The following is a 57,671-nucleotide window of genomic DNA, read 5'->3' on the forward strand; positions in this document are numbered from 1 at the left end:
TTTATACTTGTAGAGTTACCATTCATTTTCCAGTTACCCATTATTAATTTTTGCATATCTATACCAATTTTTGTTTTACTTTTTCAACCAAATACTCAGCCTCGTTTGTAGCGAGACTCTTGTCATCTGCTTCAACCATAACTCTTAAAACAGGTTCTGTTCCTGATGGTCTTAATAAGACTCTTCCTCTATTGCCTAAACGCTTCTCAACATCATCAACATCATCAGCAACCTTTTGTAAATCTTCACTTGTCACTTTCTTAGTCAATGGCACATTAATTAATGTTTGCTGCATTAAATCGCCCTGTAATTTAAATTCAGATACAGGCTTATTAGCTTGAGAGAAAATAGCTAAGAGTTGTATTGCTGTAAACAAACCATCTCCGGTCGTACCAAAGTTTAGGTTAATCACATGTCCAGATGATTCGCCACCGATTTTATAACCATACTTGACTAAATCTTCTAAAACATATCTATCACCAACTTTTGAACGGATAAATGGAATTTTGTTAGCCTTATAATGATTCTCATAACTCATATTTGTCATTTGTGTCCCAACAATACCACTAGTACCACCACAAATATCCGTATACTGAGCAAGAATATTTAATATTCCATCACCATCAATTTCTTGACCATTTTCATCGACAATAATTATTCTATCTGCATCACCATCTAGAGAAATACCTAAGTCAGCATTATGCTCTTTAACAGCTTTTTTGATATTTGAAATACAAGTAGCACCACATTCAACATTTATGTTTAAACCATCAGGGTTAGAAGCTATAGAAATATAATCTATTCCAAATTTATCAAGTAAAGCCTCAAAATTATGTGATGCTGCTCCATGAGCACAATCAATCACAACCTTACCTTTATAATTAACAAAATTAGCAAAACGACTATAAACACTCTCAATATACTCGCTTATAGCATCTGCTAATACCTTATAGCTACCAAACTTAAATTGTGGCTGATATATAAAATCACTATCAATCTTAGCTTCAACCTCTTCCTCTAAAGCATCATCTAGCTTAAAACCATTAGAGGAAAATAATTTAATACCGTTATCAGTAAATTTATTGTGTGACGCTGTAATTACAAACCCTGCCGCAGCTTGATACTTAACAGTCATAAAAGCCACCACAGGAGTTGGTACAACTCCTAAGTCTAGTACATCAATTCCCGCAGCATTTAAACCAGAAACTAAGGCAAATTTTAAGAATCCTCCCGAGCTACGTGTATCTTGTCCAACAATCACAAGTTTTGGATAATCCTTTTGGTTTATCAATGAACCAACTGCATTACCTAATTTTTGTGTAAACTCTGCTGTTATTGTTGAATTAGCGACTTCACCACGGATACCATCTGTTCCAAAATACTTTGGCATAATTTATCCCCTAGAATTTTATTAATGCTGAAACATTATATCCAGCAAGTACTTCTCTACCACCTAAACCATCAAGCTCCATCACAAATATAAGCCCTGCAACTTTTGCTTGTGTTTTTTCTATAAGATCTACTGTTGCTTTTGCCGTACCACCAGTTGCCAATAAATCATCAACTACCAGTACATCATCTGTAGACTTAAAAGCATCTTGATGTATTTCTAGACTATCACTACCATATTCTAAGTCATACTTAACGCTATAAGTTGCTCTTGGTAGCTTGCCAGGTTTTCTGACAGGCACAAACCCTAGACCTAACACTTCTGCAAGAGCAACACCAAAAATAAAACCTCTACTTTCTGTTCCTGCAACAACAGTTGGGGTGATACCTTTGTTTTTTAACTCTTGTGCCATTGCCTCAGCAGTTTTTCTTAAACCTTGTGGATCTGCAAGCAAAGGAGTAATATCTCGAAACATAATACCTGGTTTTGGAAAATCAGGCACAGCAGCAATCTTACTCTTAATAAAATCTAAGTTCATAAAAAAGTACCTTTAGGATAATTTACAAAAGAATAATAACTAGACTTGTAGAAGAATTCTATTTGGATCTTCAATTAGCTCTTTGATCATCTTCAAAAATCTTACAGATGTACCACCATCAATGATTCTATGGTCGTAAGATAACGCTAAATACATAATTGGACGGATTTTAATCTCGCCTTTAACTACTACAGGACGCTCAACAATATTATGCATACCTAAAATAGCACTTTGTGGCGAATTAATAATAGGCGTAGATAACATTGAACCATAAGTTCCACCATTTGTAATCGTAAATGTACCACCTTGCATATCTTCAAGGCTTAGTTTACCATCGCGACCTTTAATCGCTTTGTCTAAAACATCAGCTTCTAGTTCTGCCAGAGATTTATTATCTGTATCTCTCAAAACAGGCACTACTAATCCTCTATCAGTGCCTACAGCAATACCGATGTCAAAGTAATTATGATAAACAATCTCATCACCATCAATAGAAGCATTTACATCAGGGAATTTCTTAAGTGCTTCGGTTGCCGCTTTGATAAAGAAAGACATAAAACCAAGCTTAGTATCATGTTCTTTAACAAACATATCCTTATATTTGTTTCTAAGCTCCATGACAGCACTCATATCTACTTCGTTAAAGGTAGTTAGGATTGCATTAGTATGTTGAACTTCAACTAATCTGTTTGCTATAGTCTGGCGCAGACGTGTCATCTTGACTCTTTTTTCGTATCTAGCACCTTGGTTTACAACAGCTGTGTATTGTTGAGATTTATTTACTGAAGCAACTGCTTTTTTGACATCTTCAGAAGTTATACGTCCTTTTTTACCTGTTCCTTCAATATTAGCAGCAGAATCTAAGCCACTTGCATTAAAAGCTTTGCGTGCTGAAGGTACTAGATGTGGATCATTATTTGCCTGAGAAACTTCTACTGTAGCTTCTGGCTTTGTAGCAGAAGCAGATACTCCTGATGTAACCTTAGCAATAATCTCTGCAGATAGTACAGTCTCTCCAGCTGACTTTAGTATTTTCGTTAAAACTCCATTTGATGTTGCTGGAACCTCTAAAACAACTTTATCAGTCTCAATCTCTGCTAAGATATCACCCTCAGAAACAGCCTCACCCTCTTTCTTATGCCATTCAGAAATAGTGCCATCTGCTACAGACTCTGGGAATACAGGAGCTTTGACATCCATTTCTTGACCAGTAGCAGTTGTTTGAGAAGCATTTTCTTGATTAGTAGTTTGTTGCTTAGATTCAGATGTAGAAGCAGCTGTATCAATAATCGCTAATGACTCTTCTGAAAGTACTGTATCACCAGCCAGTTTTTTTATCCCTTTTAAAACACCACTAGCTGTTGCAGGCACTTCTAAAACAACTTTATCAGTCTCAATCTCTGCTAAGATATCACCTTCGTTTACAAAGTCACCTTCATTTTTATTCCATTGAGCTAATGTGCCATCTGCTACAGACTCTGGGAACATAGGTACTTTTAATTCAACCATCTTTTACTCCTAGTAATAATTTAATTTTATATTTCTAAAGCTCTATTAATAATTTCTTCTTGTTGTTTTACATATAAAGCATGGTATCCAACAGCAGGTGTAGATGACCTTTCTCGTGCCACACATAGCAATTCTTGATTTTTATCTACTAACCTTTCTATGAAATGCCTAATATTATACCAAGCACCTTTGTTTTCAGGCTCTTCTTGTAACCATACTACTTTATTTGCATTGTTATATTTAGCAAATATTTGCCCAAGTTGTCGTTGTGGGAAAGGATACAACTCCTCTAACCTTACAACAGCTATGTCTTCATGAGCATCTTGCTTCTTAGCCATAAGATCATAATATACCTTACCATTACATAGTATAAGTTTCTTAACTTTATTTTCTTTGGCTTTTACATCATCAATTATTGCCTCAAATTTACCTTGAGAGAGCTCTTGTAACGAAGACACTGCCATAGGATTTCTCAACAAACTCTTTGGAGTCATTACAATCAAAGGCTTCCTAAGTGGTCGTATAACTTGACGTCTTAGCAGATGATAAATTTGCGCAGGTGTTGTCGGTGTGCATACCTGCATATTATCATTAGCGCAAGAGTTTAAAAATCTTTCTAATCTAGCAGATGAGTGTTCTGCTCCAGCGCCTTCTTGGCCATGAGGTAAGAATAAAGTTAAACCTGATAAAATACCCCATTTTTCTTCTGCTGCAACAAGGAACTGATCAATTACAACTTGTGCTGTATTGACAAAATCTCCAAATTGAGCCTCCCATACTACTAGAGCATCTGGACTATAACAGCTATAACCATATTCAAAGCCTAGTACACCATATTCTGAAAGAGTCGAATCAATAACATCAAATCTCGCTTTTTCATTGATATGTTCTAATGGTATATACTCTTCTAGCTGCGATTTAGTATTCATATTTTTGATAACAGCATGGCGATGTGAAAAAGTTCCGCGGCCACTATCTTCACCAGAAATTCTCACCGGATAGCCATCACTAAGTAGTGTTGCATATGCAAGTGATTCAGCAAAGCCCCAATTTAGAGGAAGTTCTCCATTAGCCATTTTAATTCTATCAGTAACGGCTTTCTTAACTTGCATTTGCATTTCTATCTCAGCAGGAACTTCACTCATCTTTAGAGCTAATTCTCTTAGAGCTTTTTCTGATATAGGCATATAGTTATAATCTGATTCTTGCTTGCCAAGATAAGGGAGCCAATCACAGACATTTAACTTATCCTTGACAGTCTTTCTATCAAGAACATCAACTGTAACTTTACCATTATCTAGTTTGCTACGATAACTAGCATTCATACGCGCAAAGTGATCGCTATCAACTACGCCTTCTTTTATCAACTTGTCACTATATAGTTTTAATGTTGAAGGAAGTTTCTTAATAACTTCGTACATCTGTGGCTGTGTTCCTGATGGCTCATCAGTTTCATTATGCCCATTTCTACGATAACAAACTAAATCAATAACAACATCCTTGTTGAATTTCATCCGATACTCTAGAGCAATATCTGTAACTTTAAGCACAGCTTCTGGATCATCACAATTTACATGAAATATTGGTGCATCAACCATTTTAGCAACATCAGTAGAATATTTACTACTTCTATTTATACCAAAAGCACTACCGGTAGTGAAACCAACTTGGTTGTTCACAACAAGATGAATTGTTCCGCCTGTACCATATGCTTCTGTAAGTGAGAAGCCAAAGGTCTCCATTACTACACCTTGACCACAAAAAGCTGAATCACCATGTATTAATATTGGTAGAACCTTGCTGAAAACATCTCCATCTAGTTTGTCTTGAATTGCCTTAGCAGCACCTTCAACAACTGGGTCAACAGCCTCTAAATGTGATGGATTAAAAGCCAAAGCAATCTTAGCTTCTTTACCATCGATACTTCTGTAATTAGAATATCCCATATGGTACTTCACATCACCAGATAAGCTTTTTTCGCTTTGTTTACCCTCAAACTCTTCAAATAAGTCCTTAGGGTTTTTACCCATTACATTAACTAAAACATTCAGACGCCCTCTATGTGCCATACCCAACTGGATAAAACGAGTTGAATGTCTAGAAACAGATTTTTCAATTATATGCTGTAAAGATGGAATCAATGATTCACCACCTTCCAAGCCAAATCTTTTTTGACCCACATATCTTAGCGCAAGGTATTTCTCTAGTCCTTCAGCAGCGACTAATTGTTGTAAAATCCATTTTTTGCTGTCATTAGAGATAGCAGTAGTGTCTTCTATTCTATCTTGAAGCCAAAGTTTTTCCTCTTTGTTACCTATGTATCTATACTCATAGCCAATATTAGACTCATAAATTGCCTTAGCTTTGTTAATAATCTGCTGTAAAGAAATAGCTTTATTATCAGTAAAGCTTCCTAGATTAACCAATTCATTGAGATCTTTTTCAGATAACTCATGCGCTGCTAATTCCAAATCTGAATCCCTTTCAAACTTTGTCAGCCCTAATGGATCAATATTAGCTGATTTGTAGCCATAAGAACGATATGCTTTGACTAGAGCTTTAGCTTTTAGAGTAACATCGCTTTGATCACCTATAGCTACTGTTGTATTAACTGCTTTGACTTTATTTTTAGCCAAATACTTAAACTCATCAACTAAGTCGCGATGAATGGTATCTGTTGAGCTTGCTATAGAATCAAAAAAGGACAACCACTTAGGATCTATGCCTTCATGGTTGCCTGATATATAATCATCATATATTGACTCAAGATATTCTAGATTACCTCCAAAAAACTGAGTAGTACCCAGCCATTGACTAAAATCTGGTTGTTTTTTTTTCATATAAATACCCAAGTATCAGGTTTTAATTTTTACACACTCTTCTTTAATAATGCTGATCTAATTTTGCCTATTGCTTCTGTAGGATTAAGACCTTTAGGACACACTGAAACACAATTCATAATAGTTCTACATCTGAAAAGACTAAATGGATCCTTTAAATCTTCAAGCCTTTGCTCTGTGGCAGTATCTCTTGAGTCTGCGATAAACCTATAAGCTTGTAACAATCCAGAAGGACCTATAAACTTGTCTGGGTTCCACCAAAACGAAGGACACGATGTAGTACAACAAGCACATAAAATACACTCATACAAACCATCAAGTTTAGCTCTATCCTCTGGTGATTGGAGTCTTTCTTTGACAGGTGGCTCGTCATCATTGATAAGATACGGCTTAACTTTCTCGTAATTCTTATAAAACTGTTTCATATCAACGATTAAATCTCTAATCACTGGCAATCCTGGTAAAGGATTAACTTTAATAGGCTGCTTTAGCTCACCAACAGAAGTGATACAAGCTAAACGATTCTTACCATTGATATTCATGCCATCAGAACCACAAACACCTTCACGGCAAGATCTTCTTAAAGCTAGAGTAGGATCCTGCTCTTTAATTAATTCTAGAGCTGTTAAAACCTTAACGCCTTCATTTTCTACTTCAACCGTATACTCATCGTAATAAGGTTTTTTATCAACTTCTGGATTATATCTATAAATTTTAAATCTTACTTCCATTATATTAAATCCTTGTATTAGTACTTACGTTCTGCTGGTTGAAAAGCCTTTACTTTAGTAGGAGACATATTCACATCACGCAGAGATGTTCTATCACCTTCTAAGAAGTATAGCGTATGCTTCATCCAATTTTTATCATCTCTTTCAGGATAGTCTACCCTTGAATGAGCACCTCTTGATTCCTTTCTTTCGAGTGCTAATTTTGCAGTAGCTATAGCAGTTAATACTAGATTATCTAACTCTAATGCTTCTATTCTCATCATATTGAAAATTCTAGAGTTATCTTCCAAAACAGCATTATCCAGCCTTTCTCTGATATTAAATAGCTTATCAAGCCCTTCTTTCATTGTACTTTCTTGCCTAAATACAGAGAAGTATTGCTGCATTACGCGTTGCAATTCTTTTCTTAACTCAGAAATTTTTTCTTTACAGCCTCTTTGTTCTGAAGTATCCCACTTAGTAATTCTAGCAGTAGCTTTCTCAATATTCTCTTGAGAAACCTCTTTCATAGGCATACCTTCTTTTAGACTTTGTTCTGCATGCATACCAGCAGCTCGACCAAACACAACTAAGTCTAATAACGAGTTACTACCAAGTCTATTTGCACCATGCACAGAAACAGATGCGCATTCACCAACGGCATATAACCCTCCAATAACTTTGTCTTGCCCATTCTCTTGTGTAATTACTTGACCAAATTTATTAGTTGGTATTCCACCCATTTGATAATGACAAGTAGGTACAACCGGTATTGGTTTTTCAACCGGGTCAATCCCAGCAAAAGTTCTGCCCAATTCTCTAACAGTAGGCAATCTCTCATTAATAACATCTTCACCCAAGTGCGTCAAATCCAACCACACACAGCTTGTCCCAGAGAAAGTATCACCACGACCTTCCATAATTTCTTGTTGTGAGGCACGCGATACAACATCACGACAAGCAAGATCTTTAGCATTAGGAGCATATCGCTCCATAAATCTTTCGCCATCTTTATTACGTAGCACACCACCTTCACCACGGCAACCTTCTGTAACTAACACCCCAGCACCAGCTATACCAGTTGGATGAAATTGCCAAAACTCCATATCTTGTAACGGCAGGCCAGCCCTTAGTGCAAGACCCATGCCATCGCCAGTATTGATATATGCATTAGTACTAGATTCATATATACGTCCTGCACCACCTGTTGCAAGTATTGTAATCTTCGATTTCAAGAAAACAGTCTCGCCAGTTTCTATACAAAGAGCTATAACACCAGCAATACTACCATCGTCTGCCTTAACTAAATCAACAGCAAACCATTCTGTATAGAAATCAGTTTTGTGTGCTAAATTACCCTGATACAGCGTATGTAAAAGAGCATGTCCAGTTCTATCAGCTGCTGCACAAGTTCTTTCTGCTTGATTAGCAGGATCATAGTTTCTTGACATCCCACCAAACGCTCGTTGATATATTTTACCATTTTTAAGCCTTGAGAAAGGCATACCCATATGCTCCAACTCGATAATTGATTGTGGTGCATGCTCACACATGTACTCAATAGCATCCTGATCACCAATATAATCAGAACCCTTGACAGTATCATACATATGCCACTTCCAGTCATCTGATGGTAACCCATCATCAAACTCGATATTACCTAAAGCAGCTGCAATACCACCTTGAGCTGCAACCGTATGTGATCTTGTTGGAAAAACTTTAGAAACAACAGCAGTTTTAAAACCCGACTGTGACAACTGGAAAGAAGCTCTTAAACCCGCACCACCAGCACCGATAACAATAGCATCAAATTCTTGCGTAGCTATACTCATAAAAACAACCTCTTAGTAGAAAAATAAAACTGCAAACAACCAAAAAAAGCAGAATACATAAACTAAAACAAAGCTCAACATCACAAGCGCAGAAGCCCAAGCAAATTTAATATAATCACCACATATAATCCAAATACCCACCCAAGCATGAAAAAACATTGCCAAGTAAGCCATTAATGTAGCAACTCTAAAAAACATCCCATCAGTAAACAAGCCTCTCCAACTATCGTAGTTAAGAGCACCTATATGTGACAAATACAAAGCTTCAACAATAAGATAACCAAAATATACAGCAATAATTACAGCTGTAACCCTTTGTACAAAAAAGTCTTTGATTCCAGAAGAAGTTAATGAAATTACAGCCATAAGTAGCACCCCCATAAAACAGCTGATAAAACACCTAAAACGATAACTAGTAACGATGTAAGTTTGGCAACTTTCATACTCTCACCAAAGCCCATATCCATAATCATATGTCTGATACCAGCGTAGACATGATATGTTATCGATGATAAGAAAAGCCAAAAAAATACACTGAACCAACTTTTAGTTAATACAGCAACAGTTTGCTGATAACCATCAGGTCCTGCAAGAGCATAGTTCATCGCAACCACACAAAGTGGTATAGCAATTATCAACACTACTCCTGATATGCGATGCATAATAGAACTAATGGCTGTGATTGGGAAGTTATATGATTTTATTGACATTAAGTCAATGTTAGTAATTTTTTTCATGCTCGACATTCCTCCGAAGCAATTTTGTAGAGAAGTAGATCGGATGTGACCAATGTTATACAAACAACTCTTAATGATATATTTTTACTCAAACAAATTCAAACACTTAAGTGATTTTTTGACTTTAAATTATAGTAAAAATATACGCAATAACTTAATCAATCACCAACGATTATAACTTAAGGTATATATATTATGAATTTTTTTATTTGCAAAACAGTATTCTTTAGCTTATTATTGCCCTGTAATGATACCTTGTAAATATTTTCTTTTTTGACAAAAGGTATCTTTTTACTGCAAAACTTTGCATTATATTTTGATCAACTCTCTACTTGGAGGTCATGTTAATGAGTAAATACGCAATTCTTAAGTATGCAGACAAGAATATTGAGATAGAGTTACCAGTATATTCTCCCAGCCTAGGTAATGACTGCATAGATGTTTCATCATTAGTAAAACATGGAGTTTTTACTTATGATCCTGGATTTATGTCTACAGCTGCTTGTGAATCTAAAATAACATATATTGATGGTGGTAAAGGTATACTCTTACACAGAGGTTACCCAATCGAAGAATGGACTCAAAAGTCAAACTACAGAACTCTTTGCTATGCATTGATTTATGGAGAGCTACCAACTGATGAGCAAGTTAAAAGCTTTAGACAAGAAATTATCACTAAAATGCCAGTATGTGAGCATGTCAAAGCTGCAATAGCTGCATTGCCTCAGCATACACATCCAATGTCAGGTTTAATAGCTGGAATTAATGTCTTAGCTGCAGAGCATATCCACAATGGTCAGAAAGAAGCTCAAGATGAAGTTGCAAAAAATATTGTAGCGAAAATCGCAACTATAGCAGCTATGGCTTACAGACATAATCACGGCAAGAAATTCTTAGAACCTAAAATGGAATATGGTTATGCTGAGAATTTCTTGTATATGATGTTTGCTGAAGATGAAAGCTACAGGCCAGATGAGTTACATATCAAAGCAATGGATACAATATTTATGCTTCATGCTGATCATGAGCAAAATGCTTCAACATCAACTGTAAGACTATCAGGATCAACTGGCAACTCTCCTTATGCTGCTATTATCGCGGGTATTACCGCATTATGGGGACCTGCTCATGGTGGAGCCAATGAAGCTGTGCTTAAAATGTTATCTGAAATTGGTAGCATTGAAAATATTGATAAATATATTGCTAAAGCCAAAGATAAGGATGATCCATTCAGACTAATGGGCTTTGGACATAGGGTATACAAAAATACTGATCCAAGAGCTACTGCAATGAAAAAGAACTGTGAAGAAATTCTTGATAAACTTGGTCATAGCGATAACCCTCTTCTCACAGTAGCTAAAAAACTAGAAGAAATTGCTTTACAAGATGAGTTCTTCATTGAGAGAAAGCTTTTCCCTAATGTTGATTTTTACTCAGGCATCATTTTAAAAGCCATGAATATTCCAGAAGATATGTTTACAGCTATATTTGCTTTAGCAAGAACATCAGGGTGGATATCTCAGTGGATAGAGATGGTTAATGATCCTGCGCAAAAGATTGGACGCCCAAGACAATTATATACAGGTGCGACAAGTAGAAATTTCTAATTTTATTTGCTTTGCTTTATTCTTTATTTACTTTTTTAGTTATTTCAACTAGCATTCTACTTACATAAAAATATGTCTATATAAAAAATGGCTAGTTCTCCATCACTTATAGAGAAACTTAAGGCTCCTTTTAAAGAAGCTAAAATGTTTACCATGTTGATATTAGGCTATGCATCAGGGTTTCCTCTTATGCTTACAGCCTCCTCATTATTTTTATGGTACAAAGATAACGGCATAGAAACTAAAGATATTGGTTTTTTGACTCTTATAGCAATCCCTTATACTTTTAAGTATTTGTGGGCTCCTTTTTTAGATAAAATAAAAATACCTATATTAGGACGCCGAAAAGGCTGGATACTAATAACTCAAGTACTTCTAGTTATACTAATTGCTGTTATGAGTCGATTCTCCCCAGCAAACTCACCCATTATAATTGCTTTTATTGGCTTTCTAATATGTTTTGTATCAGCAACACAAGATATTGCTATAAATGCCTATCAAACAGAAGTTCTCCTTGAGCACGAAAGAGCACTTGGAAATGCTATAGCAGTCATGGGTTATCGTATCGGTATGCTAGTAACAGGATCATTAGTTTTAATTATTGTAGATAGACTAAACAATAATTGGAATCTTGCTTGGCTCATGATTATCCCGTTTTTTATCATCTGTCCACTTTACACTCTGTTGATCAAAGAAAGTCAGTATCAAGATGCTCCTAAAAACTTTAAAGATGCTTTTGTACTACCCTTTGTTGAGTTTTTTAAGCGGCAGGGATTATATACGGCGATAATCATAATAATTATTCTTATAAGTTATAAACTTGCTGATGCAATAGCATTTTCACTGAACTCGATCTTTTTTATCGATCTTGGATTTAGTAAAACAACTATTGCTGTTTCATACAAGACCTTATCTTTATTTGCTTCATTAGCAGGCTTAGTTGCTGGCGGTCTGATTGCAAAACAAATTGGCGTTTATAAAAGCTTCTTATACTTCAGTATTATTATGGCTTGTGCAAATTTAACTTATGTATTATTAGCAATAGTCGGTAAAAACTATTATCTAATGCTAATTTCTGTAAGTGTAGAATATTTTTGTGGTGCAATGGGTACAGCAATGTTAGTAGCAATGATAATGAGCCTTGTTAATGTAAAATTTTCAGCTACTCAATTCGCAATTTTAAGCTCTATAGATTCTTTAGCAAGAGTATTTGTAGGACCTTTAGCTGGATATATTCAAGCACACTACAGATGGGAAGGATTGTTTATCTTCAGTTTTATAGTTGGAATGTTTATATCACTACTAATATTTATTTTTAGAACCAGGATAAAATTAATGGCGAATTTACAATAAATTATTATTTATTATTCTTTGCCGGAAAATAAAAGCGATAGCATAAATACTATCCATGGCAATAACAGAATTATCAACACAATATTTCTAAATATAGTTGATAGTTGTAAACCTGGAAATAACATAACTATCAAGATCACAACAACTATTGATAAAACCCCTATTACGAAAGAGAATAAGGAAATATTATTTTTTGCCACTAAAACAAAACCTAATCAGCGAATTGCTCAGAAACAAATTGCCAGTTTACGATATCCCACAGCGCCTCAATATATTTAGGTCTAGCATTGCGATAATCAATATAATATGCATGCTCCCAGACATCAAATGTTAGTAATGGTTTTTTATTGTCTGTTAGCGGACAACCTGCATTACTTGTAGTAACTATTTCAAGCTTACCTTCAGTATTTTTTACTAACCAAGCCCAACCAGAACCAAATGTTGCAATAGCTGCCTTTGAGAATTGTTCTTTAAAGTTTTCTACAGAACCAAATGTCTCAATTAATGCTGCTTTTAAAAGACTAGAAACTTCAGTTTTGTTAGGAGTCAAACAATTCCAATAAAAAGTATGATTAAAAACCTGTGCAGCATTATTAAATATTCCACCAGTAGAAGTTTTTATAATTTCTTCTAAGTTTCTACCAGCATGCTCTGTACCTTCAACTAAGTTATTTAGATTAGTTACGTACGTCTGATGATGCTTGCCATAGTGATATTCTATAGTTTCTTTTGATATTGTTGGCTCTAATGCATCAATATCATAAGGTAGTTTTGGTAATTCAAATTTCATTTGCTTACTCTCCTTGAATTAGTTGTATTAACTTTATAGTATCTTCTTACTATACCCATATAGTATAATATGCTATCATCTTTTAGGTGAAATTTCTAAACTTACTTGTTTAATTAAAATAAAAAAGGAAGCAAAAATGTATACTCCAGAAGAACAAAAAGTAGTTGATAGAATTGAAAAACAATTAAAGGAAAATGATATTATCTTATACATGAAAGGTTCTCCAAACCTTCCACAGTGCGGTTTTTCTGCACATGCAGCAACAGCAATTAGATCATGCGGTAAGCCATTTGCTTTTGTAAATATACTTGAAAATCCTGATATAAGAGCTATCTTACCAAAATATGCTGACTGGCCTACGTTTCCTCAACTTTGGGTAAAAGGAGAGCTAATAGGTGGCTGCGATATAATTATGGAAATGAATGAATCTGGCGAACTAAAAGAGCTTATTGATTCTGTAAAATAAAATATATATCTTCACTTACCATCTATTTTTGTCCAAGCATCTGTACCATATTTACCCGCTGGATTATATGCTTCACTAGTACATAAGCTAGATTCAGGACCAAGATTACAACGATATAACCCTTGACCAACAGCAACTATAGTACCTGCCTTATAATCCTCAATACCATATGGATAAATATACTCGGCACCTTGTGGTCTGGGTTGTTTAGCTTCAGTTACTAAATGAGCAACGTCATCCGTTATATCACTCCACGCAAGATAGCCACTTTTACCCATAGGTCGGTATGATTTATCATTACATAACTGTTGCCTTTGACATTCAAATTTTCTATCTCCAGCAATAACAATTTGTCCAACATTATAATTTCCAATAAATTTTGGATATTTGACTATTTCACCAGCAGTAAGCTTACGTTGCTTACGTTTTACTTTAGTTTGGTTAGTTGTATTAATCTCATCCCAAGCAAGATAACCATATAGTCCATTTGGAATATATCCTTTATCATTACAAAGTTTAACTTCTAAATTAGATTTACACTTATATTTTTTACCTTGGAAATTTATGATAGTATCAGCATTATAAGAGCCAATTCTATCAGGATAATTTATAATCCCAGTATCTATATTTTGTTGTTGGCCTCGTATTGATGGAATAATTTTAGCTTGTGATTTTATCTGATCTTTTAGTTGTGACACCATAGGTGGTAAACTAATATCTGAAATTGCCGCTGTTGTACTCCAAGGCTTATGGTTATAGTCATTACCCAAATCACCGTTGTTAATATTAGTTGCATCAAAATCAATGCTCCAAACTGCAAAACCTGCAAAAGAAGCCTCATTTTCTTTCATCAATGAGACTGCTTCTTTAATATCTTTTTCTGTTAATACATACATCATGCCACCATGAGTAGTACCCTTGGTAGCAGGAATCATTAGGACCAGCTTATTAGCAGGAATATCCAAAGGTTTATCAATTTCATCATATTTTGGCATATTTGCATCATAACCGGCCTGTGTTGTCAAAGCCCATGCAAGTGATGCCAGAAACTTAGCATAACCATCAGCAGGAGTAATCTTTATGTGCTCACCATTCTTATCTTTATAAAAACTCAAGATTCCATCAGAAGGCTTATCCGCAAATGTATTAAGCCAAATATAATTTATTTTATTTATACCAACACTATCTAATAACTCAATATAGTTGTGGTTAACATAAATATTATCCTTATCATTTTTGGCTAACGGCGCAACTATATAATCCCACTCAGGAGAGAAAGTTAGCCAAAAACTACTGTTACCTTGTCTTAATGTTGCAATTAATTTATTTATTTTATCAGCCGCTACTTTTACTATCTTCTCATTATTAGGGATATCAGAACTACTTAAGTCAAAATTTATGCCATTAAAACCAAATTCTTGAACGATCTTGATAAGATCATCAAAATTTATTGTCTCCCAATCAATATGAGAATACCTACCACCAATAGAAATAATTGTGTGTTTCCCTTTAGAATTCATATAAGCTATGAAAGCTTTTAACTCTTTTTGAGAATAAACTTTCTTAGAGCCACCATTCTCCTCATTAAAAGATAGTTCAAAACCTTTACTGTTAGTATAGGTTAGATATGCCGCTATAATCACATTATAATTACACATATTTGGATTATAATCACAATATTCCTTATCTTTGGGCATGGATATATTTATTGGAGTAGTATTTATCTGCTGACCAGAAATATTATAAGAGCTACTTTTACCCCATAATGGTAAAACTCCAGCAATGACTGGTCCATGTATTTGATTATCTATGTCAGCACAAGTATTTTTATAAATACATGCACTAAGCCCTTTTGCAAAAGCTCCGGGATTATGTGAAGAATCTCCATATAGATCAGCAGCATAATCCGTATTCAATGACCAACCAGCAATACCAGCAAACCTTGGTTTAAACTTCAGCTTCTCAAATTGTGGTAGCATTAATTTTATTGCCTGCTCGGTCGATAACGATTCTGTAGCATTTCCTTGTGGGTGATATATAGTATTTGTTCCGCCAGAAACAGCATTTGTTGGTTCTTCTATCAAAATTTTTGTTTTAATAGGAATATTTATGCTTTCAATAATCTTTGGATAACTCTCAGAAATAAAATCTGGATCATACTCTGGGTATGTATTATACTCCTGTATAAAAAGATAATCTATACTACCATCTTCAATTGCTTTATCATAATCATTACTTAAACCTGTTGTTACTAATTTATAATTATTTACTTCTGGTTCAGCAGCAATTATTACTTTTGTATTAATTTTTTTTATATCCGCAGAAAGTTTTGCAATAAAGTCAGGCGATGTAAATTTTTTAATACAGAATAAGATTCCATCAATATCATTTTTATTTAAGAAGCTAACTATATTATTAGCTAATGACTTTATTTCTGTATCAGTTAGATCATTACCAAAAATTTTTGGATCGGTAGCGCCTTGTTTGACCCCAGGATGAAAAGTATTAGGACTTCCCCCAACAGCTAACAGTACTTTCATACCAGCTTTTTTAGCGTCACGAATTTTGTCTATTACAGTCTGTGTAGAAGTCACAGAAGTAGTATAAAAACCTATATCATTTCCATAAATTTCTCCATAGGCAACTATCATGACATTATAGCCATCAGCTTTAGCTTTTTGTATATCAACCCTTGTTGTCGAGCTAGGAGTACGAATATCAATGAATCCAGCGATTACTCTATTTGGTAGCAGCGATTCAGAAATATCATCATCTGATATACCAGCGAAAGATATTATATAAATTAGCAACAAAAATAATATGATTAGAACATTCTTTTTAAAAAACATTTTTATTTATTCTTAGTAAGAAATAATATTATATAAATTATAAATAATTTCACTGAGATATGATAATTAAGATTGCACTTTTAAACAATTTTGTCTATACACGATAATTTTTCATAATTTCAAATATAGTATAAGGCTAGAAAAAAACTAGCTTATACTTTTTTTATCAACCTAAAAAATTATTTTTTTACAAGCATATAAAAATTAATCAATTTCCTTAATATGAAATTTATTTGTGTTTACATCAATCATATCAAACCATACAAAATATTTCTTGCCATCACTTACGTTCAGGTTAAACTGAGCGTTATTAGGAAAAAAATCTTGTGAAGCATTATGGTGAATAGGATGTATTCGAAAATCAGCAGTATTAGCAAAAGGCTCTCCATTAGCCAATCCATTAATATCTTCAAGCTTATAAACATTACCTTTACCATCTTTCCAAGAAATGTTCGTAATGTTTTTTATATTAAGATTTGGATTAATTTTTAATACAACACGTAAAGCTCCTATTTCTCCACCGTCATTTATAACATATTTTACAGATAGATCTAGATCTTTAGATTTATCATCATCTGGAGTATCTCCTTTTGCATAAGAAAGATTTATCCCTTTAATATTAACTTGGTTATTTGAATCAATACTAAGTCCTTCTGGCATAACAAAGCTATTATTCTCTTTTTTTAGATAACTTATCAAATCAGCTATATCATCGAATTTCATCAAATATCCTGTACTACCTGTTTGATCAATATAGTGATTACGATCATTATGATCCCCTCTCACAGGTGGATTTTTAGGATTAACTCTGTCATATTCAATAATAATAGGACCCTTAACTAAAGTAAGGTAATCTTGTTTTGATTTTAGTATATAATCAAGATTGCTATCATAAATTCTCGCATCAACGATATCCCAACCATTTGGTTTAGTCTTATCAAAATCAGTCATAAGCTCATCTAACACATCTGAGAAAGATTTCTTCTCATTATCGCTATCACTTAAATAATTTAGGTTTGGATCACTTACTCTATAAGTACCAGTTACTTTGTGATAAATATTATTTATATTCTCTTCGGACAATTCAGGATTTTTTTGTTGTTCAATTAAGAAATTTAATTTACCATCATTAGAATCTGAATAATCTTCAACAGTATTTGAAGTATATTCGTTTGAATCACTCAAAGAATTAGCTTTTATTAATTTTTCAGCACCAACTGGACTCTTTATTGAATCTTTATAATCTGCAGTTGAATAGCCACTTGATAACTTAAAAGAACAAGGGCTTGATTTTTTAGGGACTATAACTAAATCACTATTATTAACTAAATATAACACTGGACTATCGCCTTGGCCAAGCTTACAATATCTATCACTAACTCCTTTAAATTGATTATCAGATTTTTCACTGAAGCTTATGAATTCATATATATCATCAGCGGTAAAAATATCATATTCTATTTTTTCTGAGTGTTCTTTAGGCATTATTAAAGTACTTTTATGAATATTACGAGTATTTGCCTTACCTAAATAGATAGTATCCATTATCAGTGACCATGGATTAAGTGCATTTGCAAGGTGTTTTTTTGATCCAATAACTAGCGAGTAATCAATAGGGTTTGAAGTATCATTGTAAAAATACACATCAACAGGATATTTCACCTCAGCATAACTCATCGTACTACCAATTAACATAGAACCTAAAACAACTATTTTATTAGATAATTTTTTCATAAATATTTACCTCTCTTATATTATCTATCTTACTATTTTTACTACAAACTTAGTTAAGAGCTCTTGGAGGATCCCAAGTCACACACGGTCCACCATCAACTGCTTCATGATCTCTTATAAGGATATTAGTCATAAGACCATCTCTATCTAACATCATCTCAACAAAACCTGTCTGACTATAGAAATTGTTAGATATTTTAAAACCATAAATTACATATGTATTTGGAATTGGCATAAATATGCCCGAAGCATATACTTTGATAGTCTCATAATCATCATAACTTGTTTTAGAAGTCTCAGCACCAGCTAAACTCGTAGAATGATAAAGAAATACAGAAAGATCAGTATAATCTATATTCATAGTATTATTTGGATGAATAAGATCCAAATATATGTTATCAGTAAATACTTTTCTCATCTTAGCATGAACATTTGTAAGATCTTTAAGCGAAACATTTGATTCTGGATACTGCTGAGAACCAACTTGCAATTCATACTCTCGCACATTATCATCAGTTAAATTTATTTTTATTTTGTGCATAGCTTTTTTATCAATTTTGACTTTTAATTCTCTAGGATTATGTTTATCAAGATATCTCATATTGTTATCTAAAACAATATCTCCTCTTCTTTTATTATCAATAGAAGGATTCAAGTCAATATCAGAAGTTATAGTAAACACTGTACCATCTTCTTGTGGCTCACTAATTTTTATATCAGCATCAACGTTAATAGCCGGAATTTGAACAGGTTGTATATCAAATCGTTTACTTTTATTTACTTGCCAGTTTGTTTTAGCTATTATGTATCCTTTCCAAACACTTCCCTCTATTGCATTATTGGGGATTTTATACTTATATACTTGATTTTTATTGATAAACAACTCTTCTGATGATTCTCCATTTCCATAAAATATTTGATATGTGATAAAGTGGTACTTATCTGTATCCAAATTATCATTAATTGAATAATTTATAAAGTTTTCACCATCCTTCGAAGTAACTATTGTAGCACTTATTGGGTAAGCTTCAGAATAATTAACTTCAGAACTAACACTTTTTTGATTACTATTTGAATATCCTATTAAAATTAAAGAGCACAAAACAGTTGTTAATAAAATTTTTATATTCATTCCCATTTGATTTTAGTTAATTAAATATTAAATACAATTATACCATAAACTAAGTACATGTAAATTTTTTCTTGAATTTACTCTCTAGATTATAAAAACTATTTTGAAATCCACAATGTTTCGTAAATAAACAAAGGATTTAATGTATTGATCTATTATCCTTGTCAGAATCTAAAGTTTTTGACTTATTTTACTCACCTTACGCAAAAGATTGTAAGTTTTAAAAAGATATTTAGAATAATAGTTATACAAAGGTTTTGTATTTTCTAAGAAATGGACAAGGATTTACTAGATATATACACAGACTATCTTATAAGCCAAACTAAGTATGCTACGGCCACAAAATTATCAGATATATTAGATCAAGAAGTATCACATGACAAAATAACAAGGTTTTTAAGCAAGTCAGATTTAACAAGCTTAGAATTCTGGAAGTATATAAAGCCTTTAGTTAGAAAATATAATAGCAAATACGATGTTCTTTGTTTGGATGATACAATTAGTGAAAAGCCAAGTACAGATGAAAATGATATAGTCTGTTGGCATCACTCTCATGCTAAAGGTGTTCATGTAAAAGGAATTAATATAGTCTCATGTATGCTTAGCACATCAAATTTATCTATTCCAATAGACTATGAAATAGTGAAAAAGGATGAGCGATATTATGATGAGAAAGATAAGCGGTATAAAAGAAGATCTAAAGTTACTAAAAACCAAATGTTTCAAAACATGATAAATCGAGCAGTTATTAATCATGTTAAGTTTAAATATATTTTGGCAGATAGCTGGTTTTGCTCTAAAGATAATATGAATTTCATACATCACTCACTATCAAAGAAATTTATACTTGGTATGAAGTCAAATAGAGTTATTGCCTTGAGTGATTATGCTAGAAGAAGTAAGGATTTTATTAAGCTCTCTGAACTTGATATTGCTGATGGAGAATCTTTAAAGATATGGCTTAAAGATATGAATTTCCCTGTACTTTTAACAAAAAAGATTTTCATAAACGAAAACGGTCAAAAGGAATTTTATATCTTGTAACAAATGATTTAGAAATAGATCCTAATCAGTTATATCATGACTATCAAAAAAGATGGCAAATAGAGGTTTATCACAAATCAATTAAGCAAAATACTTCTTTATCAGCATCACCAACTAAAGTTGAGAAAACTCAAAGAAATCATATTTTTTGCTCATTATTGGCTTTTTGTAAACTAGAAATGCTCAAGATAAAAACTTCACTAAACCACTTCGCCCTGAAATATAAGCTCCTAGTTAGATCTAACGCTATTGCTCTTAAGTAACTATATGAAATTAGAAATTCATAAATCAAATGCGTAAGGTGAGTAATTTTATTTTTAACTCCAAACTTAGGTTTATAAATTTTTAAATATTTAACTTTTATTTTATTAAACTTAAATATATATTGATATTTAGATATATTTAATTTATACTATCATTTCGAAATTAAATCACTTTATCAAATATAGGGGAATAAATGAAAACTAAAATATTACTAGCGAGCATATTAGGCTGTTCATCAATTTTAACGGGATATGCTAAAGAGAATGTTAATAATAACTCACATATAGTTGCTGGTACAAACTATGCCGGTCAGTTTAAAGCAACTGTAGGTACAGATAAAATTACTGGTGAAAGAATTGTAACATATACTCTTCCATCTGGATTACTTTCAGAACCTGAAAAATATGCTTCATACGAGATTACATTTGGTAATAGCCACAATGGAATGAAATCTGAAAAATCTGAAGAAATACCAATTAATGAGAATACTCTTACTTATGTGTATAGAGTCTCTGATGAGGTTGCTGAAGGGACTGTATGGGAAGGATATATATCAACTTATGACAAGCAACATGGATCCCTTAGTAGCGTATTCTCACTAAACCCAGTAACCATACCTGCTATTGATGAGAAAGTACTAATTAGTGAACCACAAGAAGATGGTACAGTGTTTACGATAACCTATGACGATCCTAGCGTTACTTTGAATCCGAGTTTGTCTAACACAAAGCAAGGTGATGTTGTTTTGGATGATGGCATGGAGGTTATTGATGATGGTTCTACAAATCCTGATCAGATTAAAGTTAAAATTAATAAAAAAGCCATTCATACGATAAAAGTAAATGTAAGTGATAAAAAAGTTAAACAATATAAGCTACAAGTTGGCCCTCAACAGTATCCGCAGAATATTAAAGATAACGATATTATAAAAATTAATGCTGTAGCAGCACCTCTTGGTAATCTTTATGCTTATATATATTTCAGTAGAGCTGATACAGAAGGGATTAACTCGATTAATATCCGTTCTCAAGATACTACAGTTCGTGGATATAAAAGTGGTCGATGGTTTCCAATTTACTCAAGTACTACTCCAATTGATAGAAACGGACGGATGGCTTCCGACTATCAAATATCCTTTAAAACAACTGAATCGTGGGAAGAATATATGATTAATACTAGTTTTAGTCAGTCAACTAAATACTACACTCAAGTAGGAAAACTAGAAACGATTGTAAGGGATTTTTCAAATTATACAGGAAAATATGAATATCGAGTAATAAATTGGGATGATCCAACACCTATTTAGGTATTGATTTATCGATTAATCCTCAATATGAGATTAAGGAAATTACTACTACGTGGTCTGATGAAAATCATAATGAGTATCATAGTGTTTTAGAGCCGCATGCTTCTGGTGCTAATATTTTGTTTGAGCCTATCAATCCGAGAAAGACCCAAGGGTTGTTTAAGTATGCAGAAATGGAGATTCAACTCAAGGATGGTCGATTTTTTGACCTTTCATTTGATTGGACTAATTTATCTAGTCCAATTAGATATAATGTAAGATAATAGATATAATGAGATAACTTACAACTGGAGCTTAAGTAACACAATGAAACGATTAAAACTAATAAATAAACTTTTATGGATAGGTGCTGGGCTGTATACTAGTATTGGTTATGCAGGAGAGTATTACTATGATGTTAAGCTTCATAATAAGACAGGAAAATATATTGATTATTCACTATCTACGCATTCTGAACATGCGAGTGACTATATTTCAGAGAAATTTGTATTAGGCAAGGCTAGTAAAAAATATATTTCTAATTCTCTCAAACCTAAATATTTTGAACCTGATGAAATCTCAAGAATAATTAAAGTTAAAACCCTAGATGGCGCTAAAGACTATTGGTCTTTCAGTATGAATATAGAGGGTCATCAAAGAGGTCAAGCAAACAAATTTTTGGGGTCCGATCGCTATTGTAGTATTTATCGCGAAGATGCTATCGCTCCAGTTGTGGTTGACATATATGAAGGTGGGATATGGATAGTTCCTTACAACAGTAGTCCTTGCTCATGGAGTATAAATAATGGTTATTCGCATTCAACTTTGGATGACAATATCCCAGAGCCAAAATTAATTTATCCAACTGGACTGTTTTCACAGTCAAATAATGATATCAAAACATTGAATCAACTTATTAGTACTCAAATTGATACTGCTGTGGAATCTTCTGTTGGTGATATTGAAGATGATGGTAGATTTAATTATACTCTTCAGGTAAATAATAATTCTCAGCTAGAGCAAGAGCTTAATGAAGAATACTATAAAGTAACAGGTATCCGTAGAGCTTCTGACCCAAAAGCAAGATTATTGCAAGCAGACAATAACCTATCGCAAGATTCACAAGGAAAAACTTGGAATGATTTAAAAGATATTCTTCTAGATAAATTGGCGGCTACAAATCCAAACGATATGATAGTAACCAACTTGAGAGTGTATGACAAGGATATCAATTATAAGGAAGATTTAGACTTTTTGGGATATAGAGATTATGATAATCCCAAACCACATGTATTACAAACTGTAGGTACTTATGTTGACAATAATTCTGACGTGCGACAGGATATTAATACAGATACAGTTTCATATACTTATACTAATGGAGTTTCATTTACTAAAGCAACCGGTTGGAAAGTTGCACTTAGTCAAACTTTCAAGTTTAGCATATTTGCAGGAGGAGAAACTACTATAACAGGAGAGTATAATGGTTCAAACTCTGAGACTCAAAACCAAACTAAGAGTGTTACTTATAATATCTCAAGCAAGACGGTGAAAGTTGAGCCTCATTCGAGAAAGTTGGTTTGCTCAAGTTTATTAGGCTATAGTGGAGAAGGAAATATACGAGCAGGTCAGAAAATTAGTGGTCCAATAGACATATATATAGAAGAAGGTCTTGTATCTTCCGATGGTACTGATCTTATTATTTTGCCAGCAAGAGGAAAGGATTTTAGTGGAGGATATCTAATGCATTTTGATGACATTATAGATCTTGCTGAGTATATTAAAGATCATGGTCAAACACTTCCAGATTGGATTGAAATAGTTACTCATGATGATGGTACTAAGTCTCTTTATGCTGATATTATAGTTGATGCAAATTATCTAAATATAGGAGTTGATGCAATAACTAGGTTATATGATGTTAGTATTGATGAGAAAAGATCAGCAAAAGATATGTGTAATGTTTTAGCAACTGCTGCTACCTTAAGTTAAGAATATATTATATGATTCGGATTTTTTGTTTGCTATGTGTTTTTACAATATTTATTGAATTTTCGCATGCGTCTAATATTTTGCAAGTGAAATCTGAACCAATTTCTACAAGCTTCTCTCCTAAAAATGATATTGCATATATTGTATCAACTTTACAAAGTGTAGTGGTTGCATATAAGTATGATCCTAAAAACGGTAAGCTTGAAGAGATAGAAGGCATGACTTTCAATACCGGGGGAGAAGCCCCAAGACCCCCTGTCTTTTCTCGTGATGGTAGATTTATATATATTGTGAATACCTTATCAAACTCGATTGTGGTTATGTCTGTAGCTGATGATGGTAAGCTAAATATTATTCAAAAAATTCACGAGGGTGCCCCTCTCAAGAGATCCTCCTTTTCTCCTGATGGTAACTATTTCTATGTATTATCACCAGAGTCTTATATTATTTTGATGTATAATGTTGATAAACATTCTGGGAAATTATCTAAAGCAATGACAAATTTATACCCAGCTGGTAATATAGAATCAAAATATTCGCCATCGACGTTATCTTTCTCACAGAATGGTAAATACGCATACTTAACTAATGGATTATCAAGCAGTATAAATACATATGATTATAATCCTAACACAGGAGATCTTATACTTAATCCTGAAAGAACTATATTCACGCCAACTAGTGGCGATGATTTATTTATATCCCGAGATAAAGATTCAAAAAATCTTTATGTGCCTATAAATTTGGGAAATATGATAAAACACTACTATCTTGAAAATGAGTTGATTATTGAAAGTGCGCTAAAAGGGGTTGATGGAGTAATTGCTCCAGTACAAGTTGAGATTTATAATGGTTATGCATATATAAACTCTGAATTGGAAAATAAAATTTATGTATATATTCAACAACCTGATGGTTCTCTTATCCCCAAAACAGATGCAGAACAAAAACCTTACTATATTGATACGGTTGTTAACCCTGTTATCCAGATAATAGCTAGAGATGAAAATGTGTTTCTTTTGGCAACAAGCCCTGAGCAAAATAGTATAGCATCATATAGGATATTAGATAATGGTGACTTAATTCCTAATGATGTTTATTGAGTGAATTTTCAGATTTGGATATGGCTGGTAGATGGGTAGACTTTAACTTAGAAATAGATAATAGGTATTTTAAATTGAATAAATGTTTAACGATATTGTTATTAATTACATTGATAGGTAATGTATATTCAAAAGAGAAGCAAATTACTTTTGTATGTACTGGTAATACAGGTAGAAGTGTTATGGCAGAATATTTGTCTAATTACAAATATGCTTTTCCAACACATGAGTATTTAGCAATATCACGAGGAGTTAGTATTAATAAAATCGAATTAGCTCCTGAGCCAAATGCAGTAGTTGTAATGGACAAAGAATATATAGATATTTCTAAGCACCAAGCAAAGCAAATATCACAAAGAGATATAAATAACTCTTTTTTGGTGCTAACCATGACAGTATCACATAGAGACCAAATACAAAAACAGTTTCTTAATACTAGTAACGTTCATACTTTATCAGAATGTGCTATAGGCAAAGATCAAGATATAATAGATGCTTATGGTAAAGATCTAAAAGTTTATTTGCAAACGCGCAAACAGATTCAGAGCTACATAGAAAATATAGTTAACAATGATTTTAGATGTGTTAGATAGTTTAAATTAAATGCAGTGCCTCAAACTCAATAGCTAAATAAACCATAGCTCATTCCACCCTATCTGAGAGAAATCAAATTAGCCTGCACTTTTATTTGGTTTATTTCTAAACACAGAACTTTTTATAACTTTATTCTTTATAAAGCTTTCAACATATTTAACTTTTATTTTATTAACTTTTTATATATTGATATTTATTTATATTTAATTTAGACTATCATTTCAAAATTAAAATCACTTTACAAATATAGGGAATTAAATGAAAACTAAAATATTACTAGCGAGCATATTAGGCTGTTCATCAATTTTAACGGGATACGCCAAAGAGAATATTAATAATAATTCGCATATGGTTGCTGGTACAAACTATGCCGGTCAGTTTAAAGCAATTGCAGGTACAGATAAAATTACTGGTGAAAGAATTGTAACATATGCTCTTCCATCTGGATTACTTTCAGAACCTGAAAAATATGCTTCATACGAGATTACATTTGGTAATAGCCACAATGGAATGAAATCTGAAAAATCTGAAGAAATACCAATTAATGAGAATACTCTTACTTATGTGTATAGAGTCTCTGATAAGGTTGCTGAAGGTACTGTATGGGAAGGATATATATTAACTTATGACAAGCAACATGAGACTCATGATGTATTCTCACTAAATCCAGTAACCATACCTGCTATTGATGAGAAAGTATTAATTAGTGAACCACAGGAAGATGGTACAGTCTTTACAATAACTTATGATGATCCTAGTGTTACTTTGAATCCGAGTTTGTCTAACACAAAAAAAGGTGATGTTGTTTTGGATGATGGTATGGAGGTTATTAATGATAGCTCTACAAGCCCTAATCAGCTTAAAGTTAAAATTAATGAAAAAGCCATTCATACGATAAAAGTAAATGTAAGTGATAAACAAGTTAAACAATATAAACTGCAAGTTGGTCCTCAACAGTATCCGCAGAATATTATAGGTAATAATCTTTTTGACATTAATATGATGACGTTGCCAACCTCACCTGGTTATATTGGTTATATGAACATCGCTGGAAATTGTCATTCAGACGGGATTGTTACAAATGATCTTATAAGTTTGAATGGTTCTCGGATTGATCCTTATAAAATTACTCTTAGTTCTGGTAGAGGATTAGATAGAGCAGTACACAAAGCCTTTCCTGTTAGATACTGGATTAATCCAAAAAAGGATTACTATATCATTGATATTTATCTTTATGATGACCACAATAAGCTATTCTTATATGATTTCAGTATGGAACTTGAGTTTAATCCGTCAAGTAAATACTATAAGCAGCTAGCCTCAGAAGAATTGGTCGTACATTATAATGGGAAGGTGATAGAAACTGAGTCAGAAATACATTGGAGTAATCCAGTAGCTGTAAAATAACCTCAGTTTGACGACTGTTTTATATCTATACACTTATAATTATTATTTTTATTGACGAAAGCTCAACAGCTATAAGGTGTGCGTAAAAGCATTATTAATTCATCCATAACTTGTATAAGTCTAAGTTTAGATTATTTTTGAGATAATCAAATACTCTCAGCTAACACAACTTCTTTAAAACTAGTTCTAGGAGCATTTTTCATATTTTTCTTTACATATCAGCATATCCAGTAGTGATCAAATTAACCTGCTCTTTTATTTGGTTTATTTCTAAGCACAGAACTTTTTATAACTTTATTCTTTATAAAGCTTTCAACATATTTAACTTTTATTTTATTAACTTTTTTATATATTGATATTTATTTATATTTAATTTAAAATATAATTTCGAAATTAAAATCACTTTACCAAATATAGGGGAATAAATGAAAATGAAAACTAAAATATTACTAGCAAGCATATTAGGCTGTTCATCAATTTTAACGGGATACGCCAAAGAGAATATTAATAATAATTCGCATATGGTTGCTGGTACAAACTATGCCGGTCAGTTTAAAGCAATTGCAGGTACAGATAAAATTACTGGTGAAAGAATTGTAACATATACTCTTCCATCTGGATTACTTTCAGAACCTGAAAAATATGCTTCATACGAGATTACATTTGGTAATAGCCACAATGGAATGAAATCTGAAAAATCTGAAGAAATACCAATTAATGAGAATACTCTTACTTATGTGTATAGAGTCTCTGATGAGGTTGCTGAAGGGACTGTATGGGAAGGATATATATCAACTTATGACAAGCAACATGGATCCCTTAGTAGCGTATTCTCACTAAACCCAGTAACCATACCTGCTATTGATGAGAAAGTACTAATTAGTGAACCACAAGAAGATGGTACAGTGTTTACGATAACCTATGACGATCCTAGCGTTACTTTGAATCCGAGTTTGTCTAACACAAAGCAAGGTGAGGTTGTTTTGGATGATGGCATGGAGGTTATTGATGATGGTTCTACAAATCCTGATCAGATTAAAGTTAAAATTAATAAAAAAGCCATTCATACGATAAAAGTAAATGTAAGTGATAAAAAAGTTAAACAATATAAGCTACAAGTTGGTCCTCAACAGTATCCGCAGAATATCATAAAAAACAAACAAATAGTTACTGTCGATAATATTAAAAAGCAGAATTGGATTAGTGATAATGTGTATGCTGATATACAACCTTTGATTTATGAGGGTTTACTTAAATCATCCATTTTGGGACTCGTTACTCCAACAGGTGAACTTGGGGCTATTACTTATCAACAAAAAAAATATGTTATAATGGGTGGTGTTAATGTTTCAACTCAAACCATACCAACAAAAGACTCAGATCAACGTATACGAGTCAAATTCGATACTGAATGGCGTACTCCTGATTTTAATTTTATTTCAGCTAGATTTAGGTTCAAGCAATCAACAAGGTTTTATGAACAAGAAGGTATACTCAAATTAGTTATAGATAATTATGACGGTCACGTAATTAAATCTCCAATGGAAATTATTGATGATGCTGAGATAAAAGCTCCAATAACTTGGGATAATCCAAAACCCATTGGTAGTTAAATAAATGTCGGGGAGTGTGAACTAAGAATGTTAAGTCAATACAACTTTTTTATTAGAACTTTCGCACAACCCATTTAGAACAATTTAAAAAATTAAATAGTAATAAATTATGACAGCAGCAAAAACTGAACAATTATCACAAGAAGATCTTCAATTTTTCTATGAGAACGGCTACATTGGTCCTTTTGATGCAATTATTGAAGATGAAGAGTTAGACAATATTTATAAAAAAATATTAGAGCACTCAAGAAATAAAAATGATATCCATCCAGTATATGGGCGTTACTCTAATAGAGATTGGTATCTAGTATATCCTGAGCTTTTAAAATTTGCTTACCATCCACAAGTTCTAAATCAGTTAAAATCTATAATGGGTGAAAATTTAATTTTGTGGCGTAGTAATGTTTTTTATAAACCTCCTGGCACAGGTCCTATTGGATGGCATCAAGAATTTGGAACATTTAGTGGAGAGGATATAGGTAACAATAAACCTAGCTTATTACCTGCTCGTGAAAATGTGAATATCAAAGATCTTGAAAATTCTTTATTGTATTCTCTTGATATGTCAATACCAGAATCAAGACCTTCTGCAAATAATGATTTTTGGGATATAACATTATGGGTAGCGTTAAATGATATAAGTGAAGATATGGGACCTTTGCGAATTCTACCAGGCTCACATAAAAAAAGATACCCAATCAGAATGAAACGACTAGTAGATTCTGATTTTTGGCAAAATCCTTTTGTTGATATTAAAAATAAAACAGAATTGGTTGAAGCATGTAATAACTCTAATTTAGTTCTTGACGTAGACACCTCTAATTTTCTAGAAAAAATTAATATTGATACATATTCTTTTGAAGAACTAAAAAAATTGATCTTAGATCAGTTAGAATCTATTAAAGGAAGTACTACAGTTATCGATGATATAGATGAAACTCAAATAGTTACTTTTCCAATGAAGAAAGGGAGCTATATTATATTTTCAGAAGCTGTAATGCATGGCTCATCTGCAAACACTTCAACTAAAGATAGATTAGCAATAAATTTTAGAATTACACCATCTAGTACGTTAGTATATCCTTCAAGGTTACAAGGAGACTATGTTGATGGGTTTAATATAAATCTTACCAATCATAAAAGTATACTTCTTTCAGGGAAAAATATGAATCCAAACAATGCTATTAGTGATGTTGATATTCATAAACTAAATTCTTAGTTTTTTAAAAGGATGAAGTACTATGGTAATAATTGGAAATTTAAAATTATTTTTATAAACTTTTTAAATTTATCTATATAATCCATATAGTTTCAAGAATAAATATTGAAATGATACAAATAATATAAGCTCTAATTTCATGATTAAGTTAGCTCGTGTTAAAAGCCTATTTACTAATGTAAATACTAAAAAGGAATAAGATTATGGAGAAAAATATACTTCTCTTATACCCAATGAATAACTCTAATCTAGAAAGCTTTATGGAATATGATTTTATAAAGTTATATTGCGTTGTTGATATAAATGATACATGTATTTTGCAACATAAAAAGTTGATTTATCTAAAAATAGATAAGAGTAAAGGTATAGAGCATGCTGTTACAGAAATTAAAAAAGAATATGTTTTTTTTGAATCTGCTCTTTGTAATGACGAGTGGCACTATGAATTTGCTGCTAAAATTTTAGATAGGATAAGAAGTATAGTCAGAGTTAGACTCAACGATATAAATAAAATCTTTTATTCTAAAAGTGACATGAATAATTTCCTGAATAAAAAAATGAAAATCATTAAAAAGGATATGCCATTAGAACTAAAATCACAATTTTTGTCTGATATGTTTAATATAAACGGAACAATTATTACAAAACCTTTAGATCCTAAATTATCAGGAGGAAGTTTCGGCGTTGAGGTATTTAAGTCTTATCCGAAAGCAGTGGATTATGTAAATAATTTAAATTTTGATGTAATTGTGGAACAGTGCTATAAAGGTAAAGAGTATTTTATAGATATGACAACTCTAAATGGAGAACATCACTTTATTGGAGCTTATGAATATATTCAAAATAAAGATATTAAATCTACATTTATAGGGTTAAAAAATGTTAGTGATGTGTACATCATATCAAAATTAAAAAGATATGTGGAAAATATACTCACTAGAATTAATTATATAAATGGTTTTTCTCATATAGAATTAATGATGCATGACGATACTATTAATATGATAGAGTTTAATCCTAGAACATCTGGAGTAGCAGGTATGGCGAATAAAATATCTCAAAAAGTTAATGGTATTACACAGATTAAAAAATATGTATCTATGTTATTTAATAATAAATCAGAAAAAAATTTAAACCAATTTAACTTCGGATATTTATTTTTCATAAAAAAAAATATTCTAGAAACTATTAAAAGTAAATATGATTTCTTTAAGATACCATCAAATAACACTAATATTCCCTTGTACAAGGATATTATAGGGCTTGTTAATATTTATTGTCAAAATGGTTATGAACATATTTTTATAGAAGATATAAAAAACATAATGAAAATTAATTATAATACTGATGATATATCATTTGTTGTAGGCAATGATTTTAAGGAATTGCTTACATAAATATTTTAAACTGTTCCTAGAATTAAATAATTTTAACAATAAAACTTGTTATCAGAAATAATACTTGATGAAATATAGACTTTTAGATGTAAAAATAAAACCGCATGGCGTGCTATTAAGCCAATAAAATTAATCTTCTTTTGAATAATATAATCCATTTGAAGAATTAAGAGCTTTGAGACGAGCATCAGCTTCTTTCAATCTTTTATTAGCTGCTTCAATATCAAGTTTTGAAGCATCTGGATTTTTTAGAACTTCTTTAGCTCTTGCTCTTGCCTTCTCTGCTTCAGCTTGATTAAGGTTTTCAGCTCTCTCCATATCATCAACCATAATAGTTACACGAGTTGGAGTAACTTCTACAATACCACCTGAAACGTATAGCACATCAGTATGCTGATCTTTTCTGACATTTACTACACCAGCTGGTAAAGTAGATAATAGCTCAGTATGACCGTATGCTATCCCCATTTCGCCAGCAGAGCCGCGTAGACTCACCATATCAGCTTCACCTTTGAAAACTGAACCTAGAGGACTAACAACATCAACTTTTAGATATTTTTTTGTCATATAAATAACCTACTATAGAGTTTTTGCTTTCTCAATTGCTTCTTGTATAGAACCAACCATATAGAAAGCTTGCTCTGGTAAATGATCATATTCACCGTTAACTATAGCTTTGAAGCTTGCTACAGTATCCTTAAGTGATACGAACTTACCAGGGTTACCAGTAAACACCTCTGCAACATGGAATGGCTGTGATAAGAATCTCTGAATCTTACGAGCTCTATCTACAATTTTCTTATCTTCATCAGATAACTCATCCATACCAAGAATAGCGATAATATCTTTTAATTCCTTGTATCTTTGAAGCACCTTCTGCACTGCACGAGCTGTTTCATAGTGATCTTGACCTACAACTAATGGATCTAACTGTCTAGAAGTTGAATCTAGAGGATCAACAGCTGGATAAATACCAAGTTCAGCAATTTGACGAGATAGTACAATCGTTGCGTCTAAATGCGAGAAAGTCGTAGCTGGTGAAGGGTCCGTTAAGTCATCTGCCGGTACATATACAGCCTGAACAGAAGTAATAGATCCCGTCTTAGTAGATGTAATACGCTCTTGTAAAGCACCCATCTCAGCAGCAAGCGTTGGCTGATAACCTACAGCAGATGGCATACGACCAAGTAGTGCTGATACTTCTGTACCTGCTAATGTATAACGATAGATGTTATCGATAAACATCAAAACATCACGTTTTTCATCACGGAATCCTTCAGCAATAGTTAGACCACTAAGCGCTACTCTTAATCTATTTCCAGGTGGCTCATTCATCTGACCATATACTAATGATACTTTATCCAATACATTAGAATCTTTCATTTCATAGTAAAAATCATTACCTTCACGAGTTCTTTCACCAACACCAGCAAATACAGAATAACCACTATGTTCTTTGGCAATATTATTGATAAGCTCCATCATTGTTACAGTCTTACCAACACCTGCACCACCAAATAAACCAACTTTACCACCCTTAGCAAATGGACAAATAAGGTCAACTACTTTGATCCCTGTTTCTAATATTTCTGTACTTAATGCTAATTCATCGTACGCTGGTGGAGCTTGATGGATAGATCTTTTCTCAGTATATTCAATTGGTCCAGCCTCATCTATTGGTTCGCCCAATACATTCATGATACGTCCAAGTGTACCATGACCAACTGGAACAGAAATAGGCGCATTTGTGTTCTTAACTTCCATACCTCGTCTAAGACCATCACTAGATCCCATAGCAATTGTACGAACTACACCATCACCAATTTGTTGCTGAACCTCTAATACTAAACCAGCTTCTACTACATTTAAAGCATCATATACTTTAGGCGTGTTATCTCGAGCAAATTCCACATCAATAACAGCACCAATTACTTGAATAATTTTACCTGTACTCATTTACCTCTCCTAAACTGCTGCCGCACCCGAACAAATTTCTGCAAGTTCTTGCGTAATCATAGCCTGTCTTACTTTGTTGTAATCTAATTTTAACTGATCAATTATATCACTAGCATTATCAGTTGCATTTTTCATTGCCATCATACGAGCAGCTTGCTCACATGCTGCATTTTCTAATATCGCGCCTCTGACTTGAGCCTCAATATATCTGATACATAAAGCATTTAGTACTTCTTCTATATCTCTCTCATAGATATAGTCCCAATGCCCTTTAGTTGCTTTTTCTTTATTTGCTTTTATCTCTTCTGCTGAGAAAATATCTTGAATTGGTAGTAATGTTTGTAATCTAGGTTTTTGTTTAATTGTGCTTACAAACTGGTTACTGCTCATATACAGTCTATCAATCTCACCAGCAGTAAACTTATCTAACATTACTTTAACTGCACCACCAATAGCTCTGATACTTCCCTCTTTGTCTTTATCGTTATAATGAGCTGTTGCTATAACGTTAACATCTTTTAATTTTGCAAAGAAATTTTCAGCTTTTGAACCAATCACACATACATCGACGCCTATTCTATCTTCGATATTATTCTTTATATTCTTTAGAACATGTTTAAATAGATTGATATTAAGACCACCACAGAGACCTCTGTCGGTAGATGTGACTATATAGCCAACTCTTTTTACCTCTCTATCGAATAAATAAGGATTAGGATAATCAATACTTGCAGCTGTGACATTTTTGATAATAGTGTTTGCGCTTTCAACATAAGGACGCACATTATTCATCTTAACAATCGCGCCTCTCATCTTACTAGCAGCAACTAATTCCATTGCACCTGTAATTTTTTGGGTGTTCTTAACACTCTGTACTTTGGAACGTATTTCTCTAGCATTAGACATTGTCTATACTCCTATTACCAAGCTTGATTTGCTTTACAGTCTTCAACTATAGCTTTTAATTTATCAGCAATATCAGCATCATACTTACCAGTTTCATTAATTTCTGCAATTACATCGGCATATTTAGTTTCTGCTAATGCATGTAATGCTGATTCAAAAGGTATAACCTCTGAAACTTCTAAACTGTCTAAATAACCATTATCAGCAGCATAAAGTGACAACGCCATTAAAGCCACAGATAGAGTTGAGAATTGCTTCTGTTTTAGTAATTCTGTTACTCTTTGGCCTCTATTTAATTGTGCACGAGTTGCTTCATCTAAGTCTGATGCAAATTGTGAAAACGCTTCTAGTTCTCTATATTGTGCAAGTGCCAAACGGATACCACCACCTAACTTCTTGATAATCTTAGTCTGAGCAGCACCACCAACACGTGATACAGAGTTACCAGGGTTGATAGCTGGTCTTAGACCCGAGTTAAATAAATCAGTCTCTAAAAATATCTGACCATCAGTAATTGAAATCACGTTTGTTGGTACAAATGCAGAAATATCACCTGCCTGTGTTTCAATGATTGGCAATGCTGTTAGTGAACCAGTTTTACCCTTGACTTCACCATTAGTAAATTTCTCGACATATTCTTCATTTACTCTAGCAGCTCTCTCTAACAGTCTTGAGTGAAGATAAAATACATCACCAGGATAAGCTTCACGTCCAGGCGGTCTTCTTAATAGAAGTGAAATCTGTCTATAAGCCCATGCTTGCTTAGTCAAATCATCATATACTATAAGCGCATCTTGACCACGATCTCTAAAGTATTCACCCATAGAGCATCCAGCATATGGCGCAATATATTGTAGTGCTGCAGAATCAGAAGCTGTAGCTGCAACAACAATTGTATGCTCCATTGCACCATGCTCTTCAAGCTGTCTTACAATATTTGCAATTGTAGATGCCTTTTGACCAATAGCAACATAGATACACTTAACACCTGTACCTTTCTGGTTAATAATTGTATCAACAGCAATTGCAGTTTTACCGATTTGTCTATCACCAATAATAAGTTCTCTTTGCCCTCTCCCAATTGGTACCATTGAGTCAATTGACTTAATTCCTGTTTGTAATGCTTGATCTACGGATTTTCTCCAAATAACGCCAGGAGCAATTTTTTCAATAGGTGAAGTTAAATCAGTTGTCACCTCACCTTTACCATCTATAGGATTACCTAAAGCATCGACAACCCTACCTAAAAGAGCCTCTCCAACTGGGACTTCTAATATTCTACCAGTACAGTATGCTTTATCTCCTTCTTTGATGTGCTCATAGTCACCTAAAACTACAGCTCCAACCGAGTCTGTGTTTAAGTTCAGAGCTAAACCATAAACATCACCTGGCAATTTAATCATTTCACCAGCGGCAACATCATTTAATCCATAAATAGTAACAATACCATCAGCTACGCTAACGATTGTACCTTCTGATTTTAGTTCAACAGAATTGTCAAACTTCTCGATTCTTTGTTTTATTAAACCACTTATTTCTGATGGACTTAATTGCATAAGCTCACTTCCTATAATTTATGATAACAAAATATTTTTTAATTTCTCTAAATGGCCAGATACTGAATTATCAATAACTGTATCCCCAACCTTGACCACTGCTCCACCAATTATCGTTGGATCGATATTTATATGCATATCAATTGTGCAGCCAAACTTTTTCTCCAAACTATTTTTCAGACTATCTAAGATATTTTTATCTGTAGTATAAGCTAAAGTAACATCAGCGATTCTAATGTTGTTATGGATATTTTTTATAGACTCGAATTGATTTGCTATCTCTGGCATTATCAACATTTTTTTATTTTCAGCAATCAACGCAAGAAAATTAAAAAAGTTTTCATCTAATTGTTTTTTTAGAGCATCTACAACCTCAGATTGAGATATAGTTGGACTAGATATAATTGCAGATACAGATTTATCTTTGATTAACTCAGAAAATGTTTGAAGCAACTTAGACCATTGTTGTAGTAGGTTACGTTCATTTGCAAACTCAAATGCTGCTTTAGCATACGGCTTCGCAATCACACTTATATTTGTCATGTGTTTACCTTATTAAAAGTTATACTTTTTCTACAAAGTCTTCTAAAACTTTTTTACTAGCTTTTTCATCAACACTTGCCGCTATGATTTTGCTAGCTGCCGCCATAGCCAGACTAACAAGCTCTTGCTTAAGTTGTTCTTTCGCTTTAATCTTTTCTTGCTCTATTTCGGCAATAGCCATACTTTTAATCTTATCAGCAGCGGAAATAGCTTCTTCTTTTGCTTGCTCATCAACCTTATGGGCTCTTACATAAGCATTTTCAACTATTTCAGTCGCTTTAGCTTTAGCCTCACGCAAAATCTCTGCAGACTGTCTCTTAGCAACCTCTAGTTCTCTAGATGCTCTATCAGCAGATGCTAGACCTTCAGCAATCTTTTCTCTACGCTCTTCTAAAGCTTTACGTAGCGGAGGCCATACAAACTTCATTGTGAATCCAACAAAGATTGCAAATGTTATCATTTGCCCTATTAGAGTTATATTAATATCCATCTACTTATCCTTTAGATAATGAAACTTATGATTTTATTGTTTAATTATGCACCAATCACTTTCTGAGCTGCTTCAGCTAAGCCTGGAATTGCTAGAGGGTTTGCATAAAGAACTAAGAAACCAATCGCTATTGATATAGCAGCGAACGCATCAACGAAAGCAGCAACGATAAACATACGACCTAATAACATTCCTCCTAGCTCAGGTTGACGTGCAACCCCTTCAAGGTATTTACCACCTAGAACACCAAAACCTATCGCTGTTCCTAAAGCTGGTAAAGATATAAGCAAAGCTACTGCAACTGCTGTCAGACCATTTAAGTTCCCTAAAACTTGTAAAGACATATCCATTTTTTATTTCTCCTGTTTTATTAAAGATTTATTTTTAGGTTAGTTTAAACTTAGTGAGCTTCCTGCGCCATATTTAAATAAACAACAGTCAGCATCATAAATACAAAAGCCTGTATTAAAACAATTAGGATATGGAATATTGCCCATATACCACCAAGAGTCCACTGAAACCACCATGGTAACAATGCGATAAGAATAAATATAAGCTCTCCCGCAAAAATATTACCAAACAAACGCAGTGACAGTGAAACTGGCTTAACTATTTCATCAACCAGTCTAAAAAAGATATTTAAAGGAAATAACCAAATACCAAAAGGCGCGCTTAATACTTCTTTAACCAATCCGAAACCTTTTGCTTTGAGGTTATAAAAAATCACTAAAAAGAAAACAGCTATTGACATAGCAAAAGTAACATTAGGATCAGCAGTAGGAACAACCCTAAAATAAGCCTCGTGACTTGTAGTAAAGAAACTGATTATCCAACCAAAAAGATCAACAGGAAGTAAGTCCATGAAATTCATCAACACTACCCAAACGAAAATAGTAAGCGCTAATGGTGTAACAAAATCTCTTTTCTGATGGTAGTTTTCAGCAACCATACCATCCATCCACTCCCAAACAGCTTCAACCATATTTTGAAATTTGCCCGGAACTCCGGAATTAGCTTTTCTCGCCACTAAAAACATAGCTGATATAAACACAACTCCTAATATGACACTCACTAATAGTGAATCAACATTAAGCTGCCAAAAAGAACCTTGACCTAAGCTTACTTGCCAGTGATGCAAGTGGTGCTGCACATATTCAGTAGCTACTTGAGAGCCTGCTTCTGTATTTGCCATTATTATATTCCACCAGTATGTATATTATATATTATCTACTTTTTATATAGCCACTTAAGTAAACCTATCTAACCCTTCTGAACAAGATAGGAACAAAACACATTGCTAATTGTAACAAAACTAAACCAAAAATGTAAGAAAATAATTTTGGTTTTACATAAATCGCTAACAATATCGTCAACACCGCTACAACGCTTAGTTTCAAAAGCTCGCTAAGATAAAATATTGCTATTTCAACCCCGGGACTAAACTGTTTATTTACAAATAATCTGAAAAAAAACACAAAATTAGCTAAAAACATTGTTACAGAACCTATTAAAAATGAATTAGCATAAACATAATTATAAAATACCAAAGTGACAAAATAGCCAACTAATGTTAAGATCAGCTGGAGTAAGATAAATTTTTTGGCATCAATTCTAATATTTGCTAACATTAGTCAAATCTCTTTTATTCAAGACATTTTCTTATCATATCAAAAAAGCCTTTATTAGCAAAGAAAAAGCTTTAAAGCTTGATTTATATAACTTTGGAACATAAAATTAAACCTCACACCACCTTAACTAATGGCATATGGAACAAAGGATTTATAATATACGTGGCTACGCATGGATAATAATCATACTTAGCTCATTTTTGTTATTTGACAAATATGTAATGCAAGTATTTCCAAGTCTAATTACTGATGATATGATGTCTAATTTTGGTACTAATGCTACACAAACCGGAGCGTTAGGTTCAGCATTTTTCTGGTCTATCATTATCTGTCAACTTTTTTTAGCTGGACCAATTATCGATAAATTTGGTTTTAGACTAATTAGTCCAATTTCAATTACCATTTCTGCTACAGGCGTTATATTATTTGTTGTCGCAGCTAATTTAGGTAGTCTTAGCATGGCATACATCGCGAGGATAACTACTGGTTTAGGCGTATCTTTTGCGACAATATCTTATCTTAAGGCTGTCTCAGTATGGTTTGAGCCACGTAAATTTGCCTTTGCCGCAAGTTTTCTTGCTACAGCAGCAATGATTGGTGCATTATGTGCCCAAGCACCTTTAGCTTATTTAATAACACTTTGTGGTGATTGGAAGATGGCTATGCTACTTTTCTCTGTAGCTAGCTTATTGATTGCTGTAGTTTATTACATTGTTGTGCGCGATTTCAATCCTAAGCAACCTGAAGCGAGCTCGCCTAACAACCAGCTAAAAACTCTTGATGCTCTCAAAGAAGTTATCAAGAATAAAAACAACTGGCTCTTAACGTTTTATGTTGGATTAAGTTTCACGGCTGTCGATGCTTTTGCTGGATTCTGGGGCAATGCTTATTTTAGAGAAGCATATCATATATCAAGAGAAGAAGCTGCAAGTATAATCTCAATGATTTTTATCGGTATGGCGATTGGCTCACCAATTATTGGCAAATTATCTGAAATTCTTGATAGCAGAAAGGGAGTAATGATATTTTTCCACATAATTGGTACGATTTCACTTAGCTTTGTTTTATTAACAAAAACAACTGCTACGATGTCAGCAATACTATTGTTTATCTTTGGCCTATGTTTAGGGATCTATATGCTTTCATTTGCAATAGGGAATCGTATAAATCCTATAATTATAACTGCAACTGTAGCTGCTTTCATCAATACAGGTGAGCCAATTTTAGGGGCAATATTTGACCCTCTTATAGGATATTTCCTAGATTGGTCATGGACTGGTAAGTATATAAACAAAGCTGGAGAAGTTGTTTCTCAATACACGAGTTCTAGCGATATTAAGTACTTTGAATTAGAGTCATACCATTTTGCATTTACGACTTTAGTTGCAAGTATGATTGCTTCACTTGTAATATTAGTTATGATAAAAGATAAAAAAGACTAATTCTAGTCTTAAATAAATTTCTCGAATCTAGAGTCTAAAGCTGCGGTTACCGATATTTGCTTGTTTTGCTTTTCATCATAGAATTCTAACTTGCCAGCATGTAATAATAACTTATCAACCCCCTTCTCTAGTAATGATTGATCTTTAGTATTAAAGCCATATTTCTTATCTGCGACAATAGGATGACCCATCGCTTTTGTATGTACTCTAATTTGATGAGTTCTACCAGTTTCTAGCTTTATCTCAAGTAGACTAAAACCTCCTTGTAAATGTCTCACAGATATAATCCTAGTCAAAGCTCGTTTTCCATCCTTACTATCAACTTTAACAACACGTTGACCATCTTTAGTTTCAGTTCTTTTTAAAGGCAAATCTATTGTAATGATTTTTTTATCCCAATGACCATGAACTATTGCATAATAAATTTTATCAACCTTACGTTGCTTGAAAATATCAAAAAAATATACCAATGAACTATGTTTCTTTGCCAAAATTACACAGCCTGATGTTTCTTTATCAAGCCTATGCACTAAATCCAAACGTCTCACTTTAGGGCGTAATTGCCTTAGACGCTCAACTAATCCTGAATTGATCCCAGAGCCACCATGGACTCCCATACCTGATGGTTTATCAACTATTATATAATCATCATTCTCATATAGGATACGCTGCTCTAAAAAGTCCAAGTGTGACTGTGAAATTTTTATAGGTTTAGAATCTTCTTCTAAACTAAATGGAGGCACTCTGACAATATCTCCCGCACTTATACGTGATGTCTGCTTCACTCTTTTTTTATTTACACGTAACTCACCTTTACGGATCCAGCGATAAATTAAAGATTTAGGCAAGCATGAAAATCTACTTAACAAAAAGTTATCAATTCGCTGATCTATGACATCATCTGGGACCTCAATAAGTTCAACCTTATTCATCTAAAGCTCCAAACTTTGAGTTTTGCATATCGTTTAACCGACTTATAGTCCGTTGAAACTCAAATTTGAGTCTTTCCCCATTATATAAATCCTTAAAATCACAATTAGCAAGAATTACAACCTTTTTATTCTGATCATAAAACTCATCTATTAAAGCAATAAAGCGCCTAGCCATATCTTCATTATGATGATTAAATCCAACTAGATTATAGATAAAAAGCTGTTCATATGTATCACAGATTTCTATATAATCATGAGCACTTCTACCATCGCCACAAATAACTTTAAAGTCAAAACAAACATCTTTATGACTTAGCAATATTGTCGGAATATCCCTAGCTAAGACTCGTATACTAAGATCTTTATCAAAATGACTATTTCTTAGGAAGAATTTATCAAAGAAATTTTTACGATTATTCTCATTATACGGATAGAGATAATTTAGATACTCAGTAGGCAAACGAAATCTATAATCAACACCAGAATCTAAATTTAGTACATCTACATTTTTAAGTAAAATATTGATAGCAGGTAAGAACAATTCACGTTGTAAACCATTCTTATAAAGCTTTTTCGGCTCTATATTTGAAGTTGCCACTAATACTACACCAAACTTAAATAACTCAGTAAAAATACTCCCTAAGATCATAGCATCAGCAATATCTTCAACGAAGAACTCATCAAAACATATAATTTGTGTTTGCTTTGCCATATCATACGCAACTTTTGATATTGGGTTTTTTTCACCCTGATATTTTCTCAATTGCGTATGAATATTTTTCATAAAATGTGAGAAATGCTGTCTTTTTTTATTCTTTATTGTGAGGTTATTATAAAAGATATCCATTATAAAGGTCTTACCACGACCTACTCCACCCCACATATATAACCCTTTTATAGAAGGATAAAAAGATTTCTTAAATAATCTCAGCTTAGATTTTTTTTTTGAGTCAAGTTGATTCAGTATTTCTTGTAACCGTCTAATAGCTTCAAGTTGTAAAGAATCAACTCTTAAGTCAAGTTCACGAATTTTTTGAAGATAAATATTCTCAAGTTTCATTTTCATTTAACTTCTTTATCTTTTACCAAAACTAGCAAAAAAAATGATACAACCATGCTAAGTACAAGGATTAAAAAAGCATGATGATACGCATTTATATGGAAATATCTGTGCGCCCCCTCTGAAGCTATAGCACTAATATGATTTTGTGCATCTATATATTGACCTGTCCATGTCAAATCTAACAAATGGCCTATTAATGGATCAAATAAAGCCCCTAATAATGGCTCACCAGTATTTATTAAGGCTGCAACTGTTGCAGCGACCACAACTGGATTTATACGATTTCCTATAGCAAAAGCTAGCATATAAACTCCTAAGCAGAAGCCAAAAATAAATAGTAAAACTCCAGATATTGTTGGTGTAAGCTTGAATTGTAGAACTATCGCTAAAGAAATTGTTGCAATAATATGAAAGACAACCATAATGCCAACTCTATTATCAAATTTTTCTGAGAGCTTACCAATTATAGGTGAGCCAATCGCAAGTCCCAAAAACATCATCGAAACAATATAGGAGGCATCTTTTGCCGGTATACTATATAACTCTCTAAAATAGTTATTACCCCAAATTCCGCCAAAAACATCTATAGTAGTAAAAGTAAGACCGGTATATAATGTAAGATACCAATTATTTTTATTTAAAAGAACTTTTTTTATTCCAGCAAGTGTCCCTGTATTACCTTTTGTTTGATTTGCATATGAAGCATCAGGATTGTAATCTCTAACTAACGCTAAGTATAAAAGTGCTATAACAATACTAAAGCAAGCATAACTGATTAATGCTCTATGCCACGACCCTGTAAGCTCAATTAAATAAACTAGCGGTACTTGACCTAACAAAGCGCCAGTCATTGCTGCTGTCATCAAAAAGCTACATACAAAAGCAAACTTACGTGGATCAAACCATACTGCAGCAGCTTTTATATAGCCGACTGTTGCAAATGAAGCTCCAATACCTATCATTAGTCTTGAAACACAGCCTAGTGCAAAACTATGAATATCTGCAGATAATACAAATAACAATAATCCAATTGCAGATAATATTAATGAGAAAAAACTTACTTTTCTAAACCCTAATTTATCAATGATAGGTCCAGCAACAAAAAATTGACAAAACACTACGGACCATAAAAATAACGAAACCATCGCACTCATTTCAGTAGCATTTATTGAAAAGCTACTCATAAGCTCATTAGCAATTAAGCTAGGAGAAACATTCATTATATATTTATCGATTAGTAGGAATGAGCTTAACCCCACTACAATCCAAGCATAGCCCTTTATATTATGTAATTTCATAAACCTCTATCTTTCTAAAAAATTTATTAACTCATCAAAAGCAACTTGTTGTTGTTCTCCATTTTGTTGAAGAAATTTTATACCAGCAAAGCCATTATCTAACTCATCTTGACCAATTATTATAGCAACTTTAGCTCCAGATTTATCTGCTTTCTTAAATTGTGATTTAAAACTACCAAATTTTAGATCCATATCTATTTTAAGCTGGGGAAGCTCTTGGCGAATATTCTCTACTATAGCTAGAGATTGATACAGCTGGGCACTATCTAATACAAAAAACACATCACAAGCATTATCTTGATTAGGCAATTTGCCTAAATCTTCTAATAATATTAACAAACGTTCCATACCTATAGCAAATCCTATTGCTGCTGTTTTCTGACCGCCAAGATTCTCTATAAGGCTATCATAACGACCACCTGCACAGATTGCGCTCTGTGAACCAAGTTTATCAGTAGTCCATTCAAAAACTAAACCAGTATAATAATCCAAACCTCTAACAAGATTTTGGTTTATTTTATACACAACACCTAAAGCATCTAAATATTGACAAGTTTGTTTAAATCTCAAGCGTAAATCTTCATCTATAAAATCAATAAGCTTAGGCGCGTTTGCTAAGATTTTTTGTGTTTTTTCTATCTTAGAATCTAATATTCTTAGAGGATTTTTATCCAACCTCTTGATAGAATCTTCATCAAGCTCAGCATGATATGGTTTTAGGTATTCTAATAGTGCTTGAGTATACTCTTGTCTGTTAAGGCTTGAACCAAGACTATTTAATTCTAGAGTCACATACTCAGAAATTCCAAGCTCTTTAAAAAGACTCCATGTAATAGCAAGAATCTCTAAATCAATAGCTATACCATCAAAGCCATAAGCTTCGACCCCAAGCTGATAAAATTGCCTATAGCGACCTTTTTGTGGTCGTTCATAGCGAAACATCGGGCCACAGTACCATAGTTTCTGCACCTGACCCCGAGTGGCTAAATTATTTTCAATAACCATTCTAACACAACCAGCTGTCCCCTCTGGACGCAGCGTAAGACTATCTCCATTACGATCCTGAAAGTCATAAGTCTCTTTTGAAACTATATCGGATGTCTCACCTACGCTTCTATGAAACAGTTCACTCTTCTCAACAACAGGCAATCTAGTTTCACTGTAATTATATCTATTAAGTATGAGTTTTATTTTTGATTCCAAGAATTGCCATTTATAACTGTCTAGTGGCAATATATCATTAAATCCACGAACAATAGTAAGCTTACTCATAAGCTACCTACCTTAACTTCTCAGCTTTAGTTTCTTTATCGTTTTGCTTATAATTTTCTTGTAAAGATTTATCATCTTGCTTGATAATTTTTGAGTCAGCTTCAAGTGCTTGCTGAATTTTTTCTTCCATCTGCATGCCATAATCAAGCGAAGTGTCATATATAAACTTAAGATTTGGAACAATTCGTAGACTTAATGACTTAGCTATAGATGATCTAAAGAAACCTTTTGATTTTTCAAATGCTTTGTCAATATATTCAGCATCCTCAACAGCTAAGCAAGTATAATATATTTTTGCATAAGATAGATCCTTAGAAAGATCTACTTCTGTAATAGTTGCACTAGCTAGCTTAGCATCTTTTATTCTAGTACGTAATAATAAAGATATAACTTTCTGAAGCTCACTTGCTACTCTTTGTACTCTACCCTCTGCAGCCATAATTACAACTCCTTAGCAACCTCAATAACCTCAAATACCTCTATTTGGTCACCCTCACGGACATCATTATAGTTTTTGACACCAATACCGCACTCTAAGCCTTTTTTAACTTCACTAGCATCATCTTTGAATCTCTTAAGCGACTCTAGTGTACCTTCGTAAATAACAACATTATTACGTAAGACACGAATAGGATTGGTACGTTTAACTACCCCCTCAATAACCATACATCCAGCAATTGAACCGAATTTAGATGAACGATAAACCTCTCTAACCTCAGCAATACCAATAATCTGCTCTTTCATTTCAGGAGAAAGTAAACCAGACATCGCTTTTTTAACATCATCTATTAAATCATAAATAATATTATAATAACGAAACTCTACGCCATCAGTTTCTGCAAGTTTTTTCGCAGCACTATCAGCACGGACGTTAAAACCTATAACAACCGCTGTTGATGCTACAGCTAAAGTCACATCTGAAGATGTAATCGCTCCTATACCACTTGCAATTATATCAACCTTAACTTCATCTGTTGAAAGCTTAAGCAGCGACTCTCTAATTGCCTCGACAGAACCTTGCACATCGCCCTTAAGGATAATTTTAAGTACTTGCTGTTCACCTTCTTTACCCATGTTATTGAACATGTTTGATAGCTTAAGTGATTGTTCTTGGGCAATTTTAGCTTCTTTCTGTTTCTGAGAACGCTGTGCCGCAAGCTCTTTTGCTTTCTTCTCATTTTCAATCACAACCATCTCATCACCAGCTGCTGGCACACCCGATAAACCAAGTATTTCAACAGGTGTAGCTGGACCAGCTGCTTTTATCTTTTTCCCAAGATCATTATGCATAGCCCTTACCCTACCGTACTCCGTACCACACAAGATATTATCACCCTGTTTAAGGTTACCATTTTGTACAAGTACAGTTGCGACTGGACCACGACCCTTTTCTAGACGTGATTCAATTACGACACCCTCAGCCAAGCCCTCAGCAAATGCCTCTAGTTCTAAAACTTCTGATTGTAAAAGTACCGCCTCTAATAGATCAGCAACACCTTCACCAGTCTTAGCAGAAACATTTACAAACATCACATCACCACCCCATGATTCTGGGATTACGTTTCTTTGTGCAAGTTCACTAATCACTTTATCAGGATCAGCCTCTGGCTTATCAATTTTATTTACTGCAACAACAATTGGTACTCTTGCTGCTTTAGCATGCTGAATTGCTTCTTCAGTTTGAGGCATAACACCATCATCAGCAGCAACAACTAAAATTACAATATCTGTACTCTTAGCTCCACGCGCACGCATAGAAGTAAAAGCTTCATGTCCTGGAGTATCCAAGAATGTAATAGAGCCTTTATCAGTCTTAACAGAATATGCGCCAATATGCTGTGTTATACCACCAGCCTCACCAGCAACCACCCGTGTTTGACGGATATAGTCTAGCAATGATGTTTTACCATGATCAACGTGTCCCATTATAGTTACAACTGGAGCACGAGAAATCTTCTTATATAAGCTTCTATCAACTGTTGTTACCGCCTCTTCAAGAGCATTCTCATTATGTAGCGTATATTTATGTCCCATCTCTTCAACAATCAAAATTGCAGTATCTTGATCTAGAGATTGGTTAATTGTCGCCATTACACCCATATTAAATAGTACTTTAACAATTTCAGCACCTTTGACAGCCATTTTTTGTGCTAATTCGCTTACAGTAATACCTTCATGAATTTCAACAGTTCTAACCGTATTTTCAACTGGCTTTGTAAATTCTTGCTTCTTAACTTTTGGCGCTTTTAGTTTACCCTTTTTAGCACCAAACTCATCAAATGACTCTAAATCACCAGCAAGTTGTGAAAGCTGCCTTGGATTAGCTTTTTTAAAGCCTTTACCTCCAGCTTTTTTTGCTTTAGATTTTTTCTCCTCTTCTTCACGCTTATACTTTGTATTAGTATTTGTTGTTTCAGAGAATACTTTCTTCGCAGTTTTTTTCTTAGCTTGTCTATCATTACCAGCTAGCTCTTCATCATCCTCAGCAATAATTTCCTCAACCTTAACTTCTGGCATTGCTGTTATCTTGAAACCGCTATCTTTTATTACTGGCTTCTTTATTTCATCTTGGTGCTGCTGTTGTACCTGCTCAACCTTTTGGTTTTCAACTGTTTGCTCAATATTATCTTGCGCTTTCACAGTATCTATTTGTTGAGAATCTTGAACTAAATTTTCAAGCTCTAGTGGCTGCTCTGGTATAACAGATTCTTGCTCTTCTACTCTCTTAGCAATTCGCCTTTTTCTTTTAACTGAAACATTAATCTTATGTTTACCATCAAGCTTCACTGAAGTTACTTTTTTCCTAGTTGCAGTATTTTTCGCACTATTAATCTTCTCTAGCAAAGTTTTCATCTCCGCAGGAGTTAATGTATCTTTCTCACTAGATTTTTCAATACCAAAAGATTTAAGCTGTTTTAGTAGTGCATCTACTTCTTTATTTGTTTGCTGTGCTAACTGCCCAACTGTAATCTCTGCCATTTCCCTCTCCTTTGTACTATTTCTGATATGTACTTTTCTTATTCAAACCAAGGAGCTCTTGCTTGCATAATTAAATTAGTCGCTTGCTCTTCATCCATATCTACAATATCAAGCAACTCATCTATAGACAGCTCTGCTAGATCTTCCATAGTAACTATATCATTTTGCGCTAGCTGCTCAGACAAATCCAAACTCATACCTTGCATATCCAGCAAATCTTGAGCTGGTTTTTTACCTCCCAAAGCTTGAGATAAAATAACAGCCTTTGCCCTCTCTTGAAGCTCATCAACAATCTCTTCATCAAATCCTTCAATTTCTAAAAGCTCTGCTCTGTCTAAATATGCTAAATCTTCAAGAGTCTCTATACCCTCTTCAATCAATACAAGTGCAAAATCGTGATCTATGTCCAAAGCTTCAACAAATTTTTCTACTATAGACATTTGTTTTTCTTCTTGTTCAGCATCTGATAGAACATTAATTTTCCAGCCGATTAGTGTACTTGCTAATCTTACATTCACACCGTTTTTGCCGATTGCTTTAGATAAGCTTTCTTGCTTAACAACAATATCCATAGAATTAGTTTCTTCATCAACATTTACTTCTAAGATATCTGCTGCATCAACTGGTGATAATGAATTAATAGCATACTGAACCATATCTTCATTCCAAAGTATAACATCAACCTTCTCACCATTTAACTCACTCATTATAGAATGTATTCTAGAACCTCTTACACCAACACATGCGCCACAAGGATCTATTCTTTGATCATTGCTTTTAACAGTCACTTTAGACCTAAAACCAGGTTCACGAACTACATTCACTATATTAATAAGCTCTTCTTCAACCTCTGGCACCTCAAGCTTAAATAAAGCTTTAAGCATAGTATTGCTTGAACGACTTAACATAACCGTATTCGGCTTACCAGAGTCATCACATTCAACACTCTCAACACAAGCCCTTATTTTATCACCGACACGATATCTTTCTCTAGCTATAAGGTCTTTTTTAGGTAGAATCCCCTCAGCATTATTACCCAAATCAACAATCAAGATTTCATAAGTAGCACGCTTTATCTCACCGTAAACAATATCGCCTATTTTATTTTGATAGAATCTAGCTGTCTTTTCTCTTTCAAAATTTTTGATTTTCTTCATTAAAATTTGCTTAGCCATTGTTGCAGCTATACGTCCGTACTCTTTGACCTCTACAGGTTCGCGTATAACATCACCAGCTTTTACATTATAACCTTTTTCTTGAGCAACATCCTCATAAAGCTCTTTTGAATAATCAATTAAATCTTCATTTTCAGAAACAATATGCCAGACTCTATCAGCTTTGAAGTCACCAGTAACTCTATCGATTTTAACCTCGATATTCATATGCTCATCAAGTTCTTTCTTAGTTATAATAGCTAAAGCTTCTTCCATAGCCTCAAATAAAAGATCTTTTGAAATATCTTTTTCATTTGCTACAGTTTCTAATACTAACAATAATTCTTTGCTCATACCTTAAATTCCTCTATCTAACTAAAATCAGGTGATACTCTTAGTTTCTTAAGCTCGTCAAAATCAAAACTTATTTCTTTACCATCTTCGAGCTTTAGAATAACATTATTTCCTTCGACTCTCTCCAGAACTCCCTTAAACTTTGTTTGTGACTCAACTGGTGATAAAGTAACTGCCTTTACATTAAATCCTACCAAAGCTTGCGCCTGAATTATATTAAAAATTTGGCGATTCATGCCCGGTGAAGAAACTTCAAGTATATATTTACCCGAAATTGGATCCTCAACATCAAAGATTGCGCTTACTTCTTTACTGACTATTTGGCAATCATCGACTGAAACACCATTTTCATGATCAATAAAAATGCGTATAGTAAGTTTACCACTTCCTACAACCTCAATTCCCCATAAAATATAGCCTAGATCAGCTGTGATGGGCTCTACTATCTCATATAAATCATCTAGCAACATTTTTACCCCTTAGATTTTGCATATCCTGCAGATAGCAAAAAGGCCCTTAAAGGGCCTTTATAAAAAAATTCCTGTTGGTAGCGGGGGCAGGATTTGAACCTACGACCTTCGGGTTATGAGCCCGACGAGCTACCAAGCTGCTCCACCCCGCGTCTATGAAAGTATATGATAACAACATTTTTATTTATGTCAAGACTTTTATTCGATACTCATTTTTAAAAATTAGGCACTAAACTCCCTAATTGCATCAACCATAACCTTAACATTATCAGGATCTATATCAGGATAAATGCCATGACCTAAGTTGACAATATAGTTATTTAGCTTATCAGACTGGATAAACTCAATATTGGCTTTAACAGTCTTCCTAATACTTTCTTTAGTTCCATATAAAAATGCTGGATCAAAATTCCCTTGTAAAACTTTACCAACCCCTATCCTATGTCGCGCCTGTTTTAATGTAACACTCCAATCAACTCCAGCTCCATCACAAGATTTATCTTTTAATTCTTCAAAAAAGTTTGAACCTCCCTTAGTGAAGAAAACAATTGGTACATTAATTTTTTGCTTAACATTTTTAGCAATATACTCCATATATTTAAGAGAGAAATCTTTATAATGCTGTAAAGGTAGTATTCCTCCCCAGGTATCAAATATCATTAAAGAACTTGCTCCGGCTTTAACCTGCTCAAGTAAATAAATAACTGTTATATCTGCAAGGCGTTGCAACAGACTATGCATTAATTGTGGATTTGCATACATCATTTTACGTAATTTATTGAACTGCTTAGAACCTGAACCTTCAATCATATATGCAGCTAAAGTCCAAGGACTTCCAGTAAAACCGATTAAAGGGACTCTTATTGCTGAGCTAGTTGTTTTGACAGCATTATAGACATACTCCAAAGAATCTATACTATCCTCAACAGACTTTAGTTTATCTAGATCTTTCTGTGATTGTATTGGCGCAGAAAATACCGGTCCTGTACCTTTGATAAATTTAAGATCCATGCCCATAGCTTCTGGAATTGTCAGAATATCTGAAAAAACAATTGCTGCATCAAGATCATATCTTTGAAGTGGATGAAGCGCAACTTCACAACAAGCATCAGCATTGCGACACATATCCATAAAATTATCAAATTTTGCTCTAACTGCTCGATACTCTGGTAGGTATCTACCCGCTTGACGCATTATCCACACTGGCGGTTTCTCTAATTTCTTTTCACCAAATGAATCCAAAAATAATTTTCTCATATAAAACCTTTTCTAAATTGATAAATAATAATTAATCGTTAAATCTACTTTATCTCACTTGATAAACTTATCCATTTTTCTATAACTAATAGCTTCTTGAATAGCTACTTTATCAATATTTTTAGTACTATTAAGATCTGCTATGGTTCTAGCAACTTTGAGTATTTTATAATACCCTCTTGCTGATAGTCCAAGCTTTTCTATAGCTAGCGTAAGCATTTTTTTTGTTTCATCATTAAGATTACAAACCTTATCAAGCTCTTTACTAGATAGCATTGCATTAATCTTACCCTGTCGAGAGACTTGTCTATCTCGAGCTCTTTTAACTCGTTCTCTAACTATGCTGCTTTTCTCGCCTCTTAGCTGCTGATTTGTTAGATCCTCTTTTGCAAGCTCAAGAACTTCAACATGAAGATCTATCCTATCTAGAAGTGGCCCAGATAACTTACTTTGATATCTTCTAATCGCTTGGATTGAGTCAGTACACTCTTTAAATTGTGAGCCTAAATATCCACATGGACATGGATTCATTGCTGCTATTAACTGAAAGTTAGCTGGATATTCAACTTGACACCTAGCTCTAGAAATATTGACACTTCCTGTCTCTAAAGGCTCACGCAATACTTCTAAAACCTTACGATCAAATTCTGGTAACTCATCAAGAAAAAGCACACCATTATGTGCTAAAGAAATCTCACCAGGCATTGGATTACTACCACCACCAACCAAGGACACCCCTGATGAGGTATGATGTGGATGACGAAATGGCCTTTTATAAAAGCTTTCAGCTATTCCCGATTCTCCTTTGATTGATGCAATCATTGCTGATGAGAGCGCTTCTTTCTTATCTAACGTTGGTAAAATTGAATTTAGTCTACTTGCCAACATTGTCTTGCCGGTACCAGGAGGACCTACTAAAAGGATATTGTGACCACCAGCCGCAGCAATCTCTAATGCTCTTTTGGCTTGATATTGTCCTTTGACATCTTCTAAATCTTGGTATAGCTTACTAAAGTCAACCTCTATATTTGGCTTTATTGGCTCTTTTTCAGTTCCTGATAAAAACTCTATAACGCTATTTAAGCTATCAAAGCTATAGGCTTGAACTGACTCAACTAAACCAATCTCTTTATCATTTTGTATTGGCACAATAAGTTTTTTATTTTCCTCGACACACTTAATAGCCATTGGTATAGCACTAGATATTTTCCTCAACTCACCACTCAAAGATAACTCACCAGCAAACTCATACTCATCGATATCTTTGATAATATTTACTTGTCCAGAAGCATATAAGATACCTAATGCTATCGGCAAATCAAATCTACCGCTACTTTTGGGTAAATCAGCTGGTGCAAGGTTGATTGTTATACGCTTATTAGGAAAGCTAAAGCCTGAATTAATGATCGCACTTCTTACACGATCTTTACTCTCTTTAACAGCTGCCTCTGGCAGACCAACTATAGATAGTCCTGGCAAACCATTTGAAAGATGAACTTCAATAGAAACTAAAGGAGCCTCTATACCAAGTTGGGCTCGACTCTTTAAAACAGCTAAAGACATATTACTTTTTCTCTGCTAAAAGCTTGTCTAACTTTGCTTCTATTGATTCAAGTTTTTGGCGAGTTTTTAGTAGAATTCTCTTCTGCACTTCAAACTCCTCTCTGCTTACTACATCAAGTTTTTTCAAACTTTTATTAACAATACTTTCTCTTGAATTCTTAATTACATCATTAAGAGGTCCTAAAATTTCTTTCATTAGCTAATAAAATTTAGTTCATTCTGGATAAAAGTATAAAAGTAATAGTAATAATAGGCAACAAAGTATTAGTTATTATTTATATAACATTAGTAACCTGAGTAAGAACACCCAAAAGAAGCATAGGCATTATCCCTAAAAATAAAAGTACCAAACCGTTAACACTTAATGCTATTAAAGATGTCAATGGCGGCTTAACTGTTTCATCATTATCAGGATCATCAAAGTACATCGTTTTAATCACACGCACATAGTAGAATGATGCTATTACTGCCATAAATAGTACGAAACACGCCAATAAGTAATTACCATCGTTAATTAATCCCATCACCACAAATAACTTAGCAATAAAACCACCAAATGGAGGTATACCAGCCATTGAGAATAGTACAATCAGCAAGATAAATGCTAACCATGAATCTTTTGTATTAAAGCCTTTTAGGTCATTAAGATCTTGAACCTCATAACCTCCAACAGAAATAGTTGTAAGCACACCAAATACCGCTAAAGTTGTAAATACATATACTATCACATAGAAACTCGCAGCAGTTAGTGCATACCCTTGTGGGTTTAATGTTGTTGCTAATAATACAAAACCTATTTGTGAAACTGTTGAATAGCCTAAAAGTCGCTTAACATTAGTCTGTGACAATGCTACCAAGCTTCCGAAGAATATTGATAATATACCTATAATTCTAAATAGATATATCCAAGAATCTTTTAATGATGGAAAGCCGACGAATAAAATATTCACAAGCATTGCGAAAGCGGCAACTTTTGGGATAGTTGCAACAATATTTGCAACAGCATTTGGAGCTCCTTGATAAACATCTGGCAACCACATATGAAAAGGGAAAGCACCAAGTTTAAACAAAAATGTAGCTATCATCATTACTAAACATACAAGTAAAAACTGCTGCTGCAAGCCTGCAAAGTCACCCTGTGCTAATGCATTAGCTATTTCTGTAATATCAAGTTTGCCTGTCATACCATAGACAAATGACATTCCAAATAATAGTAGCGCCGAAGCAATAGCTCCTAAAACAAAATATTTGATTGCAGCCTCAAGACCTTTACCTGAATCTCTATAGATTGCGATCAATGCATACATTGGTAATGATAATAACTCTAGACCAACATATATTGTAACTAAACTATGTGCTGCTGTTAAAACCATTGCGCCAAGCACACATAGCATTAACAATGTATAAAAATCACCATCTGATATTTTTCTATCTTTGACATAATCTCTCGAATATAGCGCAACAAAGACTGCTAAGACAAGTATTACTAGTTGTAATGTATATGCAAAGCCACTAAATACAACCTGACCCTCAAACACTGAGCCAGTAGTCTGTATCAGATACTCTTTAGCAAAAGTTGCTATCAAAGCAAGTAGTGTAAATACTTGGAAAAAAATATAGTTAATGTTTCTAATCTTACCATGTAGAAAAAGTCCAGAAAACATTACAACTATGACGCCTAGTGCTAGTAGTATTTCTGGCAAAATATAAAGGATTGATAAACTCATAATCAAAACACCACCTTATAGAGATAAACCAACAATATGTGCCGATGCTGCTGCTGATAGCTGCAAAATTGGCTCTGGATAGAAACCAAATAATAAAGTCGGTACCGCTAATAATATAAATACAAATAGCTCCATTCTATTTAAATCAGTCAGACTTGCTACATGTGTAGATACAACCTCACCGAAGAAAACTCGCTTATACATCCAAAGAGTATAAATTGGGGCAATCACAAGAGTTAATCCTGCAATTAATGCTATTAATGGAGAGTATTGAAATACTGCCAATAAGATCATAAACTCACCAACAAATCCACTTGTACCAGGTAAACCAACATTCGCCATACAGAAAAGCAAAAAGAATGTTGCAAATATTGGCATAGTTTTAGCTACTCCAGAGAAATCTGATATTTCTCTAGTATGCATTCTTAAATACAAATAACCAATACCAATAAACATACCACCAGACGAAAATGCATGAGCAATCATCTGAAACACAGCGCCTTGTAAAGCTAATTGCGCATGAGTTGTTCCTAATACTGGATCAGCATTTTTTAATATAAATATTGAGAATAATCCAAGAGTAACTAGTCCCATATGTGAAATTGATGAATATGCAATTAGTCTTTTAACATCAGTTTGTGCAACCGCAACAACTCCAACATAAACGATAGCTATCAAAGACATTATAATCAATACATACTCAAGTGAAGCAGTTACCTCTGGTAGCATCGGAATGGCAAATCTTAAGAAACCATATGCTCCTAATTTGAGCATAAGAGCCGCAAGGATAACAGAACCCCCAGCAGGTGCCTCTGAGTGAGCATCTGGTAACCATGAGTGAAATGGCCACATTGGAATCTTGACAGCAAATGCTAAGAAAAATGCTCCAAACACTAACCATTGCGCTGTCAGAGTAAACTTAACTGAATCTATAAAGCCTTGTGACTGAGTTGCCCAAGCAATAAAGTTCTGAATAGAGTATGTATCTTGGTTTACTAAGAAGTGCGCTGGTGATGCAGCAACTCGTGTTTGAATATATAGAATAGCTGCTAATAAAAACACCGAACCAAAAAATGTGTACATAAAATATTTAACAGCAGCGTATGCTTTATGCTTACCGCCCCAAATACCAATACCAAGACAAGTTGGAATTAGTAATGCCTCCCAAAAAACATAATAAAGTATAGAATCAGTTGCACAGAAAACACCATTAGTTAAACCACATGTAATCAAAAATATTGCCATGTATTGTCTAACTTTAGTTTTGATAGATGTCCAAGCTGCTAAAACTATTACTAGTGTAGCAAAGGACGTCAAAACTATAAATAAAACAGAGAATCCATCCACTCCTAAACTATAATAAATATCATGCATGCCAAAAACCTTGAACCATTTTACTGATTCTTGGAACTGCATCGCTGAGCTACTATAGTCAAAAGCTGTAACCAAAGGTACGCAGAGAGCTAGAGTTAAACAACTAAAAACTAACGCTACCCAACGAGCCGCATCACCATGTAATTCTTTGGTTCTTGTCGCCAAAACAACAAAACCTCCAACTATTGGGAGCCAGATTATTAAACTTAATAAATAATTACCTAGATTCATAATATAAATTTATCCTCTAACTTGCCTAAACAGAAATTAGCAAAATCATAAACAATAATACACCAACCATCATTACAAAGGCATAGTCAAACAAATATCCTCTTTGAATCTTCCTAAAACTATCACCCGTATGATATATCAGGTTAGATGTACCATTTACAACTGTCTTATCGATAATAAAGATATCAACAACTCTCCACAAGAAATTACTAACTGCCAAGAAAATATTAACAAATATCACATCATACAAAGCATCAATAAAATACTTCTTAACTAAAATATGATAGATTATTCCAAATCCTGATTTTGTATTTGCAAGTAGTCTCGGAATTACAGGTAACCACACATATAATAGATACGCTAATACTAAAGCACTAAAAGCTAACCAAAATGGTAACGTTGTTACAGAATGCTTGATAAATGCCATTGAACTTACTGCGGCAGGCTCACTAGCTAAATGAGCAGTTACTGATTGCCAGCCCAGACCAGCCTGTATAAATGGACTTATAGTGTTACCGAATAAGCCGTGATCTTGAGATAAAATACTACTAAAGAAATACTCGCCAACAAACACTGAAGGTATAGCCAATAATATCAAAGGTATCAATATACTAAATGGTGATTCTTTAAGATGTGATCTTTCTTCATCTGACATTCTTTCTTTACCATGGAATACCAAGAAAAACATTCTAAAGATATAAAACGATGTAACAAACGCACATGCTAATACCATATAGTAAGCAAACTTATGTCCGTATACTGTAGTAGCTTGAGCTGCTTCAATAATTAAATCTTTTGAGAAAAAACCTGAGAATGGCGGTAAAGCCGCAAGCGCCCAAGCACCTATTAGCATACACAAATATGTAACAGGCATATACTTCCTAAGACCACCCATTCTACGAATATCTTGCTCATGGTGCATAGCGACAATAACAGAACCTGCCGCCAAGAATAATAATGCTTTAAACATAGCATGTGTCATAAGGTGGAACATTCCTATTGAGAATGCGCCAGCACCCTGAGCTACCATCATATAACCTAACTGCGATAGCGTACAATATGCTATAACTCTTTTAATATCAGTTTGGACAATTGCAATCAATCCCATAAACAAGCATGTTATAGCACCAACAATTAATACAAAACTTAGAGCTGCTGGAGAAAGTACAAACATTGGAGATAGTCTTGCAACCATAAACACACCGGCTGTAACCATTGTTGCTGCATGGATTAGTGCTGAAATCGGTGTAGGACCCTCCATTGAGCCCTCTAACCATGAATGTAAAGGAAACTGAGCTGACTTACCCATTGCTCCGATAAATAATAGTGAACACATTAGCGTAACTGGACTAAAGCTCATACCTAAGAAGTGTATAACTTGAGTATTATCAATATCTGGTAAAGCAGCAAAAACAGTTGTATAGTCAACCGATTTTGTATATAGAATAACTGCACCAATACCTAACAAAAACCCTAAATCACCAATTCTATTTACAATGAAAGCTCTTAAGCTCGCAACATTTGCCTTATCTCTATTGAAATAAAAACCAATTAGTAAGTATGAGAATAAACCTACCCCTTCCCAACCAAAGAATAATAGTAAGAAATTATTTCCCATTACTAGGCAAAGCATCGCAAATGTAAAACCTGAAATATACGCAAAGAACCTCGCATAGCCTTCTTCACCTTTCATATACCCAATAGAGTAAATATGTACTAGTGTTGATACAAATGTTACTATCAACATCATGTACACAGTGATCTTATTTACAGTAAAGCCAACATCAAAGGCAAACATATTTGAGATAGGAGCCCACTGATAAAAGCTAACAGAATAAACTTCAGCACCGCTAAAGACACCATAAGCTAAAATTACACTAAGGACAAAAGACAGGCCACATAGAGAAATTGTGAAAAAGTTAACACCAGCATTTTTTATAGATTTACCACCAAATCCGGCAATCAATGCACCTAATAGAGGCGCTAGAACTATAACTGCGATTAGTACAGCTGCTACTTGAGTGTTTATTATCATAGTTTACTCTTAACCTCTTAGTGTATTAAGTTTACT

The 57,671-nt window shown here is 33.6% G+C and carries 50 protein-coding genes, 1 tRNA gene and 1 pseudogene (2 of these 52 cut by a window edge); 13 read left to right on the top strand and 39 right to left on the bottom strand.

The features are described 5' to 3' along the window. The 9 genes in view from tpiA to sdhC are tightly spaced (at most 39 nt apart) and all read right to left on the bottom strand, a layout consistent with a single transcriptional unit that may run on beyond the window. Nucleotides 1-56: the 5' portion of a triose-phosphate isomerase gene (tpiA, locus tag FSC454_RS08510; protein WP_066045259.1), read on the bottom strand. The gene continues 706 nt to the left of window position 1, outside the view; only the first 56 of its 762 coding nucleotides appear in the window; its start codon is at nt 54-56; its stop codon lies off the left edge, out of view. Between the two features lie 2 nt (nt 57-58). Continuing rightward, the gene (gene glmM / locus FSC454_RS08515; RefSeq protein ID WP_066045257.1) at nt 59-1,390 is read right to left on the bottom strand and encodes a phosphoglucosamine mutase; all 1,332 of its coding nucleotides are present in this window, start codon (nt 1,388-1,390) and stop codon (nt 59-61) included. 10 nt (nt 1,391-1,400) lie between these two features. Beyond that, nucleotides 1,401-1,928, bottom strand: a complete 528-nt coding sequence (locus tag FSC454_RS08520; protein WP_014548972.1) for an adenine phosphoribosyltransferase — start codon at nt 1,926-1,928, stop codon at nt 1,401-1,403. Nucleotides 1,929-1,967: 39 nt separating this feature from the next. Continuing rightward, entirely contained in the window at nt 1,968-3,437 is a 1,470-nt protein-coding gene (gene odhB, locus FSC454_RS08525) for a 2-oxoglutarate dehydrogenase complex dihydrolipoyllysine-residue succinyltransferase (RefSeq protein ID WP_066045255.1), read from the bottom strand. A gap of 26 nt (nt 3,438-3,463) precedes the next feature. Continuing rightward, a complete protein-coding gene (locus tag FSC454_RS08530) occupies nt 3,464-6,277 on the bottom strand; it encodes a 2-oxoglutarate dehydrogenase E1 component (RefSeq protein ID WP_066045253.1) in 2,814 nt (937 codons plus the stop codon). Nucleotides 6,278-6,306: 29 nt separating this feature from the next. Then, complete coding sequence (locus FSC454_RS08535) at nt 6,307-7,008, bottom strand: succinate dehydrogenase iron-sulfur subunit (RefSeq protein ID WP_003035125.1); 702 nt, start codon at nt 7,006-7,008, stop codon at nt 6,307-6,309. A gap of 17 nt (nt 7,009-7,025) precedes the next feature. After that, nucleotides 7,026-8,819, bottom strand: a complete 1,794-nt coding sequence (gene sdhA / locus FSC454_RS08540; protein WP_014548975.1) for a succinate dehydrogenase flavoprotein subunit — start codon at nt 8,817-8,819, stop codon at nt 7,026-7,028. Nucleotides 8,820-8,831: 12 nt separating this feature from the next. Next, nucleotides 8,832-9,200, bottom strand: coding sequence for a succinate dehydrogenase, hydrophobic membrane anchor protein (gene sdhD, locus FSC454_RS08545; RefSeq protein WP_080555392.1), 369 nt, complete (start codon nt 9,198-9,200; stop codon nt 8,832-8,834). Continuing rightward, complete coding sequence (gene sdhC / locus FSC454_RS08550) at nt 9,176-9,556, bottom strand: succinate dehydrogenase, cytochrome b556 subunit (protein ID WP_014548977.1); 381 nt, start codon at nt 9,554-9,556, stop codon at nt 9,176-9,178. Before sdhC ends, sdhD begins: the two co-directional genes overlap by 25 nt. Before the next feature lie 347 nt (nt 9,557-9,903). On the opposite strand from sdhC, the gene FSC454_RS08555 reads away from it, so the two are divergent. Together FSC454_RS08555 and FSC454_RS08560 are read left to right on the top strand one after the other, a co-directional pair. Continuing rightward, nucleotides 9,904-11,163 carry a citrate synthase gene (locus tag FSC454_RS08555; RefSeq protein WP_066045251.1) on the top strand — a complete coding sequence of 420 codons (1,260 nt, stop codon included), beginning with the start codon at nt 9,904-9,906 and terminating at the stop codon, nt 11,161-11,163. A gap of 87 nt (nt 11,164-11,250) precedes the next feature. Further along, nucleotides 11,251-12,516, top strand: a complete 1,266-nt coding sequence (locus FSC454_RS08560) for an AmpG family muropeptide MFS transporter (protein WP_014548979.1) — start codon at nt 11,251-11,253, stop codon at nt 12,514-12,516. An 11-nt stretch (nt 12,517-12,527) separates the two neighbouring features. Here the strand turns inward: FSC454_RS08560 and FSC454_RS09820 are convergent, their stop codons facing one another. Continuing rightward, the gene (locus FSC454_RS09820) at nt 12,528-12,716 is read right to left on the bottom strand and encodes a hypothetical protein (RefSeq protein WP_167359450.1); all 189 of its coding nucleotides are present in this window, start codon (nt 12,714-12,716) and stop codon (nt 12,528-12,530) included. An 11-nt stretch (nt 12,717-12,727) separates the two neighbouring features. Beyond that, nucleotides 12,728-13,306 carry a superoxide dismutase gene (locus tag FSC454_RS08570; RefSeq protein ID WP_066045249.1) on the bottom strand — a complete coding sequence of 193 codons (579 nt, stop codon included), beginning with the start codon at nt 13,304-13,306 and terminating at the stop codon, nt 12,728-12,730. 136 nt (nt 13,307-13,442) lie between these two features. Between FSC454_RS08570 and grxD the strand changes: the two genes are divergently transcribed. Continuing rightward, complete coding sequence (gene grxD, locus FSC454_RS08575; protein WP_014548982.1) at nt 13,443-13,772, top strand: Grx4 family monothiol glutaredoxin; 330 nt, start codon at nt 13,443-13,445, stop codon at nt 13,770-13,772. An 11-nt stretch (nt 13,773-13,783) separates the two neighbouring features. Here the strand turns inward: grxD and FSC454_RS08580 are convergent, their stop codons facing one another. From FSC454_RS08580 to FSC454_RS08590, 3 genes are all read right to left on the bottom strand, one after another. Next, nucleotides 13,784-16,621 carry a glycosyl hydrolase family 18 protein gene (locus tag FSC454_RS08580; RefSeq protein ID WP_066045247.1) on the bottom strand — a complete coding sequence of 946 codons (2,838 nt, stop codon included), beginning with the start codon at nt 16,619-16,621 and terminating at the stop codon, nt 13,784-13,786. Nucleotides 16,622-16,825: 204 nt separating this feature from the next. Then, on the bottom strand, nt 16,826-18,355 hold the full coding sequence (locus FSC454_RS08585) for a hypothetical protein (protein ID WP_066045244.1): 1,530 nt from the start codon (nt 18,353-18,355) through the stop codon (nt 16,826-16,828). Nucleotides 18,356-18,404: 49 nt separating this feature from the next. After that, nucleotides 18,405-19,487: a hypothetical protein gene (locus FSC454_RS08590; RefSeq protein ID WP_082810690.1), complete on the bottom strand. Its 1,083-nt coding sequence runs from the start codon at nt 19,485-19,487 to the stop codon at nt 18,405-18,407. Nucleotides 19,488-19,760: 273 nt separating this feature from the next. Here FSC454_RS08590 and FSC454_RS09575 point away from each other — a divergent pair. The 9 genes and pseudogenes from FSC454_RS09575 (at nt 19,761) to FSC454_RS08635 (ending at nt 31,405) form a co-directional block, all read left to right on the top strand. Then, nucleotides 19,761-20,794: pseudogene (locus tag FSC454_RS09575) on the top strand (IS701 family transposase). Nucleotides 20,795-20,988: 194 nt separating this feature from the next. Further along, nucleotides 20,989-22,101 (top strand): hypothetical protein, encoded by a 1,113-nt coding sequence (locus tag FSC454_RS08600; RefSeq protein ID WP_066045240.1) that lies wholly within the window; start codon nt 20,989-20,991, stop codon nt 22,099-22,101. A gap of 306 nt (nt 22,102-22,407) precedes the next feature. Next, nucleotides 22,408-24,072 (top strand): ETX/MTX2 family pore-forming toxin, encoded by a 1,665-nt coding sequence (locus FSC454_RS08605; protein ID WP_066045239.1) that lies wholly within the window; start codon nt 22,408-22,410, stop codon nt 24,070-24,072. A gap of 11 nt (nt 24,073-24,083) precedes the next feature. Continuing rightward, complete coding sequence (locus FSC454_RS08610) at nt 24,084-25,175, top strand: lactonase family protein (RefSeq protein ID WP_066045237.1); 1,092 nt, start codon at nt 24,084-24,086, stop codon at nt 25,173-25,175. Next, on the top strand, nt 25,172-25,768 hold the full coding sequence (locus FSC454_RS08615) for an arsenate reductase/protein-tyrosine-phosphatase family protein (protein WP_066045235.1): 597 nt from the start codon (nt 25,172-25,174) through the stop codon (nt 25,766-25,768). The genes FSC454_RS08610 and FSC454_RS08615 overlap by 4 nt, the downstream gene beginning before the upstream one ends. Nucleotides 25,769-26,027: 259 nt before the next feature. Next, nucleotides 26,028-27,176, top strand: a complete 1,149-nt coding sequence (locus FSC454_RS08620) for a hypothetical protein (RefSeq protein WP_066045233.1) — start codon at nt 26,028-26,030, stop codon at nt 27,174-27,176. A 425-nt stretch (nt 27,177-27,601) separates the two neighbouring features. Further along, nucleotides 27,602-28,789, top strand: a complete 1,188-nt coding sequence (locus FSC454_RS08625) for a hypothetical protein (protein WP_071794829.1) — start codon at nt 27,602-27,604, stop codon at nt 28,787-28,789. Nucleotides 28,790-28,898: 109 nt separating this feature from the next. After that, on the top strand, nt 28,899-30,008 hold the full coding sequence (locus tag FSC454_RS08630) for a phytanoyl-CoA dioxygenase family protein (protein ID WP_066046118.1): 1,110 nt from the start codon (nt 28,899-28,901) through the stop codon (nt 30,006-30,008). Between the two features lie 203 nt (nt 30,009-30,211). Further along, nucleotides 30,212-31,405: an ATP-grasp domain-containing protein gene (locus tag FSC454_RS08635; protein ID WP_071794830.1), complete on the top strand. Its 1,194-nt coding sequence runs from the start codon at nt 30,212-30,214 to the stop codon at nt 31,403-31,405. Between the two features lie 129 nt (nt 31,406-31,534). Here the strand turns inward: FSC454_RS08635 and FSC454_RS08640 are convergent, their stop codons facing one another. The 9 genes from FSC454_RS08640 to FSC454_RS08680 all read right to left on the bottom strand — a co-directional run bounded on the left by FSC454_RS08640 (nt 31,535) and on the right by FSC454_RS08680 (nt 38,484). Beyond that, a complete protein-coding gene (locus FSC454_RS08640) occupies nt 31,535-31,972 on the bottom strand; it encodes a F0F1 ATP synthase subunit epsilon (RefSeq protein ID WP_066046109.1) in 438 nt (145 codons plus the stop codon). Nucleotides 31,973-31,984: 12 nt separating this feature from the next. Beyond that, nucleotides 31,985-33,361 (bottom strand): F0F1 ATP synthase subunit beta, encoded by a 1,377-nt coding sequence (atpD, locus tag FSC454_RS08645; protein ID WP_003019768.1) that lies wholly within the window; start codon nt 33,359-33,361, stop codon nt 31,985-31,987. 9 nt (nt 33,362-33,370) lie between these two features. Further along, nucleotides 33,371-34,267: a F0F1 ATP synthase subunit gamma gene (locus tag FSC454_RS08650; RefSeq protein ID WP_014548991.1), complete on the bottom strand. Its 897-nt coding sequence runs from the start codon at nt 34,265-34,267 to the stop codon at nt 33,371-33,373. A 14-nt stretch (nt 34,268-34,281) separates the two neighbouring features. After that, on the bottom strand, nt 34,282-35,823 hold the full coding sequence (gene atpA / locus FSC454_RS08655; RefSeq protein WP_014548992.1) for a F0F1 ATP synthase subunit alpha: 1,542 nt from the start codon (nt 35,821-35,823) through the stop codon (nt 34,282-34,284). An 18-nt stretch (nt 35,824-35,841) separates the two neighbouring features. Continuing rightward, nucleotides 35,842-36,366 (bottom strand): F0F1 ATP synthase subunit delta, encoded by a 525-nt coding sequence (locus tag FSC454_RS08660; RefSeq protein ID WP_066046106.1) that lies wholly within the window; start codon nt 36,364-36,366, stop codon nt 35,842-35,844. 19 nt (nt 36,367-36,385) lie between these two features. Further along, nucleotides 36,386-36,856 carry a F0F1 ATP synthase subunit B gene (locus FSC454_RS08665; RefSeq protein ID WP_014548994.1) on the bottom strand — a complete coding sequence of 157 codons (471 nt, stop codon included), beginning with the start codon at nt 36,854-36,856 and terminating at the stop codon, nt 36,386-36,388. Nucleotides 36,857-36,900: 44 nt separating this feature from the next. Next, nucleotides 36,901-37,206 carry a F0F1 ATP synthase subunit B gene (locus FSC454_RS08670; RefSeq protein ID WP_003019757.1) on the bottom strand — a complete coding sequence of 102 codons (306 nt, stop codon included), beginning with the start codon at nt 37,204-37,206 and terminating at the stop codon, nt 36,901-36,903. Nucleotides 37,207-37,256: 50 nt separating this feature from the next. Continuing rightward, nucleotides 37,257-38,048: a F0F1 ATP synthase subunit A gene (gene atpB / locus FSC454_RS08675; RefSeq protein WP_014548995.1), complete on the bottom strand. Its 792-nt coding sequence runs from the start codon at nt 38,046-38,048 to the stop codon at nt 37,257-37,259. Nucleotides 38,049-38,112: 64 nt separating this feature from the next. Continuing rightward, nucleotides 38,113-38,484: an ATP synthase subunit I gene (locus FSC454_RS08680; RefSeq protein ID WP_082810696.1), complete on the bottom strand. Its 372-nt coding sequence runs from the start codon at nt 38,482-38,484 to the stop codon at nt 38,113-38,115. 137 nt (nt 38,485-38,621) lie between these two features. Between FSC454_RS08680 and FSC454_RS08685 the strand changes: the two genes are divergently transcribed. Further along, nucleotides 38,622-39,926, top strand: coding sequence for an MFS transporter (locus FSC454_RS08685; RefSeq protein ID WP_044247513.1), 1,305 nt, complete (start codon nt 38,622-38,624; stop codon nt 39,924-39,926). Nucleotides 39,927-39,934: 8 nt separating this feature from the next. On the opposite strand, the gene FSC454_RS08690 is transcribed toward FSC454_RS08685, so the two are convergent. From FSC454_RS08690 to nuoK, 16 genes are all read right to left on the bottom strand, one after another. Continuing rightward, the gene (locus tag FSC454_RS08690) at nt 39,935-40,858 is read right to left on the bottom strand and encodes an RluA family pseudouridine synthase (protein WP_066046104.1); all 924 of its coding nucleotides are present in this window, start codon (nt 40,856-40,858) and stop codon (nt 39,935-39,937) included. Further along, the gene (gene zapE, locus FSC454_RS08695; RefSeq protein WP_066046115.1) at nt 40,851-41,918 is read right to left on the bottom strand and encodes a cell division protein ZapE; all 1,068 of its coding nucleotides are present in this window, start codon (nt 41,916-41,918) and stop codon (nt 40,851-40,853) included. Before zapE ends, FSC454_RS08690 begins: the two co-directional genes overlap by 8 nt. 2 nt (nt 41,919-41,920) lie before the next feature. Further along, entirely contained in the window at nt 41,921-43,219 is a 1,299-nt protein-coding gene (locus tag FSC454_RS08700) for an MFS transporter (protein ID WP_014549002.1), read from the bottom strand. 6 nt (nt 43,220-43,225) lie between these two features. Next, nucleotides 43,226-44,491 (bottom strand): histidine--tRNA ligase, encoded by a 1,266-nt coding sequence (gene hisS, locus FSC454_RS08705; protein WP_066046101.1) that lies wholly within the window; start codon nt 44,489-44,491, stop codon nt 43,226-43,228. Nucleotides 44,492-44,498: 7 nt separating this feature from the next. Further along, a complete protein-coding gene (rbfA, locus tag FSC454_RS08710; protein WP_014549004.1) occupies nt 44,499-44,930 on the bottom strand; it encodes a 30S ribosome-binding factor RbfA in 432 nt (143 codons plus the stop codon). Nucleotides 44,931-44,932: 2 nt separating this feature from the next. Further along, nucleotides 44,933-47,470: a translation initiation factor IF-2 gene (gene infB, locus FSC454_RS08715; RefSeq protein ID WP_066046098.1), complete on the bottom strand. Its 2,538-nt coding sequence runs from the start codon at nt 47,468-47,470 to the stop codon at nt 44,933-44,935. Between the two features lie 38 nt (nt 47,471-47,508). After that, on the bottom strand, nt 47,509-48,978 hold the full coding sequence (gene nusA / locus FSC454_RS08720; RefSeq protein WP_066046095.1) for a transcription termination factor NusA: 1,470 nt from the start codon (nt 48,976-48,978) through the stop codon (nt 47,509-47,511). A 17-nt stretch (nt 48,979-48,995) separates the two neighbouring features. Next, nucleotides 48,996-49,448 carry a ribosome maturation factor RimP gene (gene rimP / locus FSC454_RS08725; protein ID WP_014549007.1) on the bottom strand — a complete coding sequence of 151 codons (453 nt, stop codon included), beginning with the start codon at nt 49,446-49,448 and terminating at the stop codon, nt 48,996-48,998. Between the two features lie 75 nt (nt 49,449-49,523). After that, a tRNA-Met gene (locus FSC454_RS08730) sits at nt 49,524-49,600 on the bottom strand. A gap of 70 nt (nt 49,601-49,670) precedes the next feature. After that, nucleotides 49,671-50,705, bottom strand: a complete 1,035-nt coding sequence (gene hemE / locus FSC454_RS08735; RefSeq protein ID WP_014549008.1) for a uroporphyrinogen decarboxylase — start codon at nt 50,703-50,705, stop codon at nt 49,671-49,673. A 54-nt stretch (nt 50,706-50,759) separates the two neighbouring features. Continuing rightward, the gene (locus FSC454_RS08740; RefSeq protein ID WP_066046091.1) at nt 50,760-52,268 is read right to left on the bottom strand and encodes a YifB family Mg chelatase-like AAA ATPase; all 1,509 of its coding nucleotides are present in this window, start codon (nt 52,266-52,268) and stop codon (nt 50,760-50,762) included. Between the two features lies 1 nt (nt 52,269). After that, complete coding sequence (locus tag FSC454_RS08745; protein WP_066046088.1) at nt 52,270-52,464, bottom strand: accessory factor UbiK family protein; 195 nt, start codon at nt 52,462-52,464, stop codon at nt 52,270-52,272. 79 nt (nt 52,465-52,543) lie between these two features. Beyond that, nucleotides 52,544-53,995: an NADH-quinone oxidoreductase subunit N gene (locus tag FSC454_RS08750; RefSeq protein WP_066046085.1), complete on the bottom strand. Its 1,452-nt coding sequence runs from the start codon at nt 53,993-53,995 to the stop codon at nt 52,544-52,546. Nucleotides 53,996-54,010: 15 nt separating this feature from the next. Beyond that, entirely contained in the window at nt 54,011-55,600 is a 1,590-nt protein-coding gene (locus tag FSC454_RS08755) for a complex I subunit 4 family protein (RefSeq protein ID WP_066046080.1), read from the bottom strand. Nucleotides 55,601-55,625: 25 nt separating this feature from the next. Continuing rightward, nucleotides 55,626-57,635 (bottom strand): NADH-quinone oxidoreductase subunit L, encoded by a 2,010-nt coding sequence (gene nuoL, locus FSC454_RS08760; protein ID WP_066046077.1) that lies wholly within the window; start codon nt 57,633-57,635, stop codon nt 55,626-55,628. A gap of 9 nt (nt 57,636-57,644) precedes the next feature. Continuing rightward, nucleotides 57,645-57,671, bottom strand: the 3' end of a protein-coding gene (gene nuoK, locus FSC454_RS08765; protein ID WP_080555395.1) for an NADH-quinone oxidoreductase subunit NuoK. Its footprint extends 306 nt past the window's final position; only the last 27 of its 333 coding nucleotides appear in the window; its start codon lies off the right edge, out of view — the gene reads right to left on this strand; its stop codon occupies nt 57,645-57,647.

Origin of the sequence: Francisella hispaniensis FSC454 (genome assembly GCF_001885235.1) — a bacterium.
In the GTDB taxonomy this organism is placed as follows: domain Bacteria; phylum Pseudomonadota; class Gammaproteobacteria; order Francisellales; family Francisellaceae; genus Francisella; species Francisella hispaniensis.

Bases quoted from the DNA above. Each gene is read 5' to 3' on its own strand.
- atpD (WP_003019768.1), bottom strand. From the start codon at position 33,361: ATGAGTACAGGTAAAATTATTCAAGTAATTGGTGCTGTTATTGATGTG.
- hemE (WP_014549008.1), bottom strand. From the start codon at position 50,705: ATGAGAAAATTATTTTTGGATTCATTTGGTGAAAAGAAATTAGAGAAA.
- FSC454_RS08650 (WP_014548991.1), bottom strand. From the start codon at position 34,267: ATGTCTAATGCTAGAGAAATACGTTCCAAAGTACAGAGTGTTAAGAAC.
- FSC454_RS08740 (WP_066046091.1), bottom strand. From the start codon at position 52,268: ATGTCTTTAGCTGTTTTAAAGAGTCGAGCCCAACTTGGTATAGAGGCT.
- FSC454_RS08700 (WP_014549002.1), bottom strand. From the start codon at position 43,219: ATGAAATTACATAATATAAAGGGCTATGCTTGGATTGTAGTGGGGTTA.
- nusA (WP_066046095.1), bottom strand. From the start codon at position 48,978: ATGAGCAAAGAATTATTGTTAGTATTAGAAACTGTAGCAAATGAAAAA.
- FSC454_RS08610 (WP_066045237.1), top strand. From the start codon at position 24,084: ATGATTCGGATTTTTTGTTTGCTATGTGTTTTTACAATATTTATTGAA.
- FSC454_RS08590 (WP_082810690.1), bottom strand. From the start codon at position 19,487: ATGAATATAAAAATTTTATTAACAACTGTTTTGTGCTCTTTAATTTTA.
- FSC454_RS08685 (WP_044247513.1), top strand. From the start codon at position 38,622: ATGGAACAAAGGATTTATAATATACGTGGCTACGCATGGATAATAATC.
- FSC454_RS08630 (WP_066046118.1), top strand. From the start codon at position 28,899: ATGACAGCAGCAAAAACTGAACAATTATCACAAGAAGATCTTCAATTT.
- FSC454_RS08640 (WP_066046109.1), bottom strand. From the start codon at position 31,972: ATGACAAAAAAATATCTAAAAGTTGATGTTGTTAGTCCTCTAGGTTCA.
- hisS (WP_066046101.1), bottom strand. From the start codon at position 44,491: ATGAGTAAGCTTACTATTGTTCGTGGATTTAATGATATATTGCCACTA.
- sdhC (WP_014548977.1), bottom strand. From the start codon at position 9,556: ATGAAAAAAATTACTAACATTGACTTAATGTCAATAAAATCATATAAC.
- rimP (WP_014549007.1), bottom strand. From the start codon at position 49,448: ATGTTGCTAGATGATTTATATGAGATAGTAGAGCCCATCACAGCTGAT.
- FSC454_RS08605 (WP_066045239.1), top strand. From the start codon at position 22,408: ATGAAACGATTAAAACTAATAAATAAACTTTTATGGATAGGTGCTGGG.
- nuoL (WP_066046077.1), bottom strand. From the start codon at position 57,635: ATGATAATAAACACTCAAGTAGCAGCTGTACTAATCGCAGTTATAGTT.
- odhB (WP_066045255.1), bottom strand. From the start codon at position 3,437: ATGGTTGAATTAAAAGTACCTATGTTCCCAGAGTCTGTAGCAGATGGC.
- atpB (WP_014548995.1), bottom strand. From the start codon at position 38,048: ATGGCAAATACAGAAGCAGGCTCTCAAGTAGCTACTGAATATGTGCAG.
- grxD (WP_014548982.1), top strand. From the start codon at position 13,443: ATGTATACTCCAGAAGAACAAAAAGTAGTTGATAGAATTGAAAAACAA.
- FSC454_RS08750 (WP_066046085.1), bottom strand. From the start codon at position 53,995: ATGAGTTTATCAATCCTTTATATTTTGCCAGAAATACTACTAGCACTA.
- sdhD (WP_080555392.1), bottom strand. From the start codon at position 9,200: ATGGGGGTGCTACTTATGGCTGTAATTTCATTAACTTCTTCTGGAATC.
- FSC454_RS08600 (WP_066045240.1), top strand. From the start codon at position 20,989: ATGAAAACTAAAATATTACTAGCGAGCATATTAGGCTGTTCATCAATT.
- FSC454_RS08635 (WP_071794830.1), top strand. From the start codon at position 30,212: ATGGAGAAAAATATACTTCTCTTATACCCAATGAATAACTCTAATCTA.
- FSC454_RS08665 (WP_014548994.1), bottom strand. From the start codon at position 36,856: ATGGATATTAATATAACTCTAATAGGGCAAATGATAACATTTGCAATC.
- FSC454_RS08670 (WP_003019757.1), bottom strand. From the start codon at position 37,206: ATGGATATGTCTTTACAAGTTTTAGGGAACTTAAATGGTCTGACAGCA.
- FSC454_RS08560 (WP_014548979.1), top strand. From the start codon at position 11,251: ATGGCTAGTTCTCCATCACTTATAGAGAAACTTAAGGCTCCTTTTAAA.
- zapE (WP_066046115.1), bottom strand. From the start codon at position 41,918: ATGAAACTTGAGAATATTTATCTTCAAAAAATTCGTGAACTTGACTTA.
- atpA (WP_014548992.1), bottom strand. From the start codon at position 35,823: ATGCAATTAAGTCCATCAGAAATAAGTGGTTTAATAAAACAAAGAATC.
- FSC454_RS08745 (WP_066046088.1), bottom strand. From the start codon at position 52,464: ATGAAAGAAATTTTAGGACCTCTTAATGATGTAATTAAGAATTCAAGA.
- FSC454_RS08620 (WP_066045233.1), top strand. From the start codon at position 26,028: ATGAAAACTAAAATATTACTAGCGAGCATATTAGGCTGTTCATCAATT.
- FSC454_RS08625 (WP_071794829.1), top strand. From the start codon at position 27,602: ATGAAAATGAAAACTAAAATATTACTAGCAAGCATATTAGGCTGTTCA.
- FSC454_RS08535 (WP_003035125.1), bottom strand. From the start codon at position 7,008: ATGGAAGTAAGATTTAAAATTTATAGATATAATCCAGAAGTTGATAAA.
- FSC454_RS08530 (WP_066045253.1), bottom strand. From the start codon at position 6,277: ATGAAAAAAAAACAACCAGATTTTAGTCAATGGCTGGGTACTACTCAG.
- FSC454_RS08580 (WP_066045247.1), bottom strand. From the start codon at position 16,621: ATGTTTTTTAAAAAGAATGTTCTAATCATATTATTTTTGTTGCTAATT.
- FSC454_RS08570 (WP_066045249.1), bottom strand. From the start codon at position 13,306: ATGAAATTTGAATTACCAAAACTACCTTATGATATTGATGCATTAGAG.
- FSC454_RS08660 (WP_066046106.1), bottom strand. From the start codon at position 36,366: ATGACAAATATAAGTGTGATTGCGAAGCCGTATGCTAAAGCAGCATTT.
- FSC454_RS08680 (WP_082810696.1), bottom strand. From the start codon at position 38,484: ATGTTAGCAAATATTAGAATTGATGCCAAAAAATTTATCTTACTCCAG.
- FSC454_RS08690 (WP_066046104.1), bottom strand. From the start codon at position 40,858: ATGAATAAGGTTGAACTTATTGAGGTCCCAGATGATGTCATAGATCAG.
- FSC454_RS08520 (WP_014548972.1), bottom strand. From the start codon at position 1,928: ATGAACTTAGATTTTATTAAGAGTAAGATTGCTGCTGTGCCTGATTTT.
- glmM (WP_066045257.1), bottom strand. From the start codon at position 1,390: ATGCCAAAGTATTTTGGAACAGATGGTATCCGTGGTGAAGTCGCTAAT.
- FSC454_RS08555 (WP_066045251.1), top strand. From the start codon at position 9,904: ATGAGTAAATACGCAATTCTTAAGTATGCAGACAAGAATATTGAGATA.
- infB (WP_066046098.1), bottom strand. From the start codon at position 47,470: ATGGCAGAGATTACAGTTGGGCAGTTAGCACAGCAAACAAATAAAGAA.
- rbfA (WP_014549004.1), bottom strand. From the start codon at position 44,930: ATGGCTGCAGAGGGTAGAGTACAAAGAGTAGCAAGTGAGCTTCAGAAA.
- sdhA (WP_014548975.1), bottom strand. From the start codon at position 8,819: ATGAGTATAGCTACGCAAGAATTTGATGCTATTGTTATCGGTGCTGGT.
- FSC454_RS08585 (WP_066045244.1), bottom strand. From the start codon at position 18,355: ATGAAAAAATTATCTAATAAAATAGTTGTTTTAGGTTCTATGTTAATT.
- FSC454_RS08755 (WP_066046080.1), bottom strand. From the start codon at position 55,600: ATGAATCTAGGTAATTATTTATTAAGTTTAATAATCTGGCTCCCAATA.